Below are 57,501 nucleotides of genomic sequence, written 5' to 3'. Positions count from 1 at the left end.
TTCTATCGATTGGGAAAAACTATTATCATACTTTAATTCAAAACAATATTCAAAAATTACGTCACTAATTCGGAGCAATTTATCGGACGAATTACATGTTTTAAAAAAAACATTAAAAGAAGGTACAGTTTTTTATCGAGCAAGGATAGGCCATAAAGAAGCAAGTTATAACCAAAAATACAAAATTAAAATTCCATATTCTGGCAAAGAAATTGACAGACCACCTACAAAAAATGCAACCAAAGGTAAGTTTAACGAAGAAAATATTTCAATTTTTTATGGAGCCACAACTGATTTAACCGCAGTGGCTGAAGTTAGACCTCATCCAGGACATTACATTTCAGTCGCAAAGTTTTTATTAAAGGAAGACATTGAAGTAATTGATTTGACCAAGATTCCGTTATATCTCTTTTGCAACTCTAAGAAATCTTTAGAAACTTTTGCCTTTCTTAAACATCTACAAAATTTTATTAATACTCCGATTATACCTGAAAAACAAGATCTATATTTATTAACTCAAACCATTGCAAATATATGTCGAAATATGGGATTCCCTGGAATTTATTATCAAAGTTCAGTTTCTGAAGGTCAAAACATTGCGCTTTTTGAGGATCGCGTATCTTTAATAAATAATTCAGAAAAATTATATAAAGTAAAAGATGTTTCTTTCAAATTTGATGAAGTAAAATATATCAGTACAAAAAAAAATTTTCCGAAGGAAATCTGACTTCGCATAACAGCGGGGAAACGCTTCGCTTCGGGACGAGCCCTCGCTTGGCCTGCGGCACATTCCTCTCCGTCACGTCTCTTGCGTCCGCAAGATTCGCGCCGACGCTAACGCCTTCTACGAAGGCTCAGCTACGAGGAACGTCGTCTCCCCTAGTTCGTTATGCGAAAATTTTCGGGCGCTTTTATTTTAATAAATTGCGAGCGTCCATGCTCGCTAAAAAGGCAAAAAAAGTTGTTGTTACCAATTCGGGAACATGGGCTTATTGATTTGTGAGGGTTATTTCTAGAAAAATACTGAGAGATTTCTACTCTATTCCCAAATACTCCGACTCCAAAATTCCGATAGAAGTTTGGTTTAAAGAAACTTCGAAAGCTTTCTGGAAATCTCCCTCAGATGTTAAGGAAAAATACAGAAATGCTAGTTTCCTTAAGGATAATAGAATCGTTTTCAATATACATGGAAACAAATACAGATTGATTGTGAAGGTTCACTATAATCTACAAACTGTATTTATAAGGTTTATCGGTACTCACGAACAATATGACAAAATCAACGCTGAGGTGATTTAAATGAACATTAAACCTATTAAAAATCAAAAAGATCACTTAGAAGCACTTTCTGAGATAGAAAAACTCTGGGATGCTAAGAAGAATACACCCGAATACGACAAATTAGATATTTTAATTACCTTAGTTGATGCTTACGAAACTAAACACTACCCTATTGATGATCCGGATCCAATTGAAGCTTTAAAATCGGTTATGGATGATATGAACATGAAAAGTGTTGATTTGGGAAATCTCATCGGCGGGCGAAGTCGTGCCACTGAAATCTTAAATCGAAAGAGAAAGCTTACTTTAGAAATGATTAGAAAAATTAATCAAAATCTAGGAATTCCTACAGACATTCTTGTAAAAGAATATAAAGTCAAAACTTCTAAGACAGTAAGAAAAAGAACGCCGTCCGTGGCGTAATTACTTCTGTAAACCCGAAAACTTCGCATAACAGCGACTTACCACTACGCTTCGGGACAAGCCCTCGCTCGGCCTTCGGCAAATTCCCCTTCTGGCATTCGCCTTGCTTACGCAAGCTACATGCCAGTCCCTAACGTCCCGTTACCGGGACTCAGGGTCGGGGAACTTCGGTAAGCCTAGTTCGTTATGCGACATTTATTTAAATTTATCTTGAAGGAAAAAAATGGAATTTGAAATTTCACCAGTTAAACTTTCTCAATTAATTTTCTTAATATTACTAATTAATCAGTTTCAAGTAATTGGTGATTGGAATAAAATTAAGGAATTTTCGAAATTATTAATATTACTAAAATTATCAGATATTTTGATCAGTACTTTCTTTAAAATATTAAACTTCTGGCCTTTTATATGGCATTTTGATCAAAGTTCTATCCATTCTCTTAATACTATCCTATTTACATGGAATGGATTTTCGCAATTTGAAAAAATAGGCCTTTGGAATGTCATCTTTACATTCCCTAAATTCAATTTAATTTCAGATTTCTTGAGCATTATTCTTGTTATTAAATATTTTAAATTTAATACACTGAGTGATGATAAAATTAATCAAAATAAATTCATTTATCCAATTTTTGTTTTTGGTTTAATCTTAAACTTTGCATTTATCATTTCGGATTACCAAATATCTTCTAATTCATCAAATGTAAATATTCCAATCTTAACTAAAGAAATTTTACAGGAGAATGGATCCTCTATAGTCTGGAATTTTCCATTCTTTTATTTCGTATTCTTTGCTACAGGAATCATTACATACTATTTGTATTCTAAGAAAGGATCTCTTCAAATTGATCTATTTAAATATTCTTTTCTTTCTTATCTCATCTTCTTATTTTCTATTGAATTCCTGAAAAAAGAAATACCTTATTTTACTACTTTCTTAAATAGCTCATTAAAAACAGATGTAAATCCTAGAACATCATGGACAGGATTTACATTTTCCCAAATCCAAGCGCTATTTTTTGGAATTGTTATATTAATCAGAAGTTATAGAAAATAAACGTCGCATAACAGCGACTAACCGCTGCGCTTCGGGACTAGCCCTCGCTTGGGCTACGCCACATAGGCTTCTGGCACTCCCCTTGCATTCGCAAGTGTCGTTCCAGTCCCTAACGTCCCTTTCGGGACTCAGGGCCAGCCTACGTCGGTTAGTCTAGTTCGTTATGCGAAATTGAGAATATGTATACAGGAAGAACACCGTCACATGTTAAGTATTTTCAATTGACAAAAAAATGTTATTTTCTAATATCAATAATATGTCTCAAATTAAGGCTATCGGAAAAGACCCGTCAATGAAAATCTCAAAGTATCTAATACCGTTGAATGAGATACCCGTTTCGAATGAGATAGAAAGTAGTGTATTAGACATTGAACTGAAATCGCGATCAAATTTACTGCCTTGGAAAGGTCAATTTTCACCACAGCTCGTAGAGACCTTTATAGATACCTTTTGCAGTTCTGGAGGCGCAAATATTTTTGATCCCTTTATGGGTAGCGGAACGGTTATAATCGAATCAGTGAGAAAAAAAAATCATGTATTCGGAACTGAATTAAATCCGGCTGCTTTTTATCTTTCGCAAATTTACTCTCTGGTTAAAACAAAGGATAAAAAATCACTCATTGCCAATATAAATGATATATTAAATCCAATTCTTGTTGGAGATTTATTCACTGTAAATATCGATGAGAATAATCTTGCAGAAATATTAGCAGATATAACTAAGAAAAATAGAGAAGATAATTTAAAAATAATACTGCAGGCTTTATATATATTACTAGACATTGATAAAAATGCGTTATCAGTGCAAAAAGTTCGCAAAACTTGGCTAAGACTTTCTGAAATAATATTAAATCTTCCGTTTGAAAATATAGTTATCGATCTAAAAAATGCGGACGCGAGAGCATCTCAATTAAAAAGTAACACAATCGATTTAGTAATAACCTCTCCTCCGTATATAAATGTTTTTAATTATCACCAACAATATCGCGGTTCCATCGAAAATTTAAATTGGAATTTGCTTGAAGTAGCTAAATCGGAAATCGGATCTAACCGCAAAAATCGTGGCAATAGGTTTTTAACAGTCATACAATACGTTTTTGATATGTTCGATGTTTTTATAGAAATAAAACGAGTATTAAAAGACTCTGGAAAAGTTATTTTTGTTGTCGGTCGAGAATCAAATGTTATGAAGACTCGCTTTTTTAATACCGAAATAATAATATCTATCGCAGTATTAGCTGGTTTTGATAAAATAAGGCGTATGGAGAGAAACTATGTAAATCGATTTGGCCAAAAAATAAAGGAAGATATCATAATTATAGGAACATTCAATAACAATATTGAAAGAAGACATGAATTACTAGGTTTATGCCTTGAGATTTTACACTCTGCTGAAATGTCTGTTCCCGTAGATCAAAAACCTTTTTTGGCAGATGCTATTAAATCCATAACTAATGTCATCCCATCACCTGTTTACGTAGGAAAAAAATCAGCTTAATGGAATTTACTAAGAAAACACATTATGAGAAATTAAAATCCACTCTCGAGAATGAAAAATTACCGCAGGAGGATAAGGTTAGAATTGAAGATGCGATCAAAAAATATAACGATTGGATATCAAACATTGAAAAAATAAAAACTTCAGTAAAGAATCCAGACGAAAAACTCTATGATTTGGTAACAATATTTAATGATTATAAATACTATATTGAATTCGATTTAATCTTCTTATCAAAAAATGACTTCTTATATCGGCAGAAAGGTCAGCTTAAACTAGACAATAGCATCATCGAAGAATTTCTTCCGCATCTAATTGACCCTTCAATTATCAAGGATCTGAAAACGGACAACCTAGTAGTTGGCCCTAACACAACTTTTGCCTCGGTATATTTTGAATCTAATCTTTCAGATCAAAGTCCCGATGGTGGACTCAAAATACGAACTAAAGATCAAGATTTTTCCATTGCGAAAAAACTCTATATCATGACATCGTTTGATGAGAACTTTACTTTAGCGAAGCCGAAAATAACTTACCTATCATATATAGCGGCCGAATGCAAAACGAATCTCGACAAAACAATGTTCCAAGAAGCATCTGCGACTGCACATGATATTAAATCAGCAATACCTGGCTCCAAATATTTCCTAATTTGCGAGTGGCTGGACATGACTCCGATCAGCACGGCTCCTACAGATATTGATGAAGTATTAATATTGCGAAAAGCAAAAAGGATCCCAGCTAATAGACGTAAAGATTTTGATACATACAAAGGAAGGCTTGCTAATAAAGAGTATTATTCTCAATTCTTGTTAACGAATCCAATTTATCCAGATGCAATCGAAAGGTTTTTAACTCACATAGCAAAAGTTATTCATAATGAATCCTTAATCGAAGATGATGTATTAAAACAAGGGTATTTTTAATTTCTCAACTTCGCATAACAGCGACTAACCGCTTCGCTTCGGGACGAGCCCTCGCTTGGGCTGCGCCACATAGGCTTCTGGCACTCCCCTTGCCTACGCAAGTGTCGTTCCAGTCCCTAACGTCCCGTTCGGGACTCAGGGTCAGCCTACGTCGGTTAGTCTAGTTCGTTATGCGAAAGCCATAATATTAAAATATGAATCCAGGACAATTTGACAGAGAAGTTGAAGAATATTTGACCCAAGTTTTACCTAAAGGACTCAAAGACCTTTCCGTCTTACCATTCTATGAATTTAAATGCTTCTTATTCTCCGATACACATTATTTTACCAATGAAAACATAGCCTCCTTCAATAGCTTATTTTGTGGATTTTACAATATTGAATTTATTAATGAACGCTCGTTAAGTCTAGCAATTAGAAAGCCAAAAAATTTATTCAAAGATAAAGATAGCAATTTTATCTACCAAGTTTTTACTAAAATAGTAAATGAGTTTTGTGTCGGATTATCAATAATAACGTACGGAAGAATATATTGGCATAAGTTAGAATTGACAAAAAAGAGATTTTCGAATAAATACGATTCAGAATCTTTGCAAAACCTACAAGCCGCTATAGATTACTATCCTCATCCAGTAGGCTTCGATAACAACGAAGCCTTAACTTTAGTTAAAAAGAAAGGTTTTTCAAGATTTGAATTTCTTTTTGGAACCATATGGTCACTAATAACAAACGGCAAAAAATGGGATCAAATATGCAACAATTATAGCAAAGCATTATTACTATTTACAATACCTCAGGTAGATTTTTCCTTTTACGATGAAATATTTTTACTTTATTATAAATCAGTTGAAAATCTTCTAACAGTGGATATTCTTCAAAAAGAAAAATTAGAAAACGAATTAAGGTCAATAAATGAAGCTTTGAGTAAAGTTGGTCTAATAAATTTTAAGGATCAATTTAAAACCTTATACATAGTTCGTAACAAAATTGCTGCTCACCAGCAGCAAGTAAAGATAGAACTTACAACTTTTGAGCATGTGAACGATATTAAGTATTTCCTAGATTATATGCTTTTTTACAAATCTTATGAATCATTATTAAAATTGCCAGAAACGCAGATGATCGAAACCGTTTTTTTAAGAAAAAATATCGAGTAAAATGTCCTTCGCATAACAGCGTGGAAACGCTTCGCTTCGGCACGAGGCCTCGCTTGGGCTGCGCCACATTCCTCTCCGTCACGCTTCTCGCTCCGCAAGAAGTCGCGCCGACGCTAACGCCTCCTTCAGAGGCTCAGCTACGAGGAACGTCGTCTCCACTAGTTCGTTATACGCAACGCATTAACTGTATGCCTCAGGACATGGGTAACACTTTTGTAGCAAGACATAGGTAACACTTTCAGGTTTCTAATCCCTATAGATCACCTTTTTAGGAGGGCTAGAGGGATGCCTTGGAAGGAGAATAATGTCGTGGAATTAAGATATCAGTTCGTTCTGGAGAGCCTCCAGACGGGAGTCAATTTTACTCAGCTTTGTGCTCAGTATGGGTTCTCCACCAAGTGTGGATACAAATGGAAGGAAAGATTCATTTTAGAAGGTCGGGAGGGGCTTCGGGATAAAAAGAAAACTCCAAAAAACTCGCCGGCTAAAATTGCTGAAGAAACCATTCTCGATATCGTTAAGATCAAAAATAATAAGAAGTTTTGGGGGGCTAAAAAAATCCTAGAACTCTACAAGAATAAATTCCCTGACAGAAAACCTCCTAACAGATCCACCGTTGAACGTATTCTTAAAAAAGCCGGGCTTCTAGATAAGAAAAAGAAAAGAAGACCCATTAACTCAGGACAACGCATCTCTATGCCTGAGAAAGCCACTCATCCAAATCATATTTGGACCGTTGACTTCAAAGGATGGTGGTATACTCCAGAAAGAGAAAAAGTAAATCCTCTTACCGTCAGAGATGATTTCTCTAAATATATTCTCGCTATCAAAACTATGAAGAAAGGTGATATTCCTTCCGTTAAGGCTGAATTTACTAGGTTATTTAAGATCTACGGTATTCCTGATATCATTCGTTCTGACAATGGACCGCCTTTCGCTTCCATGCAGTCTCTTTGGGGACTCACTAAACTTTCCGTTTGGTGGCTCTCTCTAGGGATCAAACTCGATCGTATATACCAGGGAAACCCTACCAAAATGGTGCTCATGAAAGAATGCATAGAGACATGGCAAGAGAACTACAACAGGAAATCGTTGGTAACATCACACTCTTCCAAAATCTTTTCGATAAATGGAGAATTGAATTCAATAGAGAAAGACCTCACGAAGCTCTTAACATGAAAACTCCCGAACAAGTCTATGTTAAGTCAGAAAAACTTTTCGATCCGAATGCTGACTTACTTATTGCATATCCTTTTGGATTCAAACAAAGGCATGTCAATGACAGAGGATACATCAATTACAATGGTAACCTAATCATGGTTGGAAATCCTTTTAATGGATTTAATATCGGAATCAAAAAGGAATCACATTCCCTCTCTATCTGGTTCGCTAAAAATATGTTAGGTGTGATTGATCAAAATTTATTCTTGATTAATTCTCAGGACGATTCATACAAAGTTCATAAACCAAGAAAGGTTGCCAAAAAGCGTTACCCTTCTCCTGCAGCATAAACGTTACCCATGTCTTGAAGTCATACCTTAAATATTTTTAAAAATATATTATAGAAGGAAATCTATGGAAGTAACTAAAATGCCAATAAGCCAATTTCTACAAGGGCAATCAAAGACATTCGTAATCCCTGTTTTTCAAAGGGATTATGCCTGGAAGATCTCAAATTGTGAAAAGTTGTGGTCAGACTTAAATGATTTGAAAACATTAAAAAGGGAAGATCATTTTTTAGGAACTATTGTTACTATCGGTCAAGGTTTTGATACCTATTCGGTAATTGACGGACAACAACGACTAACGACAGTCTCAATTTTACTTATAGCTCTCTATAATTATCTTAAAAAAACAGAAAATAAAGATGGAAAATTAAAAATGTTGGAAGATCAGGTTCTTGATTTTCTTATAAATAAATATGCCGATGATGAAGACAAAAAAATTAGATTAAAACCTAATAAATCTGACAAATCTGATTTCGCAAAGCTATTTGAGCATCAAGAGAATTTACTACATTCATCTAACATTATCAGTAATTATGATTTCTTCTATCGGAAGATAGAATCGAATCGAATCGAATCAAATCGGTCCTAGAGAACTATTTGATTTATACAACAAAATAAAAATTGTATTGATCAACTTGGACTCTAAGACTGATGATCCGCAACTAATTTTTGAAAGTTTAAATTCGACAGGTGTAGGTTTAACAGCAGGAGATTTAATACGAAACTATATTTTGATGGATCTAGAACCCAATACTCAAGATAGATTCTTCAATAAATACTGGATTCAAATTGAAAAGTTAACATCTAACCTACCGGAGTTTATTAGAAATTATTTAATATTCAAAACTCAAACTTCGATAAAAAAAGACGATGTATATTCTGAATTTAAAGTCTTGGCGAAAAATCAATTTCAAAATGATAAAGAAGACATCTTAAAGGATTTGATATATTATGCTGGTATATATAGTAAAATCACACAAATAGAGTCCCATGAAAAAATAGATATAAACGAAAACCTTAGAAATTTAAACAAAATAGAATTTTCTGTATGTATACCGTTCTTATTTGATTTATTCACTGATTTCGATAAAAAGATAATTACAGAAGAGACTATTATTGAAGTTCTAAAAACAGTTGAATCATATGCATTTAGAAAAATGTTAGTAGATAACTCTACACAGGGATTAAATAAACTTTTTGTTACACTGAGTAGAGAATTGAAAAAACATCCACAATGGAAAGAACAATACTTAGAATTACTAAACTTTACTTTACTTGAAAAAAGAGGATCTCAACGATTCCCAACCGATAGCGAATTTGAAACAGCATTAATTAACAAAGAGATTTATAAACTTCAGTCGAAAAACAGAAACTACTTACTTGAATCTCTTGAAAATTTCAACTGTACATATCGTGTAAATCTTGATGATTTAACAATTGAACATATTTTACCTCAAAAACTAACTGACCAATGGAAAAAGAAATTAGGAAAGAACTGGCTGGAAATTCATAATAAATATCTTCATACCTTAGGAAATCTTAGTCTAACAGGAAATAACTCAAAACTATCTAATCTATCGTTCGAAGATAAGCAAAAAATTGATTTACAAACTAGTAAACTAAAACTAAATTTTAAGCTAGATAAACAAGAAAACTGGGGAGAAACTGAGATTCTTACACGGGCAAAAAGTCTCATCAGCGACGCTTTAAAAATTTGGAAATTCCCAAAAACTACTATAAAAATTGAGGAACCTGAGGAGACTATTTGCGATTTAAGTAGCGAGGATCAATTCTCAAATACGAAACCAACTTCGATAATTTTTGGGAACAATAACCCGATTCAAATAACAACTTGGAGAGAAATCTTAAGATACGTATGTGAATTTTTATATGAATACTCCCCTACCGAATTTAATGCGATACGTCAATCAACGGAATTTGCATACTACTTCGATGAAAAGAAGCCAATGATGGCTAAATTGGAATTCAGTAAGGATCTGTATGTCGAATGTCAGCTCAGTGCTAACATGATTTTTTCATTTCTATCACGACTTTGTAAAAAAATAGGATATGATCCCGAATTAATACAAATCACACTCAAAGCGGCTCCCGAAAAAAATGTAATAAATTAATAAAACGCATAGCGCATAACGCCGATTAATCGACAATAATGGAGAAAAAAATATGAGTAATAAAAAGAAATTATCCGTAAAACAGTCGGAAGATCTGATAAAAGAATTGAAAGTTCGTTTCGAAAAAAACTTGATTCGTCATAAAGATATCGAATGGACAAAATTACAAAAAAAACTAGAATCAAATCCAGAAAAACTCTGGTCACTTAATGAAATGGAAAGAACTGGCGGAGAACCCGATGTCGTTGGATTTGATAAAAAAACTGGTGAATACATTTTTTTTGACTGCTCAATCGAAACTCCGAAAGATCGACGTAGTCTCTGTTATGATCGTAAAGCGCTGGACACACGAAAAGAAAATAAACCGAAAAATTCTGCTATTGATATGGCTATCGAAATGGGTATTGATCTATTAACAGAAGAGCAGTATAAAGAATTACAAAGTTTAGGTAATTTTGATACCAAAACCTCCAGCTGGCTACTAACACCCGCTAATATAAGAGATTTAGGTGGAGCTCTATTTGCAGATTTCCGCTACAATACAGTCTTTATATATCACAATGGTGCAGAGTCTTATTATGCAGTTCGAGGATTTCGAGGTTTTCTCCGAGTATAACTTTATGCATCAAGGAAATATCAAGGCCTTATTTCGGCAAAAATCAAATCTGGAAGACATTGACCAATAAAATGAAAGCTCGTATCGCTAAATCAAATGGAAAACTGTCCAAGAAACGTAAGGTAGTTTAGTTTAACAAAATCCCGGATTCGTATGTCAAATCTCTTCACAAACAGACTGATCGCAGAAAAAGATTATAAAAGTCGATGGGGAAATTTTTCCTTCTCTGATAGCAATTACGAAACAGATTATCAAAAACATAAGAACAATGGCTTAGCTGTTAAACCCAACGATCGTTGTTGGTATCTAAGAAACTTCAAGGATCAGATTTCTCTTTCTTCGGGAACCTGGGGAACAAAACAATCATTTGCAAATCGCCTCATAACAACGACTCAATCGGAACATATTTTCTCATCATCTTTCTGGAAAAAATATTCAAACAATAGATGCCTAATTCCTGTCACATCTTATTTTGAATGGCAAATGCAACGAAGCGGAGAAAAACATAAATTCAAAATTGAGTTTATAGATAAAGATTCTTTTTTTGGTGGAATTTGCGGTGCAAACCCGAATGGATCAACTTGGGTAACTATCACCACGCAGGTTGCTAATGAAAAAACTGCGGAAATCCATAACTCGGGAGATAATAAACATAGACAACCAATTGTGATTCGAAGAGAAAACCAGGATGCTTGGCTCGATCCAAAATTAAACTCGGAATCTCAACTTAAAAAACTAATTACGCAATTTCAACCGAACGAAATTATTACCGAAGACCTTGATTATGAACAAACATTGTTTGACTAATCCCTCTACTCTCTAATCCAAAATGACCCGATTTTCTGCTGCAGCAAAATAACTACAAAAAAATTCGATCAAGAGAATTGATGAAAGAAGGAAACTCAATCTGTATATCCTATGATTCGGCCTGCAATTGAACACCAGGCATTGGGATGTATCCAGGCAAACTTTCAATACGTTGAAGCCATTTTCGAATATTAGGATATGGAGATAGATCAACTTTCCCTTGGTTACCGAGTGCAATGTAAGGATAAATTGCAATATCGGCGATGGTGACTGAGTCTGTTGCCAACCAATGTTTCGTCGAAAGTCTTTTTTCTAATATGGAAAGAAGGTTTTCTGTGACCAACATTGTTTCCTCTAAATTGGTAGGACGTCCGAGTAAATAATGCGAGCGCAGTGCACCTGGACCACGTGAAACTTCATTTGCAGCAGTAGAAAGCCAAGCCACTACCTCACCCATTTGAACAGGATCATTAGGGAACCAATTTTCCTCTCCATAAGCGCGGGCCAAATATACCAAAATTCCTTGGCTATCGCGAAGGATTACATTTTTATCTTTAAGCACTGGGACTTGACCAAAGGGGTTCATGCTTAAGAATGTTTCTGATTTATGTTCCCGTTCTGGTCCATTCACAAGACGACTTTCATGCTTGAGATTCAAAAGAGATAACATCAACCTAACTTTGTAGCAATTTCCCGACAAAGCAAATTCAAATAATTCTAACATAACATTCTAATAAAAAAAAGCGATGTTAGTGGCAATTATTTTTCAGAGCGAAAACAGTTCGCATAAACTAATGCTCCTACCATAAAGGAAAGAAAAAGTAACCAATTACAATGAACTTAAGAAGCTAATGAACCAACCTGAAAAACAAAGATAAATATCCTAATAGCTTAAGGACAATTACTTCTTAATCTCATCACCAAGAATTTTCCGAAATTGTTTTAATAGAAGCAAAAACATCTTTCTATTTTTTTCGGACATTGAATTTAATATGGGTTCAAAGTGACCCAGGATTTTTTTTGGCAAAATTCTTTCTAACAACTTTCCCTCGGGCGAGAGGCTAATGATTGTAGATCTTTTGTCTAGTTTTGAGACCACCACTTGGATTAATCCTGCACCTTCCATCCGACTGATCATTTTAGAAGCAGAAGGTGCATCTTGTAATGTTAATTCAATGATTTGTTTTTGAGTTAACTCCCCTTTTTGCCATAACATCGCTAACACCTGCCACTGCTCTGGTGTTAGATGAAACTCCCTAAGACAACGAATCAGCTCTCTTCGAAACAGAAGAGCAACACGATTCAAATTAAACCCAATTTGATCATCCAATAAAAACATATAATTCAAATCATTTCACTATATACCCATTTAGTTGTCTAGACAAATAAATGTTGACTAGATTTCCAGATAAAACATTACTTGTCCAGACAACTATTTTAGAGGAATTTATGAAACAAATTGATTTGGTTTTCCGAGTGTTACTTGGCACTGTTTTTATCCTATTCGGGAGTAGTAAATTCTATGCTTTTATGCCTAGCCCTCCCATGACACCCAAAGCGGCAAATTTTATCGCAGCCATCATTTCCACGGGTTATCTATGGCAGCTCGTGGGTGTTTTAGAATTTTTTGGAGGGTTTCTAATTTTATCTCGGAAAACGACAGTGATTGGATTGATGATTTTATCTCCAATTATAGTTAATATTATTTTTTATTTAGAATTTCTGCAATATAACGTTGGCCCGGCTCCATTTGTGATGATTTCCTTTCTACTAATAAGTTGCAGTATCTTAGCATGGCAACGAAAGGAGCAATGGAAGAATTTATTTCAGCCGAAATAAAAATATTATAATATTCTGGCATTGCTATCAATCGTAAAGTAGTTATAAGTAAAAAAAATGAATTCTGAGTCGGTGTCTAACTGGAGACACCGACTCAGATTAAAATAGATGATCATGGAAACACATTACTTTTGGGGAGAGTCAATCAAGGTTGTTTATATAACCACCATTTGATCCAACTTGTATACTTTGGCATAATCACATAAACCATTAAAAATACAATGCTGGCTGAAATAAAAAAAGAATCGAAAATTCTGTTTTCATGAGGAGTAAAATAACGCAAAATCGGTAGAACAATAATGGGAACTAGATTTACTAGTGGAAAAATAGCTGACCAAGTAACCAAAAACTGTTTCCAACGTAACGGTGGTCTAACCAATTGATTCTCAAAAGAAAATAAAAAATCAAGTCCATTCCTTGTTGCATATTGATCTCCACTTTCAAGAGAGTTACTTATTTCCTGAATTAAACGATTTCTCTCTAAGGAGTTCATCCAGTTATTTAAATTTGCTTCAGAATTAAATCTAATGATAAAGGTATAGGTAGAAGTTAAGTTTGCAATTGGTTTAATAACCTGCCAATCCAAGTGGCCAATCGCAGCTTTGCAGAGCGAGGATATTTGATTCATCCAGTCTTCATATTTACTTTCCTCACCTTTCAAAACTCTATGTGAAATTATGACCGTTGCGCCGTAGACTTTGATAGCTGGTAAACTTACCTTGGAACTCATTAAATTTTAAAATGAAAGACAAACATAAATCGTCAAGTGTAAGTTAAATCCTCTTATGTTAGCCTCTATATTTTTTTACCAAAAAATATAGAGGTTAGTGTTTGAAAAAATGCGATACATTAGAATCAGTTGATGTCGTCTATTTTGATATCCTCTGGTGACGGCCGACCAACTCCATCTTCTATGAAGTTTTTTAAGCTGAGCAAAAAAATTGCCCATTTCATACTGCAATGAGCGGTAAACTCAGATTCCTTTTTCCAATCCTTGTGTCGGAAGTAAAGAATTGTCATCTCCTCTCCATCTTTTGCCTTTCCTAAACTTAATTGGAAGTCAATATGAGAACCTATCCAATCTTCTGGCCCAGAAATACATTCCCATAACAGATGTTTGGGTTCTATTTTTTCTACTCTCATCTCAATAGCATTGCCATGTCCAAAACCGAAATGAATCGACTCTCCTACGGAAGAAACTCCTGAAGTAAAACTACCTTCCACTTCTTTTGTCCACCAATTGGCTAAACCTGTTTTTGTGGTCAAAGTCTTGATCACTTCCTTTTCGCTAGCCCGAATTCCTACTTTATGGTAAATTCCCATACAACTTTCCTTGTTTTTATTTTTAATTCCACTCTATTCAATTGATCTCTATTCTAAAAAATAAAACCTCTAGACACCTATCCATTGATTCAAACTTTCAAGAATACTTGTCCAACCTTGGTTGTGCATTTTGATTTGAATGTCGTTTAGTAGTTCTTCGTGAATCAAAGTTACCAAGGTTTGTGGTTTTTCTTTTAAACCTTTTGAACGATCTACATTAGTTAGGTCAGTAAATGTAACAGTCACAAGAGTATCTCTGTTTTCCGTTGCGTGAGAACGCCAAGTAAACACAAGTTTATGAGGTTCATCGATCGTAATGTATTCGCCTTCATGTGGAAGGATTTTTCCATCAAGAGTCATATTGATTAAAAACTTTCCACCTGGTCTTGGATCCATAGTGACGGAATCAATTCCAATCATCTCTCCAGACAAAAACCAACGGGAAAAATCTTCCGCATTAAGCCATGCCCGAAAGAGACGGGTAACATCCGCGCTAATTCTTTTTTCTACTTTTAGGACTTGTGGGTTCATATTCCTTCTCCTCAAAAAATGCTTCGAGTTTTGCCAACTTACTCGTCCAAAACTCTTGATGATAACTGATCCAATTGGTTGCTTCCGTTAGGGTTTGGTTTTGTAACTCCAATCGAAAACTGCGACCATCTTCAGGAGCACGTACTTTCCGAACAAGCTGAGCCTCGGTAAGCACATCGATATGTTTGGCGACACCAGCAAAAGACATCGCAAAGGGCTCTGCGAGCTCAGAAATACTCAAAGAACCCTTGCGGAGCCTAACCAACATCTGCCTTCGTGAATGGTCTGCAAGAGCCGCAAACACTCGGTCTAAAATTTGTTCTTTTTTACGCAATTCAACCATTTGGTTGAATATTAAATTAGGCATATTTTTAGTCAATTATTAAACTGAATGGTTGAATATTCAAAAAGAGGCCAAAAATCCCAATAAAAGAAAATGAGCGATTGGAAAAGAAGTTTGACAAAATTGAGAGACTATCCTTTCAAAATACACTCGAGATTTGACAATTCCGTTCAGAAAAGGTTAAATTATATGGGATTTACAACCTAAGAAGGAACCATAATCCTATCATTTTAGGAGCGCGAATGAACTGGATTTTACTTTTTATTGCCGGTTTTTTTGAGGTTTTGTTTGCAACTTGTTTGGGTAAGGCAAAAGAAACCACAGGAAATGAAGTCTACTTATGGTATTTTGGTTTTATTATTTCATTAATGATCAGTATGTTGTTACTCATTAAAGTGACTCAGACCCTTCCAATTGGTACAAGTTATGCTGTCTGGACAGGAATTGGTGCGGTGGGCACTGTTCTGGTTGGAATCTTCTTATTCAAAGAACCTATGGATTTCTGGCGGGTCTTTTTTCTTGTCACACTCATTTTATCCATTGTTGGTCTTAAGTCCGTCTCACATTAAACGAGGAAATCCATACACTATGCCTTTTAATCCTACTGACCCAAAAGCATTCCCAATCTTCTTAACGCATACAAAAGAGAGTTTATTCGATTCACTTGGTTTAGTAATCACAAACATACAAATTGAGCCAGAAAGTGCAGAGTATGATGCGTGTTATTTTCAAGTCCAAAATAAAAACATTAGGTTTCGAAAAGCAAAGATCACACCAACTAAAATCGGTCAATTTGTAACCTTATGGAAACGTAGCAAAACTGGCCCTATCGAACCATTTAATATCAAGGATGATATTGACCTTTATATTATTGCAACCAATAGCAAAGATCGGATGGGGTATTTTATATTCACAAAACAAATATTAAATGAAAAAGGAATCCTTTCAGGAAAATACGAAGGTAAAAGAGGATTCCGTGTTTACCCATCTTGGGACAAACCAAACAACAAACAAGCGGCAACAACCCAAAACTGGCAGTTACCATTTTTTATTGAAACAAGTGAACAGAAATTTGATTTGGCGATGATTGGTAAACTTTTGGGTGTGAGTCTTAAATAACAAACACAGGATTTGTCATCCAAATCTCAAGTGAATTCTACTTTACCATTCGTTTGGAATCAAAAGAAAGGTGGAATGAGCCAAATTTTTCGTAAAACCTTAACCACACACCACTTTGATTTGGACTGGAACCGTCATGTCACGAGTAGAACGTATGAACGGTTTGCTTACGATGCAAGATGCGAAGTTCTAAAAGAATTCGGCTATCCCATAGAACAAATGTTAAGCACAAATATTAGTTATATTCCTGGGTCTACTTATGTGAGGTTCTTAAGCCAACAGTTCGTCAATGCAAAAATTACTGTGGAATCGCAAGTATATCGGATGGATCAGGGAATTCTCTTTTGGAAACAAACGATTTTGGGTGGTGATGGAAAAAAAGCCTGTGAATTAGAAACAACATCACGATTGGTTCAAGATGGAAAAAATATAATCATTGCTGCCATTCCAGAAATTAATGTCATCATCCCATATGAATTTACCATCCACCCGAAACCCACAATGCAAAACACCGTTGAACATGATTATTACATTCCGTTTAGCGATATGAATTGTTTTTGGAATTTGCCTTCGGATGCAATTTGGAAAGTGTTTGAAGAGGGTCGTTTTTTATTTTTTAAAGAAATCGTAGATCTGAATTTAATCAAAGAAACAGACTCCACTACCTTTTTTATGGGTGGTGAAATTATCATTCATAAACAACCAGATCCAGGTTCCCATGTAAAAATCTTAAGTTGGATTGAAAGTTTTGAAAAAATTCGATTTTACTTTAGACAAGACATTGTAGATCTTAAGGGAAATTTACTGGTTAGCATGAAAGACGAACAGCTGTTTGTTTCACTTTCTACATCAAGGCCGAGGCGAGCACCTGCGGCTTTCTTTGATAAAATCGAAAGGTTTATTGAATGATTGGTGCCTTTTGTTTGAGTAGAATTTCCTCATCCGCTGTTAACTCCCTGTAAGTGCCAATAGTAAGCGTAGGATCTAATTCTAAATTTCCCATCTTCATCCGTTTTAGGTAAGTGACTTCTTTACCTAAACTTTGAAACATCCTGCGTATTTGCCTGTATTTGCCTTCCTTTAACCATACGGTCACAATGTTTGGTTGATTGGGATCTGGGATTGCTAATCTTGCGGGAAGAGTTTTATAACCATCATCCAATACAATTCCAGTTTCAAAAGCGAGTATGTCCTCACTTGTCACTGGGGCAGAAATTTCTACATAGTATTCTTTTTCGACAAAGTGTTTAGGGGATGTATAATAATGAGCAAGCGGACCATCGGTTGTAAATAACAACAACCCTTCTGTTTCTTTATCCAACCGACCCACAGGAAACAAATTCATATTCTCGTGCCTTTCACTTAAGTAGTCCATTACTGTTTTTTCCCGACTGTCTTCTGTGGCTGTGATACAATCGGGAGCTTTGTTCATCATAAAGTAATAGAATTCTTTGCGAACTAGAGTCTCTTCATAGTAAGTAACTGTATCAGTAAGAGAAACTTTAAAACTAGGATCCTTAACCACCGCCCCATTTACTTTGACCTGTCCCTGGTGGATTTCTTTTTTAACATCCGAACGCGAACCCAGTCCGTAATTTCCGAGAACTTTATCTAACCGTTCTTTTGACATATTGTGTTATCATCTTCACAATCCTAAAGGGATATGGCAATCAGGAATTCTACAGGACCACTATGAATCGAAGTAAAAAAAGGTATCGAAAACATCCACCAAAAACAATCTAACTAGTATGTTTGATACCTTTTTAAGGATTTTAAAAACTTCACGAATCGCCTTTGATTTGGCTTACAAAAGCTCCCCTAGTTTAACCGCACTCATTTCTATCCTGACCATAGCCAATGGATTGTTTCCCTCTACACTTGTTTGGATTGGAAAATTAATCATTGATGCAATCCTTCAAAGCCAAAATAAATCCAACCAGTGGATGGATTTATTACAATCAGATGCAGTTTCATTGGTGTATGTCGAAGCTGTGCTAACCATTCTCTATTTTGGATCACAGAAGTTATACAATATTGCATATACTTTGCTTAGGATTCGATTAGGGCAGGAGGTAAACGAAAGAATCCTATCGAAAGCGATTCGTTTGGAACTCACTCAATTTGAAGATTCCGAAACTTATGATAAAATGACCCAAGCGAGAACAGAAGCTTCTTCTAAACCTCTCTCAATGGTCACAAGATTTTTTACCATTGCTCAATCATCCATTACCATCATCAGTTTTTTTGGACTTCTCATCAAACTTTCTCCACTGGCATCTATTATTTTAGTCATTGCAGCCATTCCTTCTTTCATAGCAGAAACAAAGTTTTCTAATCATAGTTTTCGATTGTTTCGATGGAAAGCAAAAGAAACAAGAGAACAAGTGTATCTTGAAACTCTAATGGCAAGAGAAGACAACGCAAAGGAAATTTTACTCTTTAACTTAGGAAAAGAATTTTTAAATAGATACAAAAACAACTTTCATAGGATTTATGTCGAAGACAAAAAGCTAACAATCTATAAAGGAATTTTTAGTTTTCTCCTTGGATTACTTAGTCAATTTGCATTTTACGGCTCCTACATTTGGATTGTATGTTTGGCGTTGTTACATAAAATTTCATTAGGGGAAATGACAATGTATCTTGTCATCTTTAGACAAGGACAAAATACTTTTTCTAATGCACTTTCTGCTTTCGGTGGAATTTATGAAGATCATTTGTACATTGAAAATCTAATGGAATTTCTAGATCTAACAATTCTAAAACAATATGGAAATCAAAAAGGTAACCACCAAAGACTAGGAATTGTTTTTGATTCTGTTTCCTTTCAATATCCAGGTGCCAAAGAACCTTCGCTTTCTAACGTTAGTTTTGAATTAAAACCGGAAGAAAAACTTGCTATCGTTGGGGAGAATGGATCAGGAAAAACAACTCTTATCAAACTATTAACTCGTTTGTATTCACCCACATCCGGTAAAATATATTTGGATGGAATAAATTTGGAAGATTGGGATGAAGAAACATTACGCAGAAGGTTTGGAGTTATCTTCCAAAACTTTGTCCAATACCAATTCAAAGTGGGAGAGAACATTGGGATGGGTGATGTTCAAAAAGTCCAATCAGAAGCAGAGTGGATTCCTGCAGCCAAACTAGGAATGGCCCATGACTTTGTAACACGTTTGGAACAAGGTTATTCCACAAGGCTTGGAAAGTGGTTTCAAGATGGAAGGGAATTGTCTGGTGGGCAATGGCAAAAGGTGGCACTGGCTCGTGCTTTTATGCGTACCAGTGCCGATATCCTCATCTTGGATGAACCAACCTCTGCCATTGATGCAGAAGCAGAAATGAAAGTATTTGAGCATTTTAGAGAACATACACAAGGGAAAACTGTCATCCTAATTTCACATAGGTTTTCCACCGTAAGAATGGCAGATCAAATTTTGGTTCTAGAACAAGGCAAAAAAACAGAATGGGGAAGCCATGAAGAACTCCTCTTAAATAAAGGGAAATACGAGAAACTATTCCGATTACAACAAGCGGGATATCAATAACACGAATCATAAATCCGATAGTATAAATGAAGAGTTAAAACGAACATACAGGATAAGAAATGGAAGATAATTATTCTAACCTAGGGATGAGAAAACTGAAAGATCTTATCGATTCCTTTGGTGAAAGATCCAAAGAAATAGGTTCGGTTGCCGCTTCCATCCAACAAGTGGCTAAACAGACCAACTTACTTGCATTAAATGCTTCTATTGAAGCAGCACGAGCAGGTGAACACGGTCGTGGGTTTGAGGTTGTAGCAAATGAAGTGACAAAATTATCCTTCCAAACATCCGAAGCTACAAAAAAAATCTCTGAAATTTTAGCTCGCATCAATTTAGAAAATTCCTCAGCAAATGCTGATGTCATGGAAATGGAAAAACAATCCATTTTAGACTATGCAGAACTCTGGACAAGTAATATTGCCAAAGAACTCGAATCCAAATTTTATATCATGGCAACTTCCTTATATGGTTTGAAATTTTTAATCCAAAGTTTGGTTCATGCAAATATAGGAATGAAACGAGAACATTTACTTCTGATATTACAAGAATATTTAATTCAGAACGAACAACAACTTGCTTATGCCGTCTGCTGCGAACCAAACGTTATTGATCTTATGGATTCAGAATATGTATCCAAAGAAGGACATGATGCCAACGGAAGGTTTGTTCCATACTGTCATAGACACTCTGGAAGAATTTCCATAGAACCATTGTTAGGTTATGATACGGCAGGTGAAAATGAATGGTATACACTTCCTCGTGATTTAGGGGAAGATATTATGATGGAACCTTATGATTATCCAATCGAAGGAAAAACTGTCAAAATGACAAGCCTCATGACCAATTTATTTTTGCATTCAAAATTTGCCGGTATCCTTGGTGCTGACTTTTCTTTGGAACAATTACAATCAGAGCTATCTCCCAAAAAATTATTCGGAATCGGTAAAACTTCTCTTATAACATACAATGGAAATTTCGCTTCTCACCCAGAAATTGAATTCTTAGGTACGAGGGCTGAGATACTCACAGAGGAGGCAAAGAGAGCCATCCAAAAAGGAGAAAGTTTTACCTTTATCGATAAATCAAATACCGCAAGAATTCTAAAACCAGTGCGAATCGGACAAAGCAAAAGACCTTGGAGTATCCTTGTCGAATTCAATTTGATTTCTGCTCTTAAAAAATAATTAGTCTATTTACATTCTCTGATTAGATACTTGCTTACCCCTCCTTAAAAAAAACTCTGGTCCTATGGACATTGATTCTTTGTTACAGGATTTAAAAACTCTTTTGGACTCTCCCAAGGAACTTGTAACAATCTCCGAAGAAAAACGTTTGGAACTAATGATCCTTTGTGGCAAAATCTCTCGCCCAGATCGCAATGAGGTTCGCAAAAGAAACCGCACTGTCCGTGTTGAAAAAAAACAAACACTCAAAATCCAAGAAAAACAGAAGACTGCCTTAACTGGCATCAGGCGAGCAAGAGAAACGGCTGTTTTTAAAGCACCATTACAAATTTCGAATACGGCAGGATGGTCCTGGGACAAAGCAGAAGAACTTTCCAACCCAAAACCATGTTATATCTGTAAAACACCATTCACAAAACTCCATTTTTTTTATGATTCCATGTGTCCTAACTGTGCGGAACTCAATTACTCCAAAAGGTTCCAAACAACAGACCTCAGGGGGACCGTGGCAGTCATTACCGGTTCTCGTTTAAAAATTGGTTACCAAGCAACCTTACTTTTGTTACGTGCTGGCTCTAGAGTCATTGCAACCACAAGGTTTCCCAATGATTCTGCGATTCGGTTTGCCAAAGAAACTGATTTTCACTTATGGAAGGATCGTTTACAAATCTTTGGATTGGACCTAAGGCATACTCCCAGTGTGGAAATCTTTTGTAAGTTTTTAGAAAATCATCTAGAAAGATTAGACATCCTAATCAATAATGCAGCCCAAACGGTAAGACGCCCTCCAGGTTTTTATAGTCACCTCCTAGACACAGAAAAACTAACGATCCTTGAGTTACCGTCAGAGGCACAAAAGTTACTTAGTTTTTACCAACACTGCAAACAAGAGTTAGATTCTTATCGGTCAGATTCGGAAATGAAGGATGCTGCAACTGCCCTAGCTGTCAGTTGGAATCATAAAACACCAGGAGTGGGGATTCGCTCGTCGGCTGCCCTCTCTCAAATTCCCTACTCACACGACAATTCCCATGAATTGGAAGCAGTATTTCCCGAGGGCCAACTAGATGCTGATTTACAACAAGTTGATCTTCGCAAAACAAATAGTTGGCGACTAAGGCTTGGAGAAATCAATACCTCTGAAATGTTAGAAGTCCAATTGGTAAATGCCGTAGCACCTTTTGTATTATGTAACCGCCTTGTTGGGCTTATGCGAAAAGACAATACAGGAAAAAAACACATCATCAATGTTTCCGCCATGGAAGGGAAATTCCATAGATTCAAAAAAGAAGACCGCCATCCCCACACAAATATGGCAAAAGCAGCCCTCAATATGATGACCCATACATCTGCAGAAGACTTTGCGAAAGATGGAATCTTTATGAATGCAGTGGATACTGGTTGGGTTACAGACGAAGACCCTGTGGAACTTGCCAAAAGAAAACAGGACCTTCATGATTTCCAACCACCCCTAGATATTGTGGACGGTGCGGCAAGGGTCGTTGATCCCCTGTTTGATGGTGTTAACACAGGGAAACACTGGATCGGAAAATTTTTAAAAGACTATTTTCCGATTGATTGGTAAAGAAGTAACATTTTCTAATTTAAGGTATTTAACTTTCTGTAATTTTTGCAAACAAAGTAGCTGGAGAAAATCCAAATCCTTCTGGCACAACCCCACCATCTAACTTCACTAATATGGAAATGATCGCATAGTGATGAACCGTATGAGAGACAAGAAACATCAACTCCCGAGCGAGATTACTTTTTACAATGGGAATTGGATTTTTTGGATTATAATTTTGAGAAATTGTCAGAGATTCTAAATAAAAGGTTTCCTCTTGAAACTTAGATGCATAACCCAACATCGATTCCAGTGCGAACAATCGATTGGTTTCGAGTTCTGGATTTCGTTTCCGCTTGTCGTAATCAATATGACCTAATTTTAAACCTTCCCAAAACAATTCGTAATGTTCTAGGATATGCCGAAAATGTCCTCCAATGGAGGCATCCATGTTTTGTTGTTTTTGTGTATACCTATCGTTCGAAATAGATTCCAGAAGATAAATCCCTTGCTCCAAAATCTGGCAGTTCTCAGCAAATAAAGGATTCATACAATGAATATTAGACCCCGTTTTCATGCCATTTCTAGACAAAATTCAAGTATTTGTTCGAGAATCAGCTGTTTTTTCTCTATCTCTCCCCAATTTACTCGCGAAAACAAAACCACATTTTCGATTTAAACACGTTGACTGACCAGTCAGTATCTTCGTTTATGGATAAAAGGGGTCATCATGTTTTTTGCTGTTCTTATATTTCTATCTGCAATTTTCGCAATGACCCTCGGTGTTCCCGATGCGGCCTTCCCACAGGGAGACGAAATCATGCACATTAGATCCATTCGAGAAAGTTTAGATGCGGGAAGTTACACCCTTCCTATTCTATCGGGCCTCCCTAATCCCTACAAACCCCCACTTCTTTTTTGGATGGGAATGTTTTTCGATAAAATTTTTGGTGTGAGTTATTTTTCTGAACGTTTGGTTTCCTTTTTATTTGGTCTGGGAACTTTGACTTTGTTCTACAAACTCTACCAATCAATCAGTCAATCGGTAAAAGAAACAAAACTGGCAACCCTGGCTTTTGCGTTCTCATTTCTTTCTCTCAAGTTCTTTGGGCTTCTCATGATGGAAGGAGCAATGGTTTTTTTTACCTTGCTTTACGTATATCTATTTTACCGATCTAAAAAAGAAAATAACCTAACTTATGTTGCGTGGGGTAGCTTTTTTGTTGGGTTTGGGTACTTACTCAAAGGTCCTATCCTACATATCTATATTCTATTATTTTTATTCAGTTACCTCTATATCAAAATGCTAAGAGTAAGGAAAGGTCATTTTCAAGTCTCTTTTAGACCTCTTAAGGTAGAAAAACCAACTCTTCTTTTGTTTTCTTTGTCGTTCCTGGTTCCTATCCTTTGGATCTCCTATTTATATTTATTTACAAGTTCAGGAAAAGAATTGTTACGATTCTTTTTTATCACCGAAAACATGGGGAAATTTTATGCAGCTAACCAGTCCGGACTTAGAATTTGGGCAGGTTGGCTCCTTTACACAATTCCATTTACAATCCCTTTGATCCACATAACCTGGATTTCTATACGAAAACCGTCGAAGCAAAAAAATCAAATTTGGTCCATTGTGGTTATGGTATTTTTATTATCCGTTACCATCTTCCACTTAATGCCGAACAGAAAGGATCCTTACTATGTAACTCCCTTTATCGCTTTTCTCTTTTTATTACCTGCCTTAAAAAAAGAAACATGGGAAACATTGATACTTTCCAAATACAATCAGTATTCCATTCCTATATTTTACTTTCTCTTTGTCATCATAGCAATTCTTTTGAGGCTTCCTGCTCTCTTTGCTATCTCTCTTTTGGGAATCATCATCACTGTGGGTGCCTTACTGACCTTACAAAACGAAAGGTTCCGATTTTACGGAATCTTTTTACCACAACTCATTCTTGTTCCCATCACGATGTTTTTTCTTATCCGACCCATGGCAGATCCTGATACCGCCAAACAACTCACAGGGATACAATCAAAAGAGATTTGTGTGATTACCGAAAACCCATGGACGGCAATGGACATACAAAACAGAATCAAGGATTCTAAAGTAAGTTTTGCTCTCCCACTCACCTATAGGGACACCTGCCCCAATGCAGATATCATGGTGACATTCGCAGAGACTACGTTATCCGAAGATTGGGTAAAAGATTCTTCTTGGTTCCAATGGAAACAACACTTAAATTTAGATTCAAATCAAATCTTACGATCACTATTGAAAATGGACAAACGTTCCTTCCAATCAGAAGTCAGCGTTTGGAAACGAGGTGAAAACAAATGAAAAAATACGGAATCCTTCTTTTTCTTTTACTACTTGTTTCGCTTTGGGATTTTTCCAAAGACAACTCTTCGAAGTTTGGATTAAAAGCCAAATCAGACCAATCCTCGGAATGCAAACTCCTTTGCGGAAAAGCAAGTCTCTGTTTAAAGGAGGACCAAAAGAAATTACAAGATCCCAAAATGTATCAATTTGCTTGTGAAATTCTTTGCACCAAACAATACCAATTGTTTGCCGGATGTTCCAAGGCAATCGCGTTGTCCTGCGAAAGTGGTGAGTTATGTATAAAAAATCAAACAAAGGGACTTTTTTAGAATAAAAAGTTAAATGACCAGTCATGCAACATAAAACGAGTATTATTCTCCCAACCTACAATGAAGCCGGTAACATCAAAAACTGTGCGGAAACAATCTCGAAAATCTTAGAAAAAGAATCCTTGGACTTTGAAATTGTCATTGTCGATGACAATTCTCCTGATGGAACCTTTGAAGTCGCAAAAGTCCTCGCAGAGTATGACAAAAGAATCAGACCCTTTGTCCGAACAACAGAAAGGGGTTTAAGTTCCGCAGTCACTTTTGGATACGGAAAGGCCGAAGGTGACAATTTAGTTGTAGTGGATGCTGATTTCCAACACGACTATACAAAAATTCCAGAAGTCATTCGCTTACTAAACTACAATGATATTGTAGTTGCAACAAGAAGAAGTCCAGATGGTGGTTATGGAAATTTTCCCATCTTACGGAAGTTAGCAAGTCAGTTTGCCACAAAAATTTCTGCGTGGTTGTTCCCTGTTCCTATATCAGACCCGATGAGTGGTTTTTTTGGAATTCGAAAGTCGGTATATCTAGAAACAAAAGGAAAACTTCATCCAAGAGGGTATAAAATTCTTTTTGAAATTTTAGGTTCCGTTCGAACAGAAAAAATTGCGGAAGTTGGTTACACCTTTGGCCTTCGGACTTGGGGACAATCCAAACTCGACTCGGGAGTAATCTTTTATTTTATCTGGGACCTAATTTCGATTAAATGGAATCAATGGAGATCTTCACATTCCTTCCAATTTAGATCCAAAAGAAGAAATTCCCATATCCATCCATAAATGAAACTTTAGGGTCAAAAGGAAAATCTTAGGAATATTTATAAAAAATCTCTAATCTTTTTTAACCACAGGCCCTAATGTATTTTTTCCTTTTACCGTTCTTTGTTTTGTGAGGGACAATATGGTCACAAAATCAGTAGAAGAAAATTGTTATCGAATTGAGTCGAATCGGTTGGACGTATACTCAGCCGCGGGCCTAGAGAAAGACATGACATATATCTTCCAAAAAGGAGTCTCCTCTCTCTACTTAGATTTTTCTAATGTGGAAGAAGTATCCTCCGCTGTTCTTGGACTTCTTTTATACAAAAAAATGGCTTACCAAAAACAGGGAGTGACACTACTACTTATCAACGTAAACCCACAGATCCAAAAGATCTTAAAAATACTGAATCTTAACGGGTATTTACTTCTTTAATTTTGTTTCAAAAACAGCCCCCGAATGGGATCCCAATTGGAGGAATCCTCCCAGTTCTTTTGCCCCACCAAACTGATACAACATCTTAGATCCCTTAGGAATCACCTCCTTACTATCCTTCTCCCCAAAGTTTAAATACACAATCACAACCTTATCACCAAGGATTCGTTCAAAACACAATACGTCGGGGTGAGTAGAAGATTTGGTTCTTACACTACCCTCTTTCAAAACTACGGATCCTTTTCTTAAATGGAATAAGGCTTTGTAATGGTTCCAGAGGGAATCTTTGTTTGTTTTTTGATGGAGAACAGTATCTTCCTCTTGAAATTTACCAACAGGCAACCAAGGACTTCCCTTTGAAAATCCAGCATTCGGACTCATCTCCCATAACATGGGCAGGCGACAATTGTCTCTGTTGATATATATCCCAAGAAAATTGGATAAAAATAAAGGAACCAAACGATTCATTTTGGCAATGGGGTCTTTTCCAATAAAACTTGAGATCCGCCCTTCCTTCCTTGCAATTTCTTCCCCATAATACACAACGGGAATCCCCCTTGCCAAAAACTGAAATGCGGAAAGTACTTTTGCCTTACGAATATCACCACCTAACCTGTCAATATAACGCCTTTGGTCATGGTTTCCCAAAACATAAGTCGGAGTATAAGGAGCTGGAAATACTCTTTCATTTTTCTCCAAAAGCTCTTTGAAAAATTTAGCATGGTAATCAAAGTGGATCAGTTCAAATTGAAAGACAAGATTCAGTCCGTCTGCTTTTTCTCCTAAAAAGGATTTTAAAACTTTGTCCGATCCACTCACCTCACCAATGAGAAATGGTTTTTGTTTGTATTTGGAGATATGTTTACGGACTTCTTTGGCAAACTGAAAGGACTCGGGTAAATTCAAATTGTATTGTTTCTTTTGAAAGAACGCCTCATCATGGTTATCTGGTGTGGGGAAATAGCGCAAACTAGATGGGTTATCTCGAAAACTCTCATCTTTATAAATCGAATTAAAGATATCGAGCCGAAACCCATCCACTCCCTTACGGAGCCAAAAATCGAGAACACCAAACATTGCTTTTTTGACTTTAGGATTCCGATAGTTCAAATCTGGTTGGAAGGATAAAAAATTACTATAGTAGGATTCATCCGTTGTTTTGTCATAATTCCAACCTGAGGTTCCCACCATAGAAATCCAATTGTTCGGAGTTTTTTTGGTTCCCTTTCTCCATATATAAAAATCTCTTTTGGGATTTTCTTTAGAGGATTTAGATTCCAAAAACCATGGGTGTTTGTCTGAAGTATGGTTCATCACCATATCGAGAACTATCCGCATCTTTCGTTTGTGGATTTCTCTTATGAGTTTGTCACAGTCATCCATGGTTCCAAATCTGGGATCAATGGAGGTATAGTCAGAAATATCGTATCCAAAGTCTTCGCCCGGGCTTTTATAAAAGGGAGAGAACCAAATGGTTTCCACACCCAAATTTTGAATTTGGTCCAAACGCCCAAGAATCCCTTGTAAATCGCCGATCCCGTCCCCGTTAGAATCCTGAAAGGACCAAGGGTAAATTTGATAAATTGAAGTTTGTTTCCACCATTCCATTTTGTTTTCCATGACTTTTCTAAAACTTTCTCGTTATTTCAGTTGCCTCTCACCGAAAAGCCGAATTTCTGTTCTTTATACAAGCAGGTAGCAATGGATAAAGAAAAAATCAAACTTTCCGGTTTCAACAATCTGACAAAAGTTTTGAGTTTTAACCTCTACGATTTTTGCATCACTTTGGATGACGAACAAAAAGGTAGATACGTAAGTTATATCCACGACAAATACAATGCTAGCAAAATTACAGAAATTTCTAAAGAGGTTGTCAAACGAATTGATGCCAATATTCTTTCTGTCTCAGCACAAGACTACGATCCTGTAGGTGCTTCTGCTATGGTTCTTATGAGTGATGTCAAAGGTGGCGGAAATCCCATCCCTTCGGCCCAAGTGAGTATGCACCTAGACAAATCGCACATCACAGTCCACACTTATCCTGATGCCGCCGATCCGGATGGGATTTGTTCCTTTCGTGTCGACATTGATATTTCCACTTGTGGAGAGATCATTCCCTTGGACTCCATCAATTATTTATTTGAAGCCTTTGAATGTGATGTTGTTTATATTGATTATGTAGTCCGAGGATACACTCGTTTAGCGGATGGCAGAAAAATTTACAACGACCACCATTTTAATTCCATTTTGGATTTTGTAAAACCAGAACTAAAAAGAAACTATACTTTTCTTTCAGACATCAATATGCCTCAAGACAATACTTGGCAAACAAAAATGATGATTAAAGAACTAGGTCCCGAAAACTATCTGCTGAACCCAGAAGACATTACTCATCCAGATGTGCCGAACAAAATGAAACTTTTACGTGAGGAAATGAAAGAAGTTTACCACATGATCCATTAACATCAGTTAATGGGTTTGGATTCAATTTCCTTTCGTATTTCGAGCAACTCTTCTTCTCCCAATTTCGGTATTAAATACATAAGATCGCGATTGGGTGGGATTAAAAAAAATTGAGTCCCATGTTCATCTCTTTTTTTTAGAGATGGGTGGACAGGTAAATAAGCACCTAACTTCCGATAGAACCCAATTTCTTCTTCCGTTTTCGGACGAAGGGCCCTGATCCTTAAACTCTTTTGGTAATAAGCTAAATAGGATTGGATTGTTTCCTCTGTTTCACTCGGATCGGTAACTAAAAAATAAAAGGAAGATGGAATTTCGGGAAATTGATCTTGGAAACGACGAAGAGTTTCTAAGGCCAAAGGACATTTTTTTCCACATCCCACAAGCCCAGGATAGATCCAAATCCAAGTTTTTTTTGGTTCTAACTGGAACCTGTCTTTACAAAAAGAACATTCCACAAACCTAGACTTTTTTGCAAAGTAACCAATGTTTAAGCTAAGAACGACTAAAAAGGAAACCCCAAGGAATATAAGTCCTAGGTTTTTGAAGGTTGTTCTATGATTTTTCATCTTCAATGACGGCAGCCAAGGATTCAAAAGATCCCTTCAAACCGTTGAAAATCACATTTCCTTTTTCAATGAGTGCAATCATATTGGAACTAGTTCCCAAGTTGGTTTGGGTTTTCACATTCAAATCCAAAACTGACGCCGAGATTTCTTCCATACTTGTCGACTGTTCTTTACTAGAAAGTTGCATCTCTTGCGCAATTTGATCTAAGGTTTGGAGTGCTTGTTCTTGTTGTTCAAATGCAGAGAGAGTTCCTGTAATTTTTACTGTGAGTTCTCTCATCCCTACTTCTGAGGAAAGAATGGACTTAACAAAACTTTGAACCGTTTGGTTGATTTGATTGGATTGTTTAAAACTGACTTGGATTGCGGATTTGATCTTTCCAGATATTGAAGATATATTCTTAGTCGCTTCTGCTGTAGAGTCAGCAAGTTTCGAGATTTCTGAGGCAACTACCGCAAACCCCCGGCCAGCATCTCCTGCACGTGCGGCCTCGATAGATGCATTTAACGATAGTAAGTTGACCTTTTCAGCGATATCCGAAATAAGTTCCAATATTTCTTCCATCTTTTCAGAATCATCCACTGCTACTTCCATGGATTGATACAAACCAGAAAATTCTGTCTCTGTTTTTTTGACACTATCTGCGGACTCTTGGATTTTGGAGCGCATCACTTCCAAGGAAGTCACAAAACCTTCGTTCAAACTAAATAAATTTCGATTCAATTCCTCTACGGTTCTAACTTCTTTGATTTGCCTGTTGGATCCTTCTAATATCAATTGGCTGGAAGCGGCTGTTTCTTCGGTTGCTGCCGAAATTGCTTCAATCGAAGAGGATTGTGTTTGAAAAGAACTTTCAAATTCGCGAACTTTTTGAGAGATCAGACTGGAATTTTCCACAAAGGTTTTCGTTCCAGAAGATACTTCATTCATTGCAGCTGTAACACCCGTAATCACTGTTTCTAAATTGGTTTGTACTTCGATTTGTTTCTTTAGTTCCAAAAAAGAACGTATGGAAAAATAAATTAGAATTCCAGTTTCAAAAACAACAAACAAAGCATGAGTGAAAACAATCTCAAGACCCGTTCCATAACTGTAAACCATCACTTTGATACCGAATATGATTGTATCGAATTCTTGAATGTAATTTCCAACTAAGTGGTGTATGGCGATAGTAAGTGCAGCTACGAGTAAAACTCTCCAATCTTCATAGACAAATAGAATGGCGAGAGCACTGAATACATGAAAGTGCATTTCGATGCGACCAAACTGTGCCTGAATCAAAAGGGCACTGAACATCATAAGGGCAGCTCCATTCCAAGCTCTTAGAAAAAAAGTACCTCGTCCCAAACGATAAAACACAAATGAAACAAAGGAAAGTAGTACTGCCGATAGAGTGACTACGGTCGTCGCACCGTATCCTAATGAGAGAAAAAAAACAAGGGGAGTGTGGGCCAAAATTGCCCAGAGAAAAAATGTATCTACTTTTTTTTGGCGTTCTAACAGAACCGCTGCCAATCTAATATCCATACAGTAATAGACGAAATTAATCGATGGAAGTCTAATCAATAAATTATTCTATGATATTTTTTAAGTTATTTTGATCACTGCCTCAGTTTGTAGATTTAATTAGCAATGGAGAGACCTTATATAAGTACTTATACAAACGTAGGATTGGTTCTTCAAAATCTAGGCAAAAATTCTCGATTTAAGAAGCTCCAAAGACCCAAGGCCAGCCCCGAGAACCAAACTTTCTCTCTTGATTTGTCAAAAATAGTTTTTGATACTTGTTTACAGAAGGTATATTTTGGAACAATTCCTGGACCCGACAGACTCAGAAACACCCCTTACGGGTGAAACAATGGATCCTTCATTTTTCATTCCATTGCCGAAAAATATTGCAAGTTACTCAATGACATCACAAGCGATTTTGGAAGAACTTCGTGTGCGCCACAGAAGATTGGAAATGCATGGCAGCGCCGAAATCACACCTTCTCTACTTTTAACTGTGGATTCCATTCCTGAATTACTTTCTAAACAAGTCCAACTCACCGAAGTTCATAAATCGGGGGTTGCGGTTGTAGAGGCCTTCAAAGAACTTGCGGGACTTACCGAACATAATAAAGAACCCGTCGTTTATTTTTATCCCTTCCTTTTGCAGGTTGACCAAAAACTGGTGATGCGAATCAGTATGATTGCCCCACAAAACAGAGAAAAGACGGATGTTGTTCCCTTTCGTAGAGCTTGTTTTAAATATAGTGTCGATTTGATTGACCAACTCTTAAAAAACAGAGCCAGTCGAGAATTACTTTTAGAAGAAGAAAATCCAGGATCGGGCCTCGTTCGTTCTGATCAAAAAGGAAATACTTATTTTTTCCCTACAAAATTCAGTTATGAAAGTGAATTAGAATCCATGATCCGTAAAACAATGGATTCTTTCGGATACATTCCTATGAAGGATTTCGTTTTGGATGTAATTACAAGGGGAAAAGAAACAGCAAAACTTGTGGAGATCATTCCTGGTTACCATCTCATTTTACCTAATGGTCCATATAATCCTGAATATGTGCGCCACCTCGCCGTACAACTTGATGCTCTAAGGACTTTTTCCTTTCCTTATCTCAAACGTTATGCATCGGAAAATAAATACACTGGGTTTTTAGAAAAACTGAATGAACTAGAAACATCTCTCCCTAATCGAACAGAAGACCTTCTAAAAACAGGTGTTAGTTTTGTTCCGAACCTCACAACACTCCTCCAAGAATTTCCTTTTGATAAAATCACAAACGATGAGGGGAAACGAGTGGGAAACTCGGTAAGGGAAAGCCTTCTCATTTTAGATAAACTAAGTAAACGTTTAAAAGATCAAAAAAAGGAAGATGCAGAGGAAGCGGTCACTTCGCTAATCAAACTACTTGGGACAAAAATCGAAGACAATACGACAAACACACTCACTCTCACCAAACTTAATTTGAATGCAGAAGTGAAAACACTTGGACTCAAAAATGAACTAGAAACCTCCAAGGTCATTTCGAAAATCGTTAGTTCCCTTTCAGAAATTTATGGTTGTTTGGAAATGAAAGAGGACAACTTTCATATTCTTTTTTGTCTAGATCAGAAAAAACTTTCTAAAGTAGAAGCCAATACTTTCACACTGGCAAAAACTGATTCCAACTACAGAAACGAACTTCCTATCCTCGACCAAATCCGTGTGATTCTAAAAAATAGATCGGATCAAAATATAGACAAAGAGGAAATTCCAGAAAAAGAATTAGAAGAAGAAACAAGTTCGAACCAACCCCTTCCACAGGAACCAAGAATTTCTTTTTCTGCGCTTCAGGAAAAATTTCATGTTCCTGTTGGTGTTTTTACTTTCTTAACATTGGCATCCATTACAACTGTAGTTTCGCTTTTACTGGGATCTTTGGAATACATTGTGAGTGGTTTTTTCTTTAGTTTCCTTGTTGGTCTTACACTTGGATATCTTTATCGCTCTGATGGAAAACAAAAACCAACTGCGGAAAAACAAACTCAATCCACTCCTAAAGAAAACAGGTCACTCGGCATTGCGAAGGTGGCGGAAGGATTTATTTACCCGAAAAAATTCAATAGCATCGCCGAAAAGGTTTATGATTTCAAAAGATTACGAAACCATATCGAAGATTGTGTAGATGATATCAAAGTTCAACTTCCCGCAGTTGATCAAAAAAAGGAATCAAACAAAATTGTAGCTGAGATTGAACATGCGATCTTACAAATTTCTGTTGTGATGAAAATTCCAGACGCACTTCAATTAAAAAACAGACCGAAGGAACTCATCCTATCCAAAGCCGACTTTCGCACCATTTTATTTAGAACCCAACTAGCGGAATATTACAGAAAGGAAGCAAGTATTTATAAATCAGATCGTGACCAAATGGATTACATCCAGTTTATCATTCGAGAATTAGAATTTGGCTATAATAAATATTTAAAATGAAAAATCTGGTTTTATGAAGTCTTTTGTTTACCAAACACTTACCGTTTTTTTTATTACAACCTTATTTCTCCAATGCAATAAGGAAGTGGTCAATGCAGAGGAATGGTTCGAGAACCATAAAGAAGATCGGGTTCTCAATCTGTCCAACAAAGAAGTGGGAGTTTTACCTGCATCCATTGGTAACTTAAGCCATGTAGAAGAGCTCACCCTCCAATACGACTCGCTAAAAGAGATCCCGAAAGAAATCGGAAACCTCAAACAATTGAAAATTTTGAATCTCTTTGGAAACCCGATTAAAACCTTACCTGAAGAAATTGGTAATTTAGAAAACTTGGAAATTTTACTTCTGGGTAGAACGGAACTAAATGAAATTCCTCCGGTGATTGCTCGTTTACAAAAATTAAAAACTCTCGCTTTGGATGAAACAAAAGTTCGGCTAACAGAGGCTGACGTTGAAGTGATAACAAAACTTCCGAATTTAGAGATCCTTGACCTAACCCTCATGAGGGAATACAAAACTCTCCCCAAAAACCTTTCGAAATTGAATTCCTTAAAACATCTCGTTTTGCAAAAAACCTTACTCGAAAAATCGGATGTGGTACGACTACGGGACGAATTACCTAAGGTTCGAGTCAAACTCTAAGAACTAAGGAATATTTTTTTTCCGTTTTCTCTTTGGCCTAGACCCCAAAAATTGGTCTTAATATGGCCAAACCAGAAACGGAAAATCCTTATTCTAAAACGGTTCTCCTTCCAGAGACCTCCTTTCCTATGAAAGCCGACCTGGCAAATCGTGAACCAGGTCAAATTAAGATTTGGAAAGAGAAAAAAGTCTTCCAAACCATGAAGGAAATTCGTAAATCCAAACCTTCGTTTGTATTACACGATGGCCCCCCCTACGCCAATGGAAATTTCCATGTGGGCCATTCTCTCAATAAAATTTTAAAAGATATCATTGTTAAATCCAAATCACTTGCTGGCTTTCACGCCGATATGATTCCTGGATGGGATTGTCATGGACTTCCCATCGAAGTACAGGTGTTAAAGAATCTTGGCAAAGAAGCGAGGAACACAAGTCCGAGCGACCTTAGAAAAAAATGCCGCGAGTATGCAACAGAATTTGTTGGCAAACAAGGGGAAGACCTCAGTCGGTTTTTATGTTTCTGGCAAGAAGATAGAAAGTATCTCACCATGGCTCCGGAATTTGAAGCAAGAATTGTGGAAGTTTTTGGATCTCTTTTTGAAAAAGGATATATCTACAAAGGAAAAAAACCTGTGTATTGGTGTATTGATCTAGCAACAGCGCATGCGGAAGCCGAGATCGAATACCAAAACCATGTTTCTCCTTCCATCTATGTAAAGTTTGCCGTGAAGGGCGAAAAAGATACCTATTGCCTGATTTGGACCACCACTCCTTGGACACTTCCGGCAAACCTTGCGATTTGTTTTAATCAAGACTTGGACTACTCTCTTTTCCAATCGGATACACATGGAAGGCTGATACTTGCGGACGGCTTAAAAGAAGCAGTAGAACAAAAAACGGGAATTACACTCACAAAGATCCATTCTTTAACGAGTGCGGATCTGGGAAAAATGACCTTCTTACATCCGTTTATCGAGAGAGACTCCATTCCTCTTTTTGGAAATCATGTGACAATAGATGCGGGAACGGGTTGTGTCCACACGGCTCCTGGCCACGGAACAGACGACTACCGTGTGGGTACTGCGGCCGGCCTTCCTCCTCTTTCTCCAGTAGACGATTACGGCCGTTATACGGACGAATTTGAAATGATGAAGGGAATCAAAATTTGGGATGCCAATCCTAAGATCGTGGATCTCCTCAGAGAAAAAAATGCACTCGTCCACTACTCCGAATTCACTCACTCCTACCCACATAGTTGGAGGAGTAAAAAACCTCTCATCTTTCGGGCCACTCCACAATGGTTTTTTTCCATCGACCATGCAGGCCTTAGAGAAGAATCACTGAAGGCCATTGACAAAGTCCAATGGATTCCTGACTGGGGGATCACTCGTATCCGTTCTATGGTGGAATCTAGACCTGACTGGTGTTTGTCGAGACAAAGGAATTGGGGAGTACCCATTCCCTCGTTTACTTGTAAGTCTTGTGGGTTCACTCACTTGGACGACAAAACCATCAAACATTTCATCCAAATTGTGAAAAAAGAAGGAATCGAAGTTTGGTATGAAAGAGAAGCCAAAGACCTTCTGCCCGATGGAAGTAAATGTTCGAAATGCGGGTCGGAAGATCTAAAACAAGACAAAGATATTTTGGATGTTTGGTTTGACTCTGGTGTTTCCAGCTTTGCCGTGTTTGGTGATTCTCTGGATCGCGAACCTGCCGATTTGTATTTGGAAGGTTCCGACCAACATAGAGGTTGGTTCCAATCTTCCCTTTGGCCGTCTATGGCGATCCGAAAAAAACCACCGTATAAATCTGTCCTTACCCACGGTTATGTGTTAGATGAAAAAGGACATGCCATGTCCAAATCCCTTGGGAACGTAATCAATCCCACAACGGATATCATCAACCAATACGGGGCCGACATCCTAAGGCTTTGGGTTTCGACTCAAGACTTCCGAGACGATGTTAAAATAGGAAAAGATTCGATCAAAACAGTGGCCGAAGCCTATCGCAAAATTCGGAACACATTCCGTTATCTTTTAGGCAATACCAATGCAGAATCACTGAAATGGAATCTAAAAAAAGAAGATTTAGAAACCGTTGACAGGTATTATCTGCATAAACTGGCAAAACTTAATGAAGATGCCAAAAAACTCTACGAAAACTACCACTTCCACCAAGTGTATCATAGAGTTTTGGTATTCTGCACAGTAGATCTTTCTCAGGACTATTTTGAAATCATCCGGGACAGAATGTACTGTGATGCGAAGGATTCAAAAACAAGAAAATCTTCTGAATATGCACTGGCTTTGATTTTAGAAACCCTCACCAAAATCTTAGCACCTATCCTATCTTTCACAACAGAAGAAGTTTGGAATGAATTTGGTGCGAAAGATTCTGTTTTTTATTCTGACTTTTTCGACTTAAGTGCAAGGATCGATTCCGATTTAGAATCGAAATTGGCACCAGTTTTTCAAACCAAAGAAGTTGTGCAAAAAGCTTTAGAGGAAGCCAGAAAATTAGGAAAACTAGGAAAGTCTTTGGAAGCAGAAGTTCTCGTGTTAGGTGATTCACTAAAAAGCACTGGCCTCACTCCCGAAGACTTAAGTCTCTTCTTTGTGGTATCCGAAGTAACACTAGAAGCTGGTGGCATCAGAGAAGTTTTCTCGGAATGGAAAGGGGAAAAGGATTCCATTCAAATCCGTAAACCCCACCACCACGAATGCCCACGCTGTTGGCGCCATGTTTCACAAACAGAAGGAACACTATGCGCACGCTGCGAAGGAGTGGTTTCCAAACTTTCTCCGAAGTAAGAAGTAAAACCAAAAACTGGCTAGTTCGCGATTTAAATAATGTAAGAAGGTCTATCAAAGTTTGTTTTGAACCAATAGAGATAGGCCTTTTTAGTTGAGACAGCTGCTTCTTACTAAATGATTAGAATGCCATAAACCATTTTCGCCAAACTCTAGTTATGCGAATTTGACATTATAGTGATTTATTTCGAAACCTGCGAAGGAATCTTCCTAAAATGATTTCTGATTCTGGAAGTTTGGTAAGACTGGCCACGACAAAGTAAATGATTACAGCCGGAAGAATGGATACCACAAGACAAATCCTGCTTACATTGGCAAAACCAAGATCCCAACCTTCAGAAAGGTAAGTTACCAAAATGGGTTTTCCTATCCACTCCGACAAAACAAGCCAAAAAAGAAGTCCAAAAAGTGCCGGCACCATTTTCAAAATCCGAAGCCAAACAGTAAGGAAGGGAATTTTTATTTGGTGCGATTTTAAATAAAATAGCAATAGCGAAGAAGTCACCGAAGCACTGAGAGCTGATGCCAAAGCAATGGCGGAATGTTTTAAAAAATACATAAGCCCAATACTTACCACTACACTTAAACCAAAAGAAACCAGTTGGATTCGCAACGGGGTTTTTGTATCAGAAAAAGCATAATAAGAAGAAACCAAAACTTTATTAATGCTGTAAAACGGAATGGCGAATGAATAAAATACCAAAGGATAGAGAGCGGTAATCGTTGCTAAATGGTCCCAACGCCCTCCATAATAAATAGAATCCAAAACCGTTTCCCCGAGGACCGCCAAACCAATGCTTGCTGGCAATGTTAAAAAGAAAGCAAAAGACAAAACATCCGCAATTTCTTTTGGAACATTCTCCTCTCTTCCTTCCCGTAGGTCTTTCAAAAGCGAAGGAAGGATGGTTGTTGCCAGTGCCACCCCAATGATTCCTGTGGGAAGTTGGACTAACCTTTGGGAATAATCCAAACTCACCACGGCCCCAAGTCCTGGGTTTTGGTTTTGGATGTAGTTAGCAAGAAAGATGTCCACAAGGAGACCGATTTGATAGAAACTACCGCCGAGAGCTGCCGGTAACATGAGTTTAAAGATTTTACGAATGGCTGGGTGACGAAAGTTCAAATGGAAGATAGGACCATATCCTTTTTTGTAAACATACCAAGTTTGCACCAGAAGTTGTAACACACCTCCCGTCACAATTCCATACGCCAAAACAAACACTTTATCTCGGATCTCATGATAATAAGGAAAAACAAAAATAAAAACGATCAGATAACTGAAGTTAAGGATAATCGGGGAAAGAGAAGGAACAAAGTAGTTATGGTGTGAGTTTGAAATCGACATAAAAATCGAAGACAAACTTGCCGTCATGATGAGAAAAAAGAGAACAAGCGAAAGCTCTACGACAAGAGCCCCATATTCGGGAGATCCTCCCACAAGAGCCGGTAAAAAACCAGCAGCAAAAAACCAAAACACTGCCACAAAAACCGATAAACAAAGAAATAAAAAACTAAGTACCGTTCCCGACATCACCCGCGCTTCCTCAACACCCATCTTTTCATATTCAGAAAAAATCGGCATAAAGGATTGGCTTAAGGTCCCTTCTGCAAGTAGGTTACGAAACATATTGGGAAGGCGGTAAGCGACACTAAAGGCAGATGCGACCATTCCTGTTCCAAAACTAACAGCCATAAAATGGTCACGAATGAGACCTAAAATTCTGGATAAGAAGGTATAAAAAGAAAGGGCAAGCGAACGCCTCGTGCTTGACTCACTTCCCTTGGCTTGTTTTGTCATAAGACCAGACTTTAATTGGGATTCAATTTTTCAAGAAAACGTACAGAACCATTCGGACTCATTTCAAACTGAGTGGAACAACCTGGACATTCATGTTTGCCAAATTTATGAAGTCTAAGCCTTGTCCCACAAACTTCACATTGGATGATCCGTTCGACCCCTTCCAATTGTTTGGTTTTAGATTGAATGTAACTCGGAATTGTGACCCGTTTTTCTTCTGATTCAGGAGAGGTTTTATAAACCGCAAATCTTCTTTCCAATTCATGGTTCAAAGTCTCTTTGATTTCCAATCGAAGGCTATTGAGTTTTTCTTCCAAAACCGTTTCCATGGGAGAAGAGCTGGTTTTTGCCGTGGTAACCTGTTCTGCTTCTTCTCCATCGGAAATAGATTCTAGTTGGGAAATGGGTTCTTTCGAACCAAGAGAAGAATCCCTGTCCTTGGATTTTCCTGTAAAATAAAAACGGATTCGATTTTCGTTTACGGTAGTTGCGGATGGATCGGTCGCTACAGGTGATGGAATTGTTTCTTTGGAACCAATGCGTTTCGGATCCATTTGTAAAAGAAAAGACTCCGCTTGGCTGTGGCCGCGAAAGATGGGAAGGCGATCAAAAAGTCCCACTAAACTCAAAACATCTTCGACTTCTTGTTTCACTCCATAAATGGCATAAACCGCACCCATCTTTGTAATCTGTTTATGGATTTTAACAAGAATACTGATTCCATTCGAAGTGATAAAATCTAATGCGCCAAATTGGAATAAAAACTTTCGGTATCCTTTGTCTACTTGGGATTCAAAGTAACGATAAAAATCCTCAGCACTGGTTCCGTCCAAACCACCTTTCAGTTGAATTGAAAATACTTTATCTTTGGGTTCCATAGTTTATCCTAAAAAGATCGCATCACGAACGGGAGTTTGGTGTGAATCAGAGGAAAAAGATGAGACAAGTGGCCCTTCTGATAGAATTTCTACTTCACTCGCCGTCCCTGCGGTAGCTGCTACAGCGACTCCATGATTTGGTCCTTCCGTTAAGTCGACAATCGGTTCCATCGGACTCTCTTTTGATTCTAAAGTTTCTACAGTTTTTTTCTCAAAGAGTGGTAACCCAGTAGATTCTTTTGGAGTGATACTTGAATCTCTGGCAACTAACATTGTATAGGCCACAAAGGATCCTGTCAAAATCAAACTCACAACAAAAGCAAAAAGAATATAATTAAAAACCATCCATTCCACGAGTTTCCATTGGTTTTCAAAAAGTAATCCTAAGTTCCCTCGTTCATAAACCAAAATCACAAGGCCCGTTACATCCAGTGTTCCTGGTTTGTAAAGAGGTGAGGTAAGCCTTACCGTATTGGACTTTGCAAGTGGCAAATAGGAAATAACCCATTCAAAACCAGAACGCACTTTTGGATCTCGTTTGGAATTAAGGATAGGATTTTCTCCATTTTCGGGCTCCGACCATTGCCACTTTTTCATTCGAATTCCTTTTTTAAAGAAAGTAGAATGGAGAAGTGTCTCGTCCGGTTTTCGATTTTTCAATTCATCAGGTGTATAAATGGTATCTGTAGAAACAAGAAGTGTGGCATCCACAGAATACAAACTGATCTTTTGGATAAGAAACTCTTCGGGATCGTTTTTCGATTGTTCCACATAACGATGGAACATTTTTTCCAACTCCACATAACCTTCGTTCTGTAGTCTCTGTTCCGAACTTTTGGCAAGTGCCAGTGTCAAATCCCGAGCTCTATGGTCAGAAACAAACTGCTCTTGGGTGAGTGCATTTTGTAAAGATTCATAAAAAGTCCAAACCACGGCGCTTAGGGCCAAGGTCTCACAGAGGAAAAAGAAAAGAATAAAGGATAGAAAAAAACGTGAATATTTCATAGATCCCCCTTATACCTTTCGGCCAAACCAATGGATTTACAGAGGAAAATACAAAGGAAATTAAGGTAGTGAGTCCAGAAATGTTTTGGCAAAACTCAAAACAAACTGAGTCCGTCTCTTCGGGAAATCCTCAGTTTTTCCCAACCGAAGTAACGAAGTCATGTCTTCGGATTTGGCCCCACAAGGATTGATGAGACCGAATGTTTTCAGATCATTCACAGCGTTCAAGGCAAATCCAAAACTAGTAAAGTAAGACTTCGCATAAATTCCTTCTGAGACCAATTTTAATTTTGGTTCCTCGGTCGTATAAAGTCCCGGTGCTTTTGGGTTTTCTTCTAGTGTAAGACCCCAAGTCTCTCGAACAGCCATCACCAAACTTTGGTTTAAGTTCCGTAAAAAATCACCCAAACTTAAGTTTCTTTTTTTCAAATCAATATGCAGGTACCCCACAATTTGGCCCGGTTCATGGGCGGTAAAATCCCCTCCTCTTTGCAGAGTGACCAGTTCCACACCCAAAGAGGATAGAACTGCCGGTGAAACCAAAAGATTTTCCGCTTTCGCACCTATGCCCCCTGTCAAACATGGACTGTGTTCTAAAAAGAGCATGGATTCCCTTCGATTTTTCCTGGAATTTTCCTGGAATTTCACGTATCTTAGGTACGGAACAATCGAAGGAAACAGGTAAGAAGGAAGTCCTTTTCGATGGAGAAACTTTGTCATGCGATCCTTTGGATCCTCGAAAAATCACCCAATGGTAGAGCCCGCCTTGATTTGGCGAAACTCCTCTACTATTCGGATGGTGTTCATTTCCAAAAACACGCGGAGATGATCACAAGAGGAGACTATATCCACTTAGAAGACTCCCCTTACCCCGTCAAACTGAACGAAGCACTTTTATTTCTAAAAGAAAAAGGCCATATCGATGCCATCCCTAAAATTGAAGGAAATGGAATCCAAGGGTTTACTTTACGATTCTTAACACCAATGGACGGACTCATTCTTTCCCGGGAAGACAAACGGGTGATGATGAAGGTGGTCGAGGCTTTCCGGGGCCGGGTTGTAGATGAAAATCGCCACTACCCCAACCTTTATGAAAACTACGTAGTTACCCCCCTTTTTGATTCCATTCCTTTTTCTGTGGAAAGGATCAATACGAAAATCCATGTTCTCGTCCAAAAAAGCCTTTTGAATCTATCAGGCAAAATGTTTAGAGTTTTATTTGAGAGGTCAGAATGATCATCACTGTTTGCAAAGGCAAAATCCATAGAGCCGTCGTCACCGAGGCGGAACTCCACTACGAAGGTAGTCTCACTGTTGACCAAGACCTGATGGATTTGGCCGGGATGAAACCTTATGAACAAGTGAGTGTGGTGAACGTCAATAATGGAGCCCGGTTCGAAACCTACCTGATTGTGGGAGAACGGGGTTCGGGAACCATTTGTCTCAACGGAGCTGCGGCAAGACTCGGAATGAAAGGGGACAAAGTCATCATCATCACCTATGGTCAAGTGGTAGAAAAAGAGCTTCCCACAGATTACAAACCCAAGGTAGTCTTCGTAGACGAGAACAATCGCCCGAAAAAAGCCTAATTTCCCTAATTTTTCTAGGGCATTTCTTCGATACTAACTGTATAAACCAAATTGGTAGTCGGAACATGAACAAAACAATATTCGCCATTTCATTCACCCTACTCACTTGTGCCCTATTTGCGCAAGAATCAGGGAATACCCAAGGGACTCCGGGGACTGTTGCCTCTTCAAAGGACAACCGAGACCTGTATCCACTCTCAATGTACGATGCAAGGATCCGCCTAAAAGGTGTAAGCTTTGTTAGACGACATGCTGATACAGGAAAAGGCGAATTTTTGGATGTCCAAGTAGAGTTGGAATCCAGAGTTCCAGAAAATAATGAGTATGCTATTTACGTTCTTGCTGGATACGAAGGTGACAGAACAAATCCAGATGAAAGAAGGCTCATCCCTTATCCTGCTTGGAGAAAGGCAGATCCAGAAAAAGACGATAGAACTTTATACTTTTCTAATGTAATGCCCACACCAGTCACTGCCAAAGAAATCTGGGGTGAAGAAACTTATGCAAAGAAAAAAGCAGAAGTAGAAAAACGTCACTACGCAGGTTTTGAAGCAGAAATGCCAGAACCTACATTCACTGAAGTTGTGGATTACCTTTGTAAAAACAATGCGAAGGCACTTCCCTTCACACTGTTTGGTGAAACAGGCCCGACCAAAGACAAACAAGTTGTTTATAACTATGTTGCACAAACTGAGGATGAGAAAAAACGCCAAGTGCATGAAACTCTTCCCAAACATACATACACAATTTACAACAACAAGTATCGTGCGGCCATCACAAGCCACCACTACACACAATACCGACCAAACTTTTTAACGTTTAACAAAGTGGCCATACTTGTGTTTGATACAAAGAAACCAACGAACAGCCTTCTTTTTAGAAAGTTCATTGATATTTCTGATTTAAGAATTACGTATTAAAGAGATTATCTCCAAGACCGAAGTTTTGGTCTTGGAATCCGACACCTGACCTGTAGAAATCCTATCGGATTTTAGTGGTCAGCGCCTTCTGGGCGGATGGGGGGGAATTGTTCCGAAGCCCGCACCCTCCACTCGTCCTCCGGATGGTTCAAATGCAACCAACCGTTCGCAAAATCCCAACGACCATCCAAATCCAGAAAATCCCAGAAAATCGCCTGGTTCATGTATTTGTAAGTGTCGAGTAGATCGAGTAGGTCCCGTTGCTTCCTTGGGGAATTTTCCATTCTATTCCAGTTTCGGTAAGATGTCCCCCTGGTCGATGTTTTTTATGGACAAAACGAATCGATTCTGCCGAAAATGATACCAGACCATGGCGATCACAAAGGAAAAAAAGGCTGACTTCAACGACAAATTGGTAGATTTTAAAAACTACCTAGAAGAACTGAAAAAAGAAGCCAATATCTACAAAGTCCAAGCCAAAAAAAGTAAGGATATGGAACCTTATTTTAATCTCTCCCTTGCCATCAACTCCATCAAAACAATTAATACCTGTATTGTGATCAATGAACTCTCTACAGCCATCTTAGAAATCAATAACAACAACTATCTTGAGACAGCAAGAAAGGAAATTTATAATACGATTTCCTACATTGAAAAAACAGTGGGAAACAACGTCGATGGTTCCCTTTCAGAAAACAAAGAACTGCTCGCAAAAATCGAAAGATTCACACCCACACAGAGACTGAACCTCATCAAGGGCCTACTACAAGCGATGAAAAAAACCATCACTGCCTTTGGAACCAATTCCAAATGGAAATGGTCTTGGCCTGACATCAATTTTCGCATTGCCGCTTGCACCAAAAATCTTTTTGATTTTATTGCTTATGAAAGAGAACAGGATTTGGAAAATCCTTATTACTACATCCGCAAAGAACACTTCAATCTTGTCATAGAACTTGCTAACCAAGCAGCACAGGATTATAGGACAAAATTTGAAATGTCTACACAAGATTCCACAGATTTGAAACATTCCGTAGAAATGTTGGAGATGAATCGCAAGATATTCCAAATTACAGGCGAAAATGAAGATTTGGAAAAAACAAAAACTCTCATTGAGTCCTTCCAACAGAAGATCGCCGACCTCGAATCCGACGATAAAAAGAAAAAAAAGAAACAATAATCGACGTTTTTCCCTAGAATCCCCAGTCTAGTTTATAGAAAGGGCAATACTTTTCAAAAGGAGATTTCGAAATATGGCACTAACGGAAATCACTGACGCCAATTTCAAAGCAGAGACTGCTAAAGGCGTTGTTTTAGTGGATTGTTGGGCGGAATGGTGCGGACCTTGTCGAATGGTGGCTCCCGTTCTCGATGAACTATCACAAGAAATGGCTGATATCAAAATTACAAAGCTAAACGTTGATTTCAATCAGAAGACGGCACAAGAATTGGGAATCCAGTCCATCCCGACCCTTCTTCTCTATAAAGACGGAGTTTTAGTAGATAAAGCAATTGGTGCTTTACCAAAACCGCAAATTAAAAAATTTATAGAAAATCACAAGTAGGAAATAAATTATCCCCTAATGGTCAGTTCAGAACCTAATGGTTTTACCGCACTCCCTAGAGGGGGATATTTAGTCGATACCTCGGAAGGGTACATCCAAATTGGATCCCCTCCCGAAACAATTAAAGACACCATGGGGTTAGAAAAAAAACCCCTCTGGTGTTTGTTCTTCCGAATAAATTCTTCCATGTCGAAAAAGGGATCTCCATTGCGGAGTTAGAATTCCCCATTTACTTTAACTTCTTCTTTCGGGGCGGCAAAAAAACATTTATCGTTTGTTCACCGGAACAAAAAGAGCAGCTAACCATTGTTCTCGGGGAATCTCTTATGGGTCCACAAGAACTAAACTTAGCTTCTGAGTTTATTGATGGAACGATGAGTTTTGGTTTTCCCGACATCAAAGCTGAAATGGCTCATTTCCGAAGTTACAAAACTATGGAAGAAGTAGTTGAGTTTGTTCTCTTTGATGAAAACCACAAAGCTCAGTTTGGAAAGATCACCATCGAACAACTTCCCTCCAATGAATTTCTGATTGTGGATGGGGATAAAAAAATCAAAACTCCGGGTGAGGTCGACTTTCATGTGAAGTATGATATCGGAAAAAGGTTAGAAGAACCCTTCCAACCTCCTATCATTGGAATCACTTGCCTTGGACCTTCTCATGGATTTGACCCCACAGACAATACTTCAGGTTTTATCATTTGGCTAAATGGCCAAGGGATTATGGTCGATCCCCCAGTCAACTCCACCGAGTGGTTACGAGAATCTAATGTAAACCCTAAGTTTATTAACTCCATCATCCTTACTCACTGCCATGCAGACCATGATGCGGGAACCTTCCAAAAGATTTTAGAAGAGTCCAAAATCACGATTTATGCCACAGCAACCGTGATGGAATCCTTTCTTAAAAAATATTGCAGTCTAACAAAGATTCCGCGACGAGAAATTACTGATCTTTTTGACTTTATCCCTGTTGTGATTGGAAGACCTACCATCATCAATGGCGGAGAATTCTATTTTCACTATGCTCTCCATTCCATTCCTTCTGTGGGATTTGAATTCTTTTTCCAAGACCAATCCTTCTATTATACTTCCGACCACTTAAATGATCCAGAAGCCTTCGAAGAAATGTATAAAAAAGGTGTGTTTCCGGAATCCAGATACCAGTTTCTCAAAGATTTTCCTTGGGATCGTAACATTATCTACCATGAAGCGGGAGTCCCTCCTCTTCATACAAAGATCAGTTATCTTGCTTCCCTCCCGGAAGAAGTACAAAAGAGGATTACTGTCTATCATATTGCAGCCAAAGATATGCCGGAAGGAAACCACCTAACCCTCGCTAAGTTCGGAATCGAAAATACCTTGTATCCGGAGATCACTCCTCCCAAACACCAAGAAGCTTTCCAACTTTTAGAAATTCTCTCACAAATTGATATTTTCTCTGGATTCCCCATTGAGAAAGCCAAAGAGTTTTTGCAAGTTGTGAAAGAAGAAAGGTTTCGTCGGGGCGAACAAATCATCAAAAAGGGAACTCACGGGGATAGGTTTTTTATCATTGCGTCAGGAAACGTTCGTTTTGAAGGACTTTCTGGGGATCACTCGGCCGTAAAACGGTACGGAACTTATGAATACTTTGGAGAAGCATCGCTCATTTTGGATACAGCTCGCCAAGCAGACGTGTATGCAGAAACCGACGTACTTGCTCTCACCATCGAAAAAACTCGGTTTTTCCAGTTCATTCGCGGATCCAAACTCCACGAAAACTTGATCAAACTGAATAGCATTCGAGAGACCAATACCTGGAAAACACTTACCGAGTCCCAAACCTTCCGGGGTCTCACGAGTTACCAAGTCACCCAACTCGAACTCATCCTCAAACTAGAAACTGTGAAGAAGGAAGCCTCTCTCATTGAAGAAGGCCAAACCTTTCACAATGCATTTATTGTTCGTTCAGGAACCGTTGTGGTCATGCAAAACCACAAAACCATCCGGGAACTAGGTGCTGGGGATTTTGTCGGAGAAATCTATTCTCTCACCAAAAACCTTCCTTCCAATTTTAGTTTCATCGCCTGGCCGGGAACGGAACTCTATGTCCTCTCTGAAGAAGATGCCATTCAGTACATTAAGAAAAATCCCGGCGTATACATGAAGCTGAACACTGTTTATAATTGACCTCATTTCGCCATTTCTGTAACATTTCCATATCAAGGAGTCACAAATCATATGGAGCGTATCCTCCCCTTTACTGAAGAACACCATCAATTCCGCGAGATGGCTCGGAAATTTTTTGAAACAGAAGTAAAACCACACCACGAAGAATGGGAAAAAAACCATATCGTACCCAAAGAAGTTTGGAGAAAGGCAGGTGAAAACGGCCTACTCTGTCCAGATGTTCCCGCTGAGTATGGTGGTTCTGGTGCTGACTTTCTTTACAATATCATCATCATTGAAGAATCCTCCCGCGTAGGAAATAGCGGATTTTTTATCTCCCTCCACAATGACGTGATTGCCCCTTACATCTCCACGTATGCAAATGACGAACAAAAAAAACGTTGGTTGCCTAAATGTGCGTCCGGCGAATCGATCCTTGCTGTGGCAATGACAGAACCGGGAGCAGGTTCTGATTTAAAATCCCTTCGCACGAGTGCAGTCGACATGGGTGATCACTTTGTAGTGAATGGACAAAAAACTTTTATTTCGAACGGACAACTTGCTGATCTTATCATCACTGCCGTCAAACACGACAATGGAACCATTTCCCTTGTGATGATTGAAGAAGGAATGAAAGGTTTTGAAAGAGGCCGTAACCTAGATAAAATTGGTCTCAAAGCCCAAGACACTTCTGAGTTGTATTTTAATGATGTGATTGTCCCAAAAACAAATCTCATCGGCAAACAAGGACAAGGTTTTCGTTACCTCATGCAAAAGTTAGCACAAGAACGTTTAGTACTTTCTGTAGCAGCGGTAGAGGCAACAAGACTCGTTCAAAAAATCACTCTCCAATACATCAAAGAACGGAAAGCTTTCGGCCAAAAAATCGGTTCCTTCCAAAACACCAAATTCAAAATGGCGGAAATGGCAACGGAACTGGAAATGGCTCAAGTTTTCTGCGATAAGGTTGTCATGGAACACATGAAAGGCGAAAACACAACTGCGGAAGCCTCCATGTGCAAATGGTATACAACGGAGATGCAAAAACGTCATACAGACGAGTGTTTACAGTTTTTTGGTGGTTACGGTTATATGATGGAGTATCCAATTGCAAGAGCTTACCTCGATGCAAGGATCCAAACCATTTATGCAGGTACCACAGAGATTATGAAAGAAATCATTGGTCGCAGTTTAGGATTATAATTTAGATCCTTCTCTCAAACCCCATTTTTAAAAAATGGGAAATCAAAAGTTTTTAAGTCGAACCCGGCGCATTTGGCCGGGTTTTTTAATTTAACGATTGTTCTACTTTATGAAAAGATCGGTCTTTGTTTCTATCTAATTCTGAGTGAGAACCAAGACGAAACTGGATTTGGTTCTAAAGAATCGAAACCGGAATCGCTCTGATAAAACCAATGTTGAATTAAAAACAAAGATGTTTGAAACTAGACTTTAGAACTATTTACACCCGCTTCTGCTTCCGCTGTTTCCTTTCGTAAGTCCGAGGTCAGTCGCATCGAACAAAAATGAGGGCCACACATCGAACAAAAATGGGCTTTTTTCATTCCGTCTTGTGGTAAGGATTCATCATGATACGAACGTGCGAGTTCCGGATCGAGGGATAAGGCAAATTGGTCCTCCCAACGAAACTCAAACCGAGCTTTACTGAGTAAATCGTCTCTTTCTTTGGCACCGGGATGACCTTTCGCAAGATCGGCCGCATGGGCTGCAATTTTATACGCAATCACTCCATCCTTTACGTCTTGTTTATTCGGAAGACCCAGATGTTCCTTGGGAGTCACATAACAAAGCATAGCCGTTCCATACCAAGCAATCATCGCAGCCCCAATCGCTGAGGTGATATGATCATATCCAGGAGCAATGTCTGTGACAAGGGGCCCGAGGGTATAAAACGGAGCTTCCATACAAACCTCTTCTTGCAGGCGAACATTTTCCTGGATGAGATGCATGGGAACATGTCCCGGTCCCTCTACCATCACTTGGACATCATCGGCCCAGGCCCGTTTGGTTAACTCCCCCAAGGTTTTTAATTCAGCAAACTGAGCTTCATCATTGGCATCGTTGATACAACCAGGTCTTAACCCATCTCCCAAAGAATATGAAACCCCGTATTTTTGCATGACCTTGGAGATATCATCAAAATGTTCATATAGGAAATTTTCTTTTTTATGGTGGTTACACCATTTCGCAAGGATGGATCCCCCCCTCGAGACAATTCCTGTGATTCGTTTGTTTGTGAGATGGATGTAGTCCCGTAACACTCCTGCATGGATTGTAAAATAATCCACACCTTGTTCTGCCTGTTCTTCTAAGGTTTCTAAAAATACATTAATGTTTAAGTCTTCCACTTTTCCCTTTACCTTTTCTAAGGTTTGGTAAAGAGGAACTGTTCCAATAGGAACAGGAGAATTTCTGATGATCCATTCTCTTGTTTCATGGATATTATTTCCCGTAGACAAATCCATCACCGTATCGGCTCCCCAGTGTAGTGACCATCTGAGTTTTTCCACTTCATCATCAATTGAGGAAAGAATGGCTGAATTCCCAATGTTTGCATTGATTTTCACCAAAAACTTTTTACCAATGATCATTGGTTCTAGTTCCGTATGACGTTTGTTTGATGGAATGATGGCACGACCAATTTTTACTTCATTCAAAACAAACTCAGGTGCCATTCCCTCACGTTTGGCCACATACATCATTTCTTCTGTGAGAATATCCCTCTTGGCATAATAAAGTTGGGAATGGTTTTGATCCCCCCTCGATTCTCTTGTTTGGATCCAAGACTCTCGGAGTTTCGGAATCCCTTTTTTATAATCGTACTGCTCTTCATGAATGCAAAACATACCTTCGGTTCGGTAGGATCGGAACTTAGTATTGTCAGAAAGTGTAATTGTGTTTTCTGGAATGGCGATGGGAGCTTGGGAATTGGTTTCCATAGTAAATTTTCCTTGGCCGGAACAGAAACTAGGAAGTAGTTTAGAAAACAAAAAATAAAAACTCAAAACACTTTAGGATAAAAAATATCCTAAAAAGAACTTTGCACTTTTCTCGTTTCCCTTCGCAAGCATTACCAGGATCAGGTTCAAAAAGGGTAATTCTCAGCCAAGTCCCCACTCTCAAAAATCTGAAAGTTTTGGAACCGAGCACCCCTAACGGTTACCTATCAGTTTCCTTTGTTCTATTTTTTTGACAACCCATTATTCAGGTTTAGGGAGGTGCAAACAAATCAGGATTTGTTTTTTCTAGGTAAATATTTTACTTTCATCTGGCTGTATTTTACCTTCGAAAGAATTTCCTTTTCCCAATCTGCAGGAAATTCATCCCCAATAAAAACCCGAAACAACCGATAAAAAAAGGGAACTTGTTTCCAGTAGACAATATTTTTCGTTTTGTTGTATAACGATTTGAATTTTTTGTTTGATAAAAAACTTTTTTTGATATTCGGATATTTTTCCATCAAAGTCTCAAACATAAACAATGTATGGTCTCCGACGTAATAGTTTTCTATAATTTTATCCATCACCATACAAGCCGACTCCACATCTTTAGAAAGAAAAATCCAATAGAAACTGGAGCTATAATAGTATTCACAATAAATTATATCTTCTGCATTTTTTAATTCCAATAAAACACGGTCATGCCCACTATACATGCCTTGGTCTATCAAAAGGAAACGAGAAATAAAGTTATCACCAGACTTAAGCATGGAATACAAAATATCGAAATGTTGTTTGGCTTCTTTTTGAGCTTTTTCTTCGGAAATTTTTTCCGCCATACAACAAACTAAATGGAAAATTTTTACAAATTCAACAATAGGATGTTCTTCAACAGATAAAATAGAAATCACCAACTCCGTAAATTCAATTTGTGGTAGGTATATTTTTGGTCTTAACTCATCAAACTTATGTTCGCTTAGTTGATTCTGTAATATTGCGAAATTTTCACCAATCTGGTGGTCCAATTCAACGAGCAATGGAACAATAACTTGGAAGAAAAATGGTTCCATCTCTTCGGCTCTTTTCACAGAATCGGTTGTATCAAAATAAATCCAACCGATGATAGGAATTTGGAAATAAATTTCCGAATCCATAAACCCCTGTTCTAAATACTCAATTAGTTCCACTCGACTTTCGTATTTGAGTTGAAAAGGTGTTTCAAACTTTTCAATCATCGACCGAATGACTGAGATTGGTTTTGTATTTAGCAAATCTTGATCAAGTTCAAAAAAATCTTTTACTTCAAAACGATAATTATCTACCAAATAATTCTGAAGGTTTACAAACGATCTTGCGGCAATAGAATTAAAAGCAAAAGAATACTTTTCTTCGACTCGTTCGCCGGCATAGGAGACAATTGCCAACTCAATCTGAATGGGACCTATTTCTGAATTTGTTTCTAATGTTGGGATGTTACTCTCCTCTGGTTCAGACCGAACCAAATAAAACACTGGCATTGCCAGGTCATTATCCAATAAATTTTGGACAACAGTTACCATCCCTTTACCATAAACCTTCAATTCATTTTCTTTGATTGTATCAACATTCAACCGAAAGGCAAAGTAGTTTTGATTCATATCAGGAACACAAAGTTTACGGAGTGAGGTTAGGAGTTTGGCGGCTTGGTCAGTTAACATCAGTTCCCGTTTATGGGAATGTTCTAAAGAATGGATGAAGATAGGAGTGTATATTTTTAACTGATCTAATCTGGAGACACCAGAAAGCCGAACCATTGCCATAATAACTCCTATGGAATCTCATTCGTAATTAAAAAAAAATTGAGAATGAAATTCGTTAATTAGGATATTCTGAAAACCCAATTTGGTAAAAAAGTTATTTTAAGGGCTAATTTATTACAAGATTAAAATAGAATTATTCTATTTTTTCTAGATCGATTGAAACTATTTTTATTTTACTTCTCGGCCTTGTCTTACCATCCGGTTGACATAAACTTGAAGATCTTGTTTTCCCTTGGGACCAATTTCTGTAAACTGAACCCCATAGACCCCAGTCTCTTTGGATTTTTTTCCTACCTGTTTGATCACACCACGAGCAAGAAAATCTTCCAGATCTCCCGGAAGTGCGACAAGAATTTCGACGGTTTCGTGCATATCCCATTCATCAAAGTGGTTAGGGGCAATGATCCCAACGCCTCCCATACTTATGTCACTAGCTTTTAAGACATCCAAAAGGGCCACACCCATGAGGTGGATCGCAACTGGTTCTTTTTCTAGTGGTTGTACTCGGACATATTTCCGTTTTTCTTGGATGGGTGCCATACACCTCATATTCTAAGGAAATTCTAACCTGTAAACTAGGAAATAGATCCCATTCCAATTGTTAAGAAAGCATAGACCAAACTCCGATATTTGGTATAATAGGGGCGACATGAAATTACGTATTGGAATCTTTTCCCTCGCATTTAGTTTGGCGCTTATCCCGAATGGATCTGTCCATGCAAAAGTGACTTGTACTGGAGATGCCTGCGGTATTCTACCCACCTCCATTCAGTCACAACTAAATAGTGCAGACCAAGCTCTCCAATTCCAATACACAGATAAAGTACTCGCTACTATGTCGGAAGCTGCGGTTGTATCGAACATCAACTCTTCTCTTATGGGACCTGGAATTGTAAATCGATTCCAAGTAGGCCTAGGTTTAACACTTGCAGGCCAACAAAAAGAAGATATCAATGTAGCCTACCAAAGTTTAAGTTTTCAAAAACTTCCAAACGTTGGAGCCTCTCTTGCACCTAACTTTGTTGTAGCGATCAATCTCGGATGGTTAATGGGTGGTGGACCTTCTGATACAGAACCTGAACTAAAAACCTTTCTGCATAGGTTTAACTTGTATCTTCATGGATTCAAATTTAACTTTGCACAAGGCGACGTTCAGAAGGCATTAGAAGCACAAAATAAAAACGTAGAATTAGGTGGGGACATCACCTCAGGTGGTTTTACCTTACGATTTCATATTATCGAAAACTATTCAGATGGAATTGGCCTTTTTGAATTTTCTGGAATCTCCATGGGACTTGGCCTTCACTACCAAAGACAAGTCATAGACCTAACTTACAATGATAACAAAACACAAACACTAACTCTTGGCCCTGCCATTGGAACCTGGGGTGGTTCCACAAAGTTCAACTATTCTAGCACCGTTACCAGTGTTCCCTTAGACATTAGAACTGGTTTTCGGATGTTTTACTTCTTTACGATCTTTGCTGGTGCAGGGACTTCCATGAATTTTGGAAGTTCCAATCTAAACTTATCCAGATCCGGCCCAATCAATTTAGCCTTGGATTCCAATGCCGTTTCTGCCTCTCTCTCCCCAGAAATTGCAGCTCAAATCCCCTCCTCTGCTCTTGGCCAAATGAAAACAGGAACCCTCACAATGGACTTAAGCGGAAAGGCACAAGCACCTAACACAACAAACTTCCTCATCGCTGGAATTGAAATCAACGCTCTCATTACAAAACTCACTCTAGAGGCCATCGTAGCGCAAAACGTACAATCCGTGATGGTCGGAGCAAAATTTACTTTCTAACGAACACTTGGCACCATTTTTGCAAATCCATTAGAGAACGGCTTTTTTAGAACCGGCCTGGGGGTTTCCGGGAACCGATTGTTTATGTTCTAAGCAGAATGCCGATTTTAAGGGAGAGTTCTATGGCGCAAACTATGCAAGAAATCAAAAAACCCATCCTACATGTTTCTTGTGTCCCAAGAAAAGATACGACCCTACTCAAAATTTCCCTCTCACAAGATGATTTGGGAATCCTCTACCGGGTCACATCAGTGTTGTACAACCATGGTTGGGATATTTTAGAAGCCGTTGCGGAAACCGCAAGTGACGGACATGTACAAGATTTGTTTGTCATTCGAAGTTGGGACGGGGGAGAAATGACAGAAGAACTTTTGTGCCAAATCCGAACCGACCTCTACTCATTGTTTTACGAGGGAAAGACGGTAGCCATGTACTTACGGGAGAATGCAAAAGAAGAAGTTTTGGTACGTAAAATTGGGGATTCAGAAGCGAGTCTCAAACTCTACAACCCTATCTCTTCCGACTTTACCGTGATGGACCTTCGTATGAAAGACACACCGGGAATTCTATTTCAAATTACCGAGTCTCTCTTCCACTTAGGAATTGATATCATTAGTTTTACCGCCAATAGTTTTGACGGCAAAATTCGAGATAGTTTTCTTTTGCGAACTTCCCTCACAGGAGAGAAATTGGATGAGAAAGTAATGTTTCCTATGCTTCGTGCAAAATTAGAATCTTTTCTTTAAGTTGTTTTTTCTTTTTGTGTAGAGAGTAAAATTCCAAATCCAATAAGAAGGATAAAGGAAACAAAGAAGGCCAAACTAGGCCCCTTTTGAAAATATAACAAAGAGAATACGACAGGCGAAACAGCTCTTCCGAGGGAACCAAAACTTCGGAAGAGACCAAGAGACCTTCCCAAATCCCCTTTCCCACTTTCAAGCGATGCAAAAGAAGAAAGTCCGGGATTCACGAGTGCACTTCCGAAAGCTAAAAAGAATAAGGAGACAAAAAGTCCTGTAAAATCTTTTCCAAAGACCACAAGTAACCCCATTCCAATAACAACTAGGACTGCTCCATAAAGAGAAATTCGTTTTTCCGAAACTTTCCCTGAAAGCCTCCGCACGACACCACCTTGCACTAGTATGATGATGATACCGATGTATAAAAAAGTGAATCCAATTTCTTTTGGAGAAAATTGAAAGGTATCAGATAGGAAAAAATTTACAACAAACTCAAATCCCGAAAAACTAAGAACAAAGAGCAAGTTCAAAAGAGATATACGAACCAAATTTCGAGATTCAATTTTCTTTAAAGATAAAAATGGGTGGATTTCTTTTTCTGGAACCACGTCAGGTTTGGTTTTTGGTAAAAATACAAAAACAAGGACTACGGTGAGTAGAGAAACCAAAATGGCAAAAAGTGCCGATGCGGGAAAAACAACCGCACTACCTTCCTTGTAAAGAAAATCTAAAAATGTCCACTGGGAACTAATTCCCCCAAGAAGGGGTCCCATCACAAAGCCGAGACCAATTCCTGCACCGAGAAACCCCATCCCCGCTGCCCTTGATTTTTCGTCAGTTTGGTCTGCCATGGCGGCTGAAGCCACAGACAGGTTGCCACCCATCATTCCTGTAATCACACGACTGAGAACAAACATCCAAAACTGTGATGAAAATAACCAAAGAATGTACCCGAGGGTGTTGCCAAGAGTGGTAAAAAGTAAAATGGCACGCCTTCCCGAATGATCAGAGAGCCTTCCCCAAACAGGGGCTGCAATAAATTGCAAAAAACTATAAATACTTCCGAGGATTCCGCCAAACAATACAAAGGTATACTTTGTATCGCCACCAAAAGATAGTAGATTTGCGGAGGAATAGAACATTCGGAACAGAACATCATCACCTTTTAGTAAGAAGAATTCTAAAGTTTTGGGAAACAATGGAAACAAAAGGGAAAAACCCATCATGTCCGTAAAAACAATCAGGAAAAGTATGAATTTGATTCGTTTGGGGGACGTACTCATCTAGGCTAATCTCTAGGCACAAATAAAAAAAGCCACAGAAATCTCTGTGGCTTTCCTTAAATTTCACTAGGAAACTCTGACCTTATTTTGATTTTGCTTTATCAATCAAAACTTTCAATTCATCTAACGTTTGTTTCAACTTCTCTTTCACTTGAGGAGGAATTGCCGTGTCAATTTGTTGATAAATGGATTGGTAATTTGCCTGAAGTTTTGCGAGCACTTCATCATAACTTGCGTTAGTTTTCCCAATCGCACCTTGTGCGTCTTCTATTGTTTTACTGAGAAGGTCGCGAATCTTTTGAGATTCTGCGGATTTGTCCAACTCTCCCTTTGATTTTAGATCATTATAAACTTTTTCTAAATCAACAACTGCGGTTTTTAACTTTTCTTCACCGGAACGAAACAGAGCAATTCCAGCATTCACAACATCCATAACCAATTTTTCCATACAACTTTCCTATAAAGGGAACAGACCCTATTTTTGGATTCCAAGTCTAAGGAAGAAAAGGTGGGATTACAATTAAAAAATTCTAATGGTTCGATTTTCTATGAGACATAGTTAAGTCCAAGTTTGGCCTTAACTGTTCTCGATAAGCTTTTTGATTTGGTCTCTGATTTTGGCGGCAGTTTCGTAGTCTTCAGTTTTTAATGCGTTTTCTAAAGTATCTTCTAAAATTTGAAGATTAGATTTTGGCAATGCTTGGATTTTTTTCTCTGACGAAATACTCTCCCCTTGGATTTCATCCTCTTTCATAATGATCCCAGTCTCATCTAACACAGATTTAGCGATAAATATGGGGGCATTGGCCCGTAAAGCAAGGGCTATAGAATCGGAAGGCCTTGCATCGAGAGTGATGATCTCTTCGTCTTTACGAAGTTGGATCTTTGCGTAGAAAGTACTGTCTATAATTTCCTCAATGGTGATTTTGAGAACTGTCGCACCGAGGGAAGTTAACATGTACAACATGAGGTCATGGGTCATGGGTCTAGGGGGTTTTGTTCCATCGATGACGGTTGTGATGGAATGAGTTTCCAGTGGTCCAATAAAGATAGGAACCACACGTTTGTCATCCGAATCCTTAGGACGTAAGAAAACGGCAAAGCCTACATTGGTCAGGCTGATATCAGAGATTTTTACTTGGTAGAATCAAATTTTTAACGCAACACCGATAATCTAATGAATAAGGTGTTAATAAATGAATCATTATACAAGAATTAATTTGAAAGAAAGGGAAGTAATTGCTGAGATGCGATTTAAAGAGGAAAGTATTAGAAGTATAGCTAAGATACTGAATCGAAGTCCTTCAAGCATTTCCAGAGAATTATCTAAAGGTTATTCAAGAAATTCTTTCATTAATTATTCAGTATCAAATGCTCAAATCATTTCACAGAAGAATGAAAGTTCCAGAAATTCTGGTAAAATAAAGTTGCAAAACATCCAAATTTACGAAAATTTATAAAATCTAAATTAGAACTTAAATGGTCACCAGAGCAAATAGAGATGTCTTTAAAAGAAAACGCCACGTATGAATTACAGAATCAGTTTCCCATCAAACTATTTATACTTATATCTATCTTTTACCGAGAGGCGAACTAAAAAAGGAATTGCAAAGCTATCTACGCCGAAAGATGAAACCCTACAAAAAGTCGAAAAATACTGATAATAGAGGTAAAATACCAGACATGATAAGCATTGAAGAACGACCAAAATCAGTTGAAAAAAGATCAATTCCAGGACATTGGGAAGGTGATTTGATAATTGGAAAGAATCACAAAAGTGCAATTGGTACAATGTAGAGAGAACTACTAGAAATGTTATACTGGTATACGGTGGCGT

The 57,501-nt window shown here is 37.9% G+C and carries 57 protein-coding genes and 3 pseudogenes (1 of these 60 only partly in view); 39 read left to right on the top strand and 21 right to left on the bottom strand.

Translation table 11 applies throughout. From position 1 onward, the window contains the following. The 13 genes from LEP1GSC199_RS01770 to LEP1GSC199_RS01715 form a co-directional block, all read left to right on the top strand. Positions 1–727: the 3' portion of an RES family NAD+ phosphorylase gene (locus tag LEP1GSC199_RS01770; RefSeq protein ID WP_002976341.1), read on the top strand. Its footprint begins 434 nt before the window's first position; only the last 727 of its 1,161 coding nucleotides appear in the window; its start codon lies off the left edge, out of view; the stop codon is at positions 725–727. A 272-nt stretch (positions 728–999) separates the two neighbouring features. After that, positions 1,000–1,299 (top strand): type II toxin-antitoxin system HigB family toxin, encoded by a 300-nt coding sequence (locus LEP1GSC199_RS01765; RefSeq protein WP_039925760.1) that lies wholly within the window; start codon positions 1,000–1,002, stop codon positions 1,297–1,299. Beyond that, positions 1,300–1,704, top strand: a complete 405-nt coding sequence (locus tag LEP1GSC199_RS01760; protein ID WP_002976409.1) for a helix-turn-helix domain-containing protein — start codon at positions 1,300–1,302, stop codon at positions 1,702–1,704. It abuts the gene before it with no gap. A 223-nt stretch (positions 1,705–1,927) separates the two neighbouring features. Then, positions 1,928–2,761 (top strand): hypothetical protein, encoded by an 834-nt coding sequence (locus LEP1GSC199_RS01755; protein ID WP_002976343.1) that lies wholly within the window; start codon positions 1,928–1,930, stop codon positions 2,759–2,761. Positions 2,762–3,053: 292 nt separating this feature from the next. Continuing rightward, a complete protein-coding gene (locus LEP1GSC199_RS01750) occupies positions 3,054–4,259 on the top strand; it encodes a DNA methyltransferase (RefSeq protein ID WP_002976385.1) in 1,206 nt (401 codons plus the stop codon). Beyond that, positions 4,259–5,185 (top strand): Bpu10I family restriction endonuclease, encoded by a 927-nt coding sequence (locus LEP1GSC199_RS01745; RefSeq protein ID WP_002976361.1) that lies wholly within the window; start codon positions 4,259–4,261, stop codon positions 5,183–5,185. The genes LEP1GSC199_RS01750 and LEP1GSC199_RS01745 overlap by 1 nt, the downstream gene beginning before the upstream one ends. A gap of 194 nt (positions 5,186–5,379) precedes the next feature. Continuing rightward, positions 5,380–6,342 carry a hypothetical protein gene (locus LEP1GSC199_RS01740; protein WP_002976314.1) on the top strand — a complete coding sequence of 321 codons (963 nt, stop codon included), beginning with the start codon at positions 5,380–5,382 and terminating at the stop codon, positions 6,340–6,342. Between the two features lie 309 nt (positions 6,343–6,651). Then, on the top strand, positions 6,652–7,521 hold the full coding sequence (locus LEP1GSC199_RS01735) for a DDE-type integrase/transposase/recombinase (protein ID WP_232420542.1): 870 nt from the start codon (positions 6,652–6,654) through the stop codon (positions 7,519–7,521). Further along, positions 7,407–7,853, top strand: a complete 447-nt coding sequence (locus tag LEP1GSC199_RS01730) for a transposase (RefSeq protein ID WP_232420539.1) — start codon at positions 7,407–7,409, stop codon at positions 7,851–7,853. The genes LEP1GSC199_RS01735 and LEP1GSC199_RS01730 overlap by 115 nt, the downstream gene beginning before the upstream one ends. A 64-nt stretch (positions 7,854–7,917) precedes the next feature. After that, positions 7,918–8,439 carry a DUF262 domain-containing protein gene (locus LEP1GSC199_RS20450; RefSeq protein ID WP_002976394.1) on the top strand — a complete coding sequence of 174 codons (522 nt, stop codon included), beginning with the start codon at positions 7,918–7,920 and terminating at the stop codon, positions 8,437–8,439. Between the two features lie 46 nt (positions 8,440–8,485). Beyond that, complete coding sequence (locus LEP1GSC199_RS01725; protein ID WP_198288751.1) at positions 8,486–9,982, top strand: DUF262 domain-containing protein; 1,497 nt, start codon at positions 8,486–8,488, stop codon at positions 9,980–9,982. A 52-nt stretch (positions 9,983–10,034) separates the two neighbouring features. Then, positions 10,035–10,598 (top strand): DUF4256 domain-containing protein, encoded by a 564-nt coding sequence (locus tag LEP1GSC199_RS01720; RefSeq protein ID WP_002976397.1) that lies wholly within the window; start codon positions 10,035–10,037, stop codon positions 10,596–10,598. A gap of 153 nt (positions 10,599–10,751) precedes the next feature. Then, on the top strand, positions 10,752–11,405 hold the full coding sequence (locus tag LEP1GSC199_RS01715; protein ID WP_002976401.1) for an SOS response-associated peptidase family protein: 654 nt from the start codon (positions 10,752–10,754) through the stop codon (positions 11,403–11,405). A gap of 109 nt (positions 11,406–11,514) precedes the next feature. Here the strand turns inward: LEP1GSC199_RS01715 and LEP1GSC199_RS01710 are convergent, their stop codons facing one another. Next, positions 11,515–12,129 (bottom strand): glutathione S-transferase family protein, encoded by a 615-nt coding sequence (locus tag LEP1GSC199_RS01710; RefSeq protein WP_002976322.1) that lies wholly within the window; start codon positions 12,127–12,129, stop codon positions 11,515–11,517. 177 nt (positions 12,130–12,306) lie between these two features. After that, positions 12,307–12,744: a MarR family winged helix-turn-helix transcriptional regulator gene (locus tag LEP1GSC199_RS01705; protein ID WP_002976413.1), complete on the bottom strand. Its 438-nt coding sequence runs from the start codon at positions 12,742–12,744 to the stop codon at positions 12,307–12,309. A 110-nt stretch (positions 12,745–12,854) separates the two neighbouring features. On the opposite strand from LEP1GSC199_RS01705, the gene LEP1GSC199_RS01700 reads away from it, so the two are divergent. Next, positions 12,855–13,244: a DoxX family membrane protein gene (locus LEP1GSC199_RS01700; protein WP_039925764.1), complete on the top strand. Its 390-nt coding sequence runs from the start codon at positions 12,855–12,857 to the stop codon at positions 13,242–13,244. A gap of 145 nt (positions 13,245–13,389) precedes the next feature. Here LEP1GSC199_RS01700 and LEP1GSC199_RS01695 read toward each other — a convergent pair whose 3' ends face one another. From LEP1GSC199_RS01695 to LEP1GSC199_RS01680, 4 genes are all read right to left on the bottom strand, one after another. Next, complete coding sequence (locus LEP1GSC199_RS01695) at positions 13,390–13,905, bottom strand: antibiotic biosynthesis monooxygenase (RefSeq protein WP_157356587.1); 516 nt, start codon at positions 13,903–13,905, stop codon at positions 13,390–13,392. A gap of 194 nt (positions 13,906–14,099) precedes the next feature. Next, complete coding sequence (locus tag LEP1GSC199_RS01690; RefSeq protein WP_002976424.1) at positions 14,100–14,567, bottom strand: SRPBCC family protein; 468 nt, start codon at positions 14,565–14,567, stop codon at positions 14,100–14,102. A gap of 69 nt (positions 14,568–14,636) precedes the next feature. Beyond that, positions 14,637–15,098 (bottom strand): SRPBCC family protein, encoded by a 462-nt coding sequence (locus LEP1GSC199_RS01685; RefSeq protein WP_002976310.1) that lies wholly within the window; start codon positions 15,096–15,098, stop codon positions 14,637–14,639. Beyond that, entirely contained in the window at positions 15,061–15,441 is a 381-nt protein-coding gene (locus LEP1GSC199_RS01680) for an ArsR/SmtB family transcription factor (protein ID WP_039925763.1), read from the bottom strand. Before LEP1GSC199_RS01680 ends, LEP1GSC199_RS01685 begins: the two co-directional genes overlap by 38 nt. Positions 15,442–15,683: 242 nt before the next feature. Here LEP1GSC199_RS01680 and LEP1GSC199_RS01675 point away from each other — a divergent pair, with 242 nt between their 5' ends. From LEP1GSC199_RS01675 to LEP1GSC199_RS01665, 3 genes are all read left to right on the top strand, one after another. Beyond that, positions 15,684–16,010 (top strand): DMT family transporter, encoded by a 327-nt coding sequence (locus tag LEP1GSC199_RS01675; protein ID WP_002976375.1) that lies wholly within the window; start codon positions 15,684–15,686, stop codon positions 16,008–16,010. Positions 16,011–16,029: 19 nt separating this feature from the next. Further along, entirely contained in the window at positions 16,030–16,560 is a 531-nt protein-coding gene (locus LEP1GSC199_RS01670; RefSeq protein WP_002976425.1) for a MepB family protein, read from the top strand. 75 nt (positions 16,561–16,635) lie between these two features. Beyond that, a complete protein-coding gene (locus LEP1GSC199_RS01665; protein ID WP_039925758.1) occupies positions 16,636–17,469 on the top strand; it encodes an acyl-CoA thioesterase in 834 nt (277 codons plus the stop codon). On the opposite strand, the gene LEP1GSC199_RS01660 is transcribed toward LEP1GSC199_RS01665, so the two are convergent. Then, entirely contained in the window at positions 17,459–18,190 is a 732-nt protein-coding gene (locus LEP1GSC199_RS01660) for a pseudouridine synthase (RefSeq protein WP_002976317.1), read from the bottom strand. The genes LEP1GSC199_RS01665 and LEP1GSC199_RS01660 overlap by 11 nt on opposite strands. Before the next feature lie 118 nt (positions 18,191–18,308). Between LEP1GSC199_RS01660 and LEP1GSC199_RS01655 the strand changes: the two genes are divergently transcribed. From LEP1GSC199_RS01655 to LEP1GSC199_RS01645, 4 genes and pseudogenes are all read left to right on the top strand, one after another. After that, positions 18,309–20,111, top strand: a complete 1,803-nt coding sequence (locus tag LEP1GSC199_RS01655; RefSeq protein ID WP_002976370.1) for an ABC transporter ATP-binding protein — start codon at positions 18,309–18,311, stop codon at positions 20,109–20,111. A 59-nt stretch (positions 20,112–20,170) separates the two neighbouring features. Continuing rightward, positions 20,171–20,431 (top strand): annotated as a pseudogene (locus LEP1GSC199_RS22360) (methyl-accepting chemotaxis protein); the annotation flags it as partial. A gap of 42 nt (positions 20,432–20,473) precedes the next feature. Further along, entirely contained in the window at positions 20,474–21,295 is an 822-nt protein-coding gene (locus LEP1GSC199_RS01650) for a PDC sensor domain-containing protein (protein WP_462975733.1), read from the top strand. Between the two features lie 64 nt (positions 21,296–21,359). After that, positions 21,360–22,880, top strand: coding sequence for an SDR family oxidoreductase (locus LEP1GSC199_RS01645; protein WP_002976421.1), 1,521 nt, complete (start codon positions 21,360–21,362; stop codon positions 22,878–22,880). A gap of 28 nt (positions 22,881–22,908) precedes the next feature. Here the strand turns inward: LEP1GSC199_RS01645 and LEP1GSC199_RS01640 are convergent, their stop codons facing one another. After that, positions 22,909–23,409 carry a DinB family protein gene (locus LEP1GSC199_RS01640; protein WP_002976430.1) on the bottom strand — a complete coding sequence of 167 codons (501 nt, stop codon included), beginning with the start codon at positions 23,407–23,409 and terminating at the stop codon, positions 22,909–22,911. A gap of 180 nt (positions 23,410–23,589) precedes the next feature. Here LEP1GSC199_RS01640 and LEP1GSC199_RS01635 point away from each other — a divergent pair, with 180 nt between their 5' ends. The 4 genes from LEP1GSC199_RS01635 (at position 23,590) to LEP1GSC199_RS01620 (ending at position 26,705) form a co-directional block, all read left to right on the top strand. Continuing rightward, entirely contained in the window at positions 23,590–25,197 is a 1,608-nt protein-coding gene (locus LEP1GSC199_RS01635; RefSeq protein ID WP_039925757.1) for an ArnT family glycosyltransferase, read from the top strand. After that, positions 25,194–25,508: a hypothetical protein gene (locus LEP1GSC199_RS01630; RefSeq protein WP_002976390.1), complete on the top strand. Its 315-nt coding sequence runs from the start codon at positions 25,194–25,196 to the stop codon at positions 25,506–25,508. The genes LEP1GSC199_RS01635 and LEP1GSC199_RS01630 overlap by 4 nt, the downstream gene beginning before the upstream one ends. A 23-nt stretch (positions 25,509–25,531) precedes the next feature. After that, a complete protein-coding gene (locus tag LEP1GSC199_RS01625) occupies positions 25,532–26,290 on the top strand; it encodes a polyprenol monophosphomannose synthase (RefSeq protein ID WP_002976383.1) in 759 nt (252 codons plus the stop codon). 121 nt (positions 26,291–26,411) lie between these two features. Next, positions 26,412–26,705, top strand: a complete 294-nt coding sequence (locus LEP1GSC199_RS01620; RefSeq protein WP_039925756.1) for an STAS domain-containing protein — start codon at positions 26,412–26,414, stop codon at positions 26,703–26,705. On the opposite strand, the gene LEP1GSC199_RS01615 is transcribed toward LEP1GSC199_RS01620, so the two are convergent. Next, on the bottom strand, positions 26,694–28,313 hold the full coding sequence (locus LEP1GSC199_RS01615) for an alpha-glucosidase (RefSeq protein WP_039925761.1): 1,620 nt from the start codon (positions 28,311–28,313) through the stop codon (positions 26,694–26,696). The two genes, LEP1GSC199_RS01620 and LEP1GSC199_RS01615, sit on opposite strands and share 12 nt — an antisense overlap. Before the next feature lie 93 nt (positions 28,314–28,406). Here LEP1GSC199_RS01615 and speD point away from each other — a divergent pair, with 93 nt between their 5' ends. Continuing rightward, positions 28,407–29,168, top strand: a complete 762-nt coding sequence (gene speD, locus LEP1GSC199_RS01610) for an adenosylmethionine decarboxylase (protein ID WP_002976351.1) — start codon at positions 28,407–28,409, stop codon at positions 29,166–29,168. A 2-nt stretch (positions 29,169–29,170) separates the two neighbouring features. Here the strand turns inward: speD and LEP1GSC199_RS01605 are convergent, their stop codons facing one another. Further along, complete coding sequence (locus tag LEP1GSC199_RS01605; protein WP_002976374.1) at positions 29,171–29,737, bottom strand: thioredoxin domain-containing protein; 567 nt, start codon at positions 29,735–29,737, stop codon at positions 29,171–29,173. Beyond that, a complete protein-coding gene (locus tag LEP1GSC199_RS01600; protein ID WP_002976324.1) occupies positions 29,724–31,253 on the bottom strand; it encodes a methyl-accepting chemotaxis protein in 1,530 nt (509 codons plus the stop codon). Before LEP1GSC199_RS01600 ends, LEP1GSC199_RS01605 begins: the two co-directional genes overlap by 14 nt. A gap of 289 nt (positions 31,254–31,542) precedes the next feature. Here LEP1GSC199_RS01600 and LEP1GSC199_RS01595 point away from each other — a divergent pair, with 289 nt between their 5' ends. From LEP1GSC199_RS01595 to ileS, 3 genes are all read left to right on the top strand, one after another. After that, on the top strand, positions 31,543–33,714 hold the full coding sequence (locus LEP1GSC199_RS01595; RefSeq protein ID WP_039925755.1) for a hypothetical protein: 2,172 nt from the start codon (positions 31,543–31,545) through the stop codon (positions 33,712–33,714). A gap of 13 nt (positions 33,715–33,727) precedes the next feature. Next, a complete protein-coding gene (locus LEP1GSC199_RS01590) occupies positions 33,728–34,357 on the top strand; it encodes a leucine-rich repeat domain-containing protein (protein WP_002976312.1) in 630 nt (209 codons plus the stop codon). Between the two features lie 62 nt (positions 34,358–34,419). Next, positions 34,420–37,170 (top strand): isoleucine--tRNA ligase, encoded by a 2,751-nt coding sequence (gene ileS, locus LEP1GSC199_RS01585; RefSeq protein WP_002976335.1) that lies wholly within the window; start codon positions 34,420–34,422, stop codon positions 37,168–37,170. Between the two features lie 172 nt (positions 37,171–37,342). On the opposite strand, the gene murJ is transcribed toward ileS, so the two are convergent. The 4 genes from murJ to lipB are packed head-to-tail and all read right to left on the bottom strand — an operon-like array spanning position 37,343 to position 41,571. Continuing rightward, positions 37,343–38,968, bottom strand: a complete 1,626-nt coding sequence (gene murJ, locus LEP1GSC199_RS01580; RefSeq protein ID WP_002976372.1) for a murein biosynthesis integral membrane protein MurJ — start codon at positions 38,966–38,968, stop codon at positions 37,343–37,345. 11 nt (positions 38,969–38,979) lie between these two features. Then, positions 38,980–39,846: an STAS domain-containing protein gene (locus tag LEP1GSC199_RS01575; RefSeq protein ID WP_002976406.1), complete on the bottom strand. Its 867-nt coding sequence runs from the start codon at positions 39,844–39,846 to the stop codon at positions 38,980–38,982. Positions 39,847–39,849: 3 nt separating this feature from the next. Beyond that, positions 39,850–40,851 carry an LIC_12071 family protein gene (locus tag LEP1GSC199_RS01570; RefSeq protein WP_002976359.1) on the bottom strand — a complete coding sequence of 334 codons (1,002 nt, stop codon included), beginning with the start codon at positions 40,849–40,851 and terminating at the stop codon, positions 39,850–39,852. A 60-nt stretch (positions 40,852–40,911) separates the two neighbouring features. Then, a complete protein-coding gene (lipB, locus tag LEP1GSC199_RS01565) occupies positions 40,912–41,571 on the bottom strand; it encodes a lipoyl(octanoyl) transferase LipB (protein WP_039925754.1) in 660 nt (219 codons plus the stop codon). On the opposite strand from lipB, the gene LEP1GSC199_RS01560 reads away from it, so the two are divergent. From LEP1GSC199_RS01560 to LEP1GSC199_RS01525, 7 genes and pseudogenes are all read left to right on the top strand, one after another. Continuing rightward, complete coding sequence (locus LEP1GSC199_RS01560; RefSeq protein WP_002976319.1) at positions 41,554–42,087, top strand: type II toxin-antitoxin system antitoxin SocA domain-containing protein; 534 nt, start codon at positions 41,554–41,556, stop codon at positions 42,085–42,087. The genes lipB and LEP1GSC199_RS01560 overlap by 18 nt on opposite strands. Beyond that, entirely contained in the window at positions 42,084–42,440 is a 357-nt protein-coding gene (panD, locus tag LEP1GSC199_RS01555) for an aspartate 1-decarboxylase (RefSeq protein ID WP_002976326.1), read from the top strand. The genes LEP1GSC199_RS01560 and panD overlap by 4 nt, the downstream gene beginning before the upstream one ends. 65 nt (positions 42,441–42,505) lie before the next feature. Next, the gene (locus LEP1GSC199_RS01550) at positions 42,506–43,360 is read left to right on the top strand and encodes a hypothetical protein (protein WP_002976396.1); all 855 of its coding nucleotides are present in this window, start codon (positions 42,506–42,508) and stop codon (positions 43,358–43,360) included. A 370-nt stretch (positions 43,361–43,730) separates the two neighbouring features. Next, entirely contained in the window at positions 43,731–44,540 is an 810-nt protein-coding gene (locus LEP1GSC199_RS01540; protein WP_002976345.1) for a hypothetical protein, read from the top strand. A gap of 73 nt (positions 44,541–44,613) precedes the next feature. Beyond that, positions 44,614–44,925: a thioredoxin gene (gene trxA / locus LEP1GSC199_RS01535; protein WP_002976332.1), complete on the top strand. Its 312-nt coding sequence runs from the start codon at positions 44,614–44,616 to the stop codon at positions 44,923–44,925. Positions 44,926–44,943: 18 nt separating this feature from the next. After that, positions 44,944–47,096, top strand: a pseudogene (locus tag LEP1GSC199_RS01530) (cAMP/cGMP-dependent 3',5'-cyclic-AMP/GMP phosphodiesterase). Between the two features lie 51 nt (positions 47,097–47,147). Continuing rightward, entirely contained in the window at positions 47,148–48,278 is a 1,131-nt protein-coding gene (locus LEP1GSC199_RS01525; RefSeq protein WP_002976432.1) for an acyl-CoA dehydrogenase family protein, read from the top strand. Between the two features lie 242 nt (positions 48,279–48,520). Here LEP1GSC199_RS01525 and thiC read toward each other — a convergent pair whose 3' ends face one another. The 3 genes from thiC to LEP1GSC199_RS01510 form a co-directional block, all read right to left on the bottom strand. Then, positions 48,521–50,035, bottom strand: a complete 1,515-nt coding sequence (thiC, locus tag LEP1GSC199_RS01520) for a phosphomethylpyrimidine synthase ThiC (RefSeq protein ID WP_002976353.1) — start codon at positions 50,033–50,035, stop codon at positions 48,521–48,523. A 290-nt stretch (positions 50,036–50,325) separates the two neighbouring features. Beyond that, a complete protein-coding gene (locus tag LEP1GSC199_RS01515; RefSeq protein ID WP_002976419.1) occupies positions 50,326–51,834 on the bottom strand; it encodes a hypothetical protein in 1,509 nt (502 codons plus the stop codon). A gap of 168 nt (positions 51,835–52,002) precedes the next feature. Further along, on the bottom strand, positions 52,003–52,374 hold the full coding sequence (locus tag LEP1GSC199_RS01510) for a PilZ domain-containing protein (RefSeq protein WP_039925747.1): 372 nt from the start codon (positions 52,372–52,374) through the stop codon (positions 52,003–52,005). Between the two features lie 109 nt (positions 52,375–52,483). Between LEP1GSC199_RS01510 and LEP1GSC199_RS01505 the strand changes: the two genes are divergently transcribed. Both LEP1GSC199_RS01505 and LEP1GSC199_RS01500 read left to right on the top strand, forming a co-directional pair. Further along, positions 52,484–53,641, top strand: coding sequence for an Lsa36 family surface (lipo)protein (locus LEP1GSC199_RS01505; RefSeq protein ID WP_002976333.1), 1,158 nt, complete (start codon positions 52,484–52,486; stop codon positions 53,639–53,641). A 122-nt stretch (positions 53,642–53,763) separates the two neighbouring features. Continuing rightward, entirely contained in the window at positions 53,764–54,387 is a 624-nt protein-coding gene (locus LEP1GSC199_RS01500; RefSeq protein ID WP_002976321.1) for a hypothetical protein, read from the top strand. Here the strand turns inward: LEP1GSC199_RS01500 and LEP1GSC199_RS01495 are convergent. From LEP1GSC199_RS01495 to LEP1GSC199_RS01485, 3 genes are all read right to left on the bottom strand, one after another. Next, entirely contained in the window at positions 54,384–55,664 is a 1,281-nt protein-coding gene (locus LEP1GSC199_RS01495) for an MFS transporter (RefSeq protein WP_002976417.1), read from the bottom strand. The genes LEP1GSC199_RS01500 and LEP1GSC199_RS01495 overlap by 4 nt on opposite strands. A gap of 82 nt (positions 55,665–55,746) precedes the next feature. Further along, positions 55,747–56,112: a phasin-related domain-containing protein gene (locus LEP1GSC199_RS01490; RefSeq protein ID WP_002976328.1), complete on the bottom strand. Its 366-nt coding sequence runs from the start codon at positions 56,110–56,112 to the stop codon at positions 55,747–55,749. A gap of 129 nt (positions 56,113–56,241) precedes the next feature. Then, positions 56,242–56,796: a bifunctional nuclease family protein gene (locus LEP1GSC199_RS01485; RefSeq protein ID WP_039925745.1), complete on the bottom strand. Its 555-nt coding sequence runs from the start codon at positions 56,794–56,796 to the stop codon at positions 56,242–56,244. A 64-nt stretch (positions 56,797–56,860) separates the two neighbouring features. Between LEP1GSC199_RS01485 and LEP1GSC199_RS22355 the strand changes: the two are divergent. Then, a pseudogene (locus LEP1GSC199_RS22355) lies at positions 56,861–57,501 on the top strand (IS30 family transposase); the annotation flags it as partial.

The sequence above is a fragment of the Leptospira vanthielii serovar Holland str. Waz Holland = ATCC 700522 genome (assembly GCF_000332455.1).
Lineage (GTDB): Bacteria > Spirochaetota > Leptospiria > Leptospirales > Leptospiraceae > Leptospira_A > Leptospira_A vanthielii.
The sequence above is the reverse complement of the archived record's forward strand: the minus strand, read 5'-3'. Positions and strand labels throughout refer to the sequence as shown.

Bases quoted from the DNA above. Each gene is read 5' to 3' on its own strand.
- LEP1GSC199_RS20450 (WP_002976394.1), top strand. From the start codon at position 7,918: ATGGAAGTAACTAAAATGCCAATAAGCCAATTTCTACAAGGGCAATCA.
- LEP1GSC199_RS01710 (WP_002976322.1), bottom strand. From the start codon at position 12,129: ATGTTAGAATTATTTGAATTTGCTTTGTCGGGAAATTGCTACAAAGTT.
- LEP1GSC199_RS01605 (WP_002976374.1), bottom strand. From the start codon at position 29,737: ATGAAAAATCATAGAACAACCTTCAAAAACCTAGGACTTATATTCCTT.
- thiC (WP_002976353.1), bottom strand. From the start codon at position 50,035: ATGGAAACCAATTCCCAAGCTCCCATCGCCATTCCAGAAAACACAATT.
- LEP1GSC199_RS01560 (WP_002976319.1), top strand. From the start codon at position 41,554: ATGGAGAAACTTTGTCATGCGATCCTTTGGATCCTCGAAAAATCACCC.
- LEP1GSC199_RS01625 (WP_002976383.1), top strand. From the start codon at position 25,532: ATGCAACATAAAACGAGTATTATTCTCCCAACCTACAATGAAGCCGGT.
- LEP1GSC199_RS01615 (WP_039925761.1), bottom strand. From the start codon at position 28,313: ATGGAATGGTGGAAACAAACTTCAATTTATCAAATTTACCCTTGGTCC.
- LEP1GSC199_RS01510 (WP_039925747.1), bottom strand. From the start codon at position 52,374: ATGGCACCCATCCAAGAAAAACGGAAATATGTCCGAGTACAACCACTA.
- LEP1GSC199_RS01540 (WP_002976345.1), top strand. From the start codon at position 43,731: ATGGCGATCACAAAGGAAAAAAAGGCTGACTTCAACGACAAATTGGTA.
- LEP1GSC199_RS01665 (WP_039925758.1), top strand. From the start codon at position 16,636: ATGAGCCAAATTTTTCGTAAAACCTTAACCACACACCACTTTGATTTG.
- LEP1GSC199_RS01670 (WP_002976425.1), top strand. From the start codon at position 16,030: ATGCCTTTTAATCCTACTGACCCAAAAGCATTCCCAATCTTCTTAACG.
- LEP1GSC199_RS01675 (WP_002976375.1), top strand. From the start codon at position 15,684: ATGAACTGGATTTTACTTTTTATTGCCGGTTTTTTTGAGGTTTTGTTT.
- LEP1GSC199_RS01490 (WP_002976328.1), bottom strand. From the start codon at position 56,112: ATGGAAAAATTGGTTATGGATGTTGTGAATGCTGGAATTGCTCTGTTT.
- LEP1GSC199_RS01515 (WP_002976419.1), bottom strand. From the start codon at position 51,834: ATGGCAATGGTTCGGCTTTCTGGTGTCTCCAGATTAGATCAGTTAAAA.
- LEP1GSC199_RS01630 (WP_002976390.1), top strand. From the start codon at position 25,194: ATGAAAAAATACGGAATCCTTCTTTTTCTTTTACTACTTGTTTCGCTT.
- LEP1GSC199_RS01500 (WP_002976321.1), top strand. From the start codon at position 53,764: ATGGCGCAAACTATGCAAGAAATCAAAAAACCCATCCTACATGTTTCT.
- LEP1GSC199_RS01705 (WP_002976413.1), bottom strand. From the start codon at position 12,744: ATGTTTTTATTGGATGATCAAATTGGGTTTAATTTGAATCGTGTTGCT.
- LEP1GSC199_RS01650 (WP_462975733.1), top strand. From the start codon at position 20,474: ATGGAAATGGAAAAACAATCCATTTTAGACTATGCAGAACTCTGGACA.
- LEP1GSC199_RS01525 (WP_002976432.1), top strand. From the start codon at position 47,148: ATGGAGCGTATCCTCCCCTTTACTGAAGAACACCATCAATTCCGCGAG.
- LEP1GSC199_RS01690 (WP_002976424.1), bottom strand. From the start codon at position 14,567: ATGGGAATTTACCATAAAGTAGGAATTCGGGCTAGCGAAAAGGAAGTG.
- murJ (WP_002976372.1), bottom strand. From the start codon at position 38,968: ATGACAAAACAAGCCAAGGGAAGTGAGTCAAGCACGAGGCGTTCGCTT.
- LEP1GSC199_RS01640 (WP_002976430.1), bottom strand. From the start codon at position 23,409: ATGAATCCTTTATTTGCTGAGAACTGCCAGATTTTGGAGCAAGGGATT.
- LEP1GSC199_RS01550 (WP_002976396.1), top strand. From the start codon at position 42,506: ATGAACAAAACAATATTCGCCATTTCATTCACCCTACTCACTTGTGCC.
- LEP1GSC199_RS01755 (WP_002976343.1), top strand. From the start codon at position 1,928: ATGGAATTTGAAATTTCACCAGTTAAACTTTCTCAATTAATTTTCTTA.
- LEP1GSC199_RS01635 (WP_039925757.1), top strand. From the start codon at position 23,590: ATGTTTTTTGCTGTTCTTATATTTCTATCTGCAATTTTCGCAATGACC.
- speD (WP_002976351.1), top strand. From the start codon at position 28,407: ATGGATAAAGAAAAAATCAAACTTTCCGGTTTCAACAATCTGACAAAA.
- LEP1GSC199_RS01495 (WP_002976417.1), bottom strand. From the start codon at position 55,664: ATGAGTACGTCCCCCAAACGAATCAAATTCATACTTTTCCTGATTGTT.
- LEP1GSC199_RS01730 (WP_232420539.1), top strand. From the start codon at position 7,407: ATGGCAAGAGAACTACAACAGGAAATCGTTGGTAACATCACACTCTTC.
- LEP1GSC199_RS01645 (WP_002976421.1), top strand. From the start codon at position 21,360: ATGGACATTGATTCTTTGTTACAGGATTTAAAAACTCTTTTGGACTCT.
- LEP1GSC199_RS01740 (WP_002976314.1), top strand. From the start codon at position 5,380: ATGAATCCAGGACAATTTGACAGAGAAGTTGAAGAATATTTGACCCAA.
- LEP1GSC199_RS01750 (WP_002976385.1), top strand. From the start codon at position 3,054: ATGAAAATCTCAAAGTATCTAATACCGTTGAATGAGATACCCGTTTCG.
- LEP1GSC199_RS01760 (WP_002976409.1), top strand. From the start codon at position 1,300: ATGAACATTAAACCTATTAAAAATCAAAAAGATCACTTAGAAGCACTT.
- lipB (WP_039925754.1), bottom strand. From the start codon at position 41,571: ATGACAAAGTTTCTCCATCGAAAAGGACTTCCTTCTTACCTGTTTCCT.
- LEP1GSC199_RS01575 (WP_002976406.1), bottom strand. From the start codon at position 39,846: ATGGAACCCAAAGATAAAGTATTTTCAATTCAACTGAAAGGTGGTTTG.
- LEP1GSC199_RS01685 (WP_002976310.1), bottom strand. From the start codon at position 15,098: ATGAACCCACAAGTCCTAAAAGTAGAAAAAAGAATTAGCGCGGATGTT.
- LEP1GSC199_RS01720 (WP_002976397.1), top strand. From the start codon at position 10,035: ATGAGTAATAAAAAGAAATTATCCGTAAAACAGTCGGAAGATCTGATA.
- trxA (WP_002976332.1), top strand. From the start codon at position 44,614: ATGGCACTAACGGAAATCACTGACGCCAATTTCAAAGCAGAGACTGCT.
- LEP1GSC199_RS01505 (WP_002976333.1), top strand. From the start codon at position 52,484: ATGAAATTACGTATTGGAATCTTTTCCCTCGCATTTAGTTTGGCGCTT.
- LEP1GSC199_RS01620 (WP_039925756.1), top strand. From the start codon at position 26,412: ATGGTCACAAAATCAGTAGAAGAAAATTGTTATCGAATTGAGTCGAAT.
- LEP1GSC199_RS01680 (WP_039925763.1), bottom strand. From the start codon at position 15,441: ATGGTTGAATTGCGTAAAAAAGAACAAATTTTAGACCGAGTGTTTGCG.
- LEP1GSC199_RS01655 (WP_002976370.1), top strand. From the start codon at position 18,309: ATGTTTGATACCTTTTTAAGGATTTTAAAAACTTCACGAATCGCCTTT.
- LEP1GSC199_RS01745 (WP_002976361.1), top strand. From the start codon at position 4,259: ATGGAATTTACTAAGAAAACACATTATGAGAAATTAAAATCCACTCTC.
- LEP1GSC199_RS01590 (WP_002976312.1), top strand. From the start codon at position 33,728: ATGAAGTCTTTTGTTTACCAAACACTTACCGTTTTTTTTATTACAACC.
- panD (WP_002976326.1), top strand. From the start codon at position 42,084: ATGATCATCACTGTTTGCAAAGGCAAAATCCATAGAGCCGTCGTCACC.
- ileS (WP_002976335.1), top strand. From the start codon at position 34,420: ATGGCCAAACCAGAAACGGAAAATCCTTATTCTAAAACGGTTCTCCTT.
- LEP1GSC199_RS01570 (WP_002976359.1), bottom strand. From the start codon at position 40,851: ATGAAATATTCACGTTTTTTTCTATCCTTTATTCTTTTCTTTTTCCTC.
- LEP1GSC199_RS01660 (WP_002976317.1), bottom strand. From the start codon at position 18,190: ATGTCAAAAGAACGGTTAGATAAAGTTCTCGGAAATTACGGACTGGGT.
- LEP1GSC199_RS01700 (WP_039925764.1), top strand. From the start codon at position 12,855: ATGAAACAAATTGATTTGGTTTTCCGAGTGTTACTTGGCACTGTTTTT.
- LEP1GSC199_RS01715 (WP_002976401.1), top strand. From the start codon at position 10,752: ATGTCAAATCTCTTCACAAACAGACTGATCGCAGAAAAAGATTATAAA.